Origin of the sequence: Bradyrhizobium zhanjiangense, assembly GCF_004114935.1 — a bacterium.
Taxonomy (GTDB): Bacteria; Pseudomonadota; Alphaproteobacteria; order Rhizobiales; family Xanthobacteraceae; genus Bradyrhizobium; species Bradyrhizobium zhanjiangense.
In genome coordinates, this window is the sequence record NZ_CP022221.1 from 5367102 (window position 1) to 5420154 (window position 53053).

Here is a 53053-nt window from a genome sequence, read left to right on the forward strand (position 1 = left end):
CGGGAACTCCGACCTTCTTGGACTCAAATCCGTCCGACGACCCCATAACCCCGGACCCCACACTGCCATGCAACCCGCCACTTTGGCGGCGCTCGAATCACGCGTCTTAAGAGAATGTTCTCAATTCGACGCGACGCGAATCTTTCGACTCAAAAGATAACACTCCCGGTTGCGAGGCATAGACAAAAAAGAGATTCGCCGGAACCTATGAACAGCTTGCACAGCCGCGAATCAAATTGATGCCTCAATTGCCGGCAAAGGGCCCAAGCGCTTCGCCGATGTCGTGATGGATCACGAGGTCGGCGATGTCGTCCTGCTCGGTCGGCTCGCGATTGATGATCACAAGTCGTGCGCCGGCGTTCTTCGCCATCATCGGAAAGCCCGCTGCCGGCCACACCACCAGCGAGGAACCGATGGCGATGAAGAGGTCGCAGGTCTGCGACAGCGCAGCTGCGCGCTGCATTTCATCCTCGGGCATCATCTGGCCGAACGAAATCGTGGCGGTCTTCACCGGCTCGTCGCACATGGTGCAATTGGGCGCGGCGCCCTCCGCATCGAACCGGCGCTTCACCCAGTCGAGTTGATAGGCCTGCCCGCATCCGATACATCGCGCATAAGTAGTATTTCCGTGAAGTTCAATCACGTGCTCGGCAGCCAGCCCCGAGGCTTGGTGCAGATTGTCGATGTTCTGGGTGATGACGGCGGGAACCTTGCCGGCGCGGTAGAGCGAGGCCAGTGCGCGATGGCCGCGGCCCGGCTTTGCCGCCGCGAACACCTCCTCCATCGCAAAGCGCCGGCGCCAGGATTCGTCGCGCGCCTCCTGGCTCGCCACGAACTCTTCGAACGGGATTGGACGGTTGCGCGTCCAGATTCCGCCCGGCGAGCGGAAATCCGGGATGCCGCATTCGGTCGAGATGCCGGCACCGGTGAACGGCACGATTCGCTTGGCTTCGGCGATCATGTCGCCGAGCCGTTCAACGCCGCTGCGAAGGTCCGATGCTATCACGTGCTGCTCCCGATGTGTTTTGCGCTCACTGCATGGCACAAGCGCCAAGATTATTGACGCTCTTATCCACCGTGGCGAAAAGAGCGAAGAGAAACAGACTCGGCAATTCCTGCCGCCCATCGCATATCACAATCCTGCAATGCCTCCTCCCCATTGACGCCCCATTCGGGAGCCCCAATGGATGTATCGAATCCGACTCGCGGCGCGATGCGGCGGCAGTGCTCGAGGTCAGTGGAAACAGGTGCGAACAGAGGGGATGGATATGACCGAAGATGAAGAACGCAAAGCGCGCGAACGCGAGGAGATCGCCACCCGTGTTGCCGCCTTCCGCGCCACCCAGGAGAAGTTCAAGCGCGAGCGCGAGGAATATTTCGTGTCGACGCTCGAGAATGCGCGCAAGGTCGAACGTCCCTCGCTCTGGCCGTAGGGCGTGACGTCACGCGCACACGAACGAAAAAAGCCCGGAGCCTCGCTCCGGGCTTTTCGCTTTAAAACTCGCTACCAGTGCCGCCAGTAGTGGTGCCGGTAGTACGGTCCGCCGCCATAATAGGCGTAGGGACCCGGTCCGTAATAGTAGCCCGGGTCGTCATAATAGCCGTAGCCCGGCCCGTAATAGCCATAGGGATGCGATGCTGCGACTGCGCCCGCCGTAATTGCGCCGGCGGCAAGGCCGAATGCGAGGCCCGGACCGATGCCGCGGCCGCGCGCCTCGGCTGGCGCAGGCGCCGCGACCGCGGTTACGCCGACGGCTGCGACGGTGGCCAGAACTGCCAGTGTCTTCTTCATGATTTTCCTCCTTCGCGCGTCTCGCGGGACAACTGCGAGGGCCTGCGATGGTTGCGCGCAGTGCGGAACCGAAAACGGTCAAAAAAAACCGTGAACCCGCGGGAACGAACGCTCGCTGCGCCGATTGACATCGTAAGTGCGGAAGCCTCCGCCATCCGGGTTGAGGCGACAGCACGAAGACCTCGTCAGCATCCTCCGCGGTGCTGGCGGGGTTTTTTTAGTTTCGCAGGAGAGATGCAGCAGACCATAGCGGCTGCCAGCGTTGCGGCCTTCGGCCGGCAGTTCGATCCTTCCTCGCGGCACCGAAAGACGTTTCTTTTTGTGAGCGCGGAACAAGATTTTCGCGCACACGTTGAAGTCGTCTTCAGGCAGAAGAGGCCCGACATGCCCGCGTGGCTCGAAGTCCTGCTCAACCTGTGCGGCTATGCCGGTTTCGTGGCGCTCGCGACGCGCGGCGGCACGTTCCGGGATACGTCCGCGAACGACCGGATCTGCGGCGAGAAGCGCTAGTTCGCGTGCAGCGCCTGCCCTGCCGTGCGCACCAGCCGATCGGCCTTGACCGCGACACCGGTGTCCTCGGCCTGCGGCCGCAGCGAGAAGCTGATCCCCACGAAAGCGAGACAGAAGAGCGTGCCGACGATGGCGACGCGCCGGTAGGTGTGGCGATCGCCTTGATGAAAGGACGGCTCTGAAAATGGCGTCATGACAAAATGGCTTCTTCGCAAAATCGCTTCTTGATTGTCGTTGCCACACACCTATCCCAAGTAGCGGCAAGCGCAACGCGATTGGGCTTTTAACCTAACCGAATAGGGTTATCGGCTTTCGGACAAGGTTTCGTTAGACGTTGCGCCAAGATCTCGGTGCGCCGCGCCCGACCGCCTTTGTTCCAGCTTCGACTCCCTTTCGTTCGCGAAGAACGAATCGGAATCGAAGAAATCGGCGCGGAGCAACTCTTAACAAGTGGTGTGAGCGCGCGCGGCGAGTGCCCGATCACGTGAGGTCGATCGCTGCGGCACCAACAGTTTGTCCTGGCGCAGCCGCGAGTCGCGGTCGCAACAAACGACTGCCTGCAAAAGCCAGCCGTGACCGACATGTCCCGCATCGATACAGAAGGCACGGCTTGTTCTGCATCCGACTCCATTTCGTTCGCAAAGAACGAATCGGAGTCGGAAAAATCAGAGAGACGCGAATCCTAACGATCGATGAAAGCGGGCGCCGCCACCGGCACAGGACTCTTCGGCGGCAAAATTTTCGGCGGCAAGAATTTAGAGGCGATTGTGAACACGATGACGATCTCGCGGCACGACTCGCACCGAAAGCTGTTGGGTGAGTTTGCCGTCATCGGCTTGGCGCATTGCGGGCACGTCATGCTGCACGAACGCGTGACTTCACACGTTCGTTCCGTCGCACGTTGCGTCCACTCTCGCCGATCCACTCACGCCGCCCGCCTTGCTTTGCCCTTCTCCGAAAAGCATTCCAGGATCTGGATGCGCAGCTCCTCTGCAGCCGGGCCTTCGAGCTTCCTGAGCTCGTTCCAGAGCCTGATCACTTCGCGCTGTTTCTCGACGGTCATGAATCACCTCCAAGAGAAGATGATTGACTAGAACAAAATGAGAACAAAAAGTCCAGCCCCTCCCCGAAATTCCACAGGGGCACGGCGGCTTGAACCTTTTCCGCGCTGCGCGGGACCCATGGAGGCTGGGGATTTCAGGGCCCAGTCATACGGCAGCGCCGCCTGACGAACATACTCCGTCATCGCGGCGCTGTTGCTTTTTGGATTTTCAACCTTACGTTACGAACGTAGCCGGCGGCCAGGCGCTGAAATCCCAACGCCGTCGGCCAAGAGAGCCCCGTGCGAAAGCGCGGGGTTTTTCTTGTCAGCCGCGGTTGCGCGGCAGGCGACGGCCGGCGGGCCCTGTGGTTTCTCCTGATCGTCGTGGTGATGTTCGGCATTGCCGTCGCCGAGCACCACCTCGACTTCAGCCGCTGATCCGTTGCGATGCTGCGCGAAGTGGCCCCGGCATCGCCGGCGCCTTAGACGGCGTCCTTGGCCACCTTCAGCGGCGAGGCCTTGACCGACTTGCTCGCCGGCTTGGCCGCAAACTGCATCGGCTCCTTGGTGAAGGGATTGATGCCCATCCGGGCTTCGGTCGCGGGCTTGTTCACCACCGACATCTTGACGAAGCCGGGAATGACGAACTCGCCGGACTCGTTGAGCTCCTTGTAGCCCACCGTCGCCATGTATTCGATCACCGACTTCACGTCGTTCTTCGACAGCTGCGTGCCTTCCGCAATTGCATCGATCAATTGGGTCTTCGTCATCTTCGCCATGTTCTGAATTCCTTTGAAGGGATGCGCGTGCGTAAACTCTGCTGTGGACGCGGCCGGACCGCGGAGGCGCGCTTCTAATTCATGCCAGAGGTCATGAAGTGACCGGGCTTAGAGCCTATCGAGGCCCAAAACGCAAGCAGGGGTTCTCTAGGGTTCCCGACTTCCTGTGAAAGATGTTGCAGCATTTGCCGATTCTTTTTGAACCATTTGCCGCCTGGCGCGTCTTACTCGTTGAAGTCCCTAAGCTTCACCCCACCAGAAAGCCCCGCTTCCCCCAGGCGGGGTTTTCGCTTTTGCCGGCCTGATAGAGCGCCGCGGCTGCTATATGGTCGAAAGGTTTCTCGTGGGGGACTCATGAAGGTCGCTATCGTCATCGCCGGCTTGATCGTTGTTGCAATCGCCGCCCTCGTCGCCATCCAGCCGAGCTTCTTGAAGCCCGCGTCCCTGGCCCTCGTGAAGAAATCCGACATCTTCGGTTTCTCGCCCGGGATGACATTCGACGAGACCAGCAAGCTCGTCAGTCAACGTCGCTACCTCTGCCGCCAGATCCGGGGCTCGTACGTCCTCGAATGCGAGATCAATGGCGCCAAGGTCACGGTCGATAGTGACGACGCTGACGCCAAGCATCCGATCTGGCGTGTCCATGCGGAGTTGAACAATCCGGGGCCGCAGGAAGCCGCCGTCAAATCGATCTCCGACCAGTTCAACGCCCAGCCGATCAAGGTCCGCGCGGGATGGACATGGATCGTCGGCCGTGAGCTCAAGCTGAGCTATGACGGCCTCGCCTTGAACCTCGTGGACGAGGCTGCGGAGGCCAAGCTTCGCAAAGACGAAGCCAGGCGCTAGCGAGCACGACGAGTCACCTCATCGTGAAACTTGTGACTGGGCACGCCTTGTTGAGACTTCGGTAACCTAACGCCTCCAATCTCGCATCAGTATCGTTGCGTTGGAGTATCCTCACAGTGCTGGATTTTAACGAGCTGCGTGAACTCGCGGCTGATGTACGCGTTTTTGTCGATATCGCCGAGGACAAGGCCGAAGCGCTGCGAGCCGTCATCGCAGCTTATGACGTCGTGCTCGCGATCTTCCCCTCTGGTGACGGCATGGGCCTCCATGTCATCAAAGGCAAAGAGATCCTGGACAAGATCGCAAACTCGCGGAGCCATGCGATGTACAGCCACACGGCCATCGCGGTCCCCGACCTCGAGCACGCAGAAGTGCTCAAATACCTGACGGCGCCGGTCGAGCAACGGATCGCAGCCTGAAGCGGATGCGTTTTGATTGAATCGGTGCGGGCCGTGAGCACCTCTCCCCTAGGGAGAGGTCGGATCGCATCGCAAGATGCGATCCGGGTGGGCGAGCCTTCCCACATTCACTGGCCGCCCAGCACGAACACCGTGAAGCCAATCACGATGCAGCCGAGCCCGAAGACCGCCGTCACGATTTCGACGACGTTTTCCAGACCGAAGAATCTGACGATGGCGCTCCATGCGGCAGACAGGAGCATCTCCGCGATCGCGCAGAGCAGGCCTTGAAGCATGGCAATAGGTCGCGTCGGTCGTCAGCGGGGTTCAACCGCCGTAACCGCTCGGCCTGTCCCGCAGTAGAACCGCCCCTCACCGAACGTCCCCGGCCTTCCGGCTCTCACCAATTGAAACCGGCTTGTTCAGGAAATAGTCGCGGTTACCGGTCGCAGCTTCCGCGTACTGGTCGATGGCCACGATGATGGCCTGGACGTGGGCATAGCACCACCCTTCCCGCGTCGCTCTTCGGCGAACGTCCTCGAGCGCGGTCAGGAAGGGCGATAGCTCTCTCTCATCGTCGAACCAACGCCTGCTCACCATGTCCTCCCGCCGAGCACCCTGCCCTTGGTCTGGCGCGGCTGCGCGCTCTTCAGCGCGTCCCGCTGGGCGCAAAGACTTTCAATCTTCGCTTCCATCCGCGACAGCAGCGCTTCGGCCGAGGCCGTCCCGACTCCCGCCCGCTGCAATTGGAGGATCTCCTTCCTCTGCCTTCCCATCCGGATGCGCATCCGTTCGATCTCCCGCCTGACAACGTCCAGGTCCGGCATGTTCAGCCCCGCGATTTTGAATATGGTCCATGAGAACAAAAACGGAACGAAAAGTCGAGTCCGACGTTGGACTGAGAAGGAGGAATTGTGCCGCCTGCGCCGCCCTTACGTCGCACCCGCCCAGAAGGGATGCACGCGTGCGAGTGCGCGGGTAGCTCTACCTTCCATAGGGAACAGACGATCGCCGCTCGTTTTGACTAGGCTGACCCAAATGCTGGAGGAGCCGGGATGCCGTACTTCATGCCCAAGCAGGACCAGGCGCAACGCACTTACAAGGTGCTTGCCGACGTCTTCTGCGCGATCATGCTCGCGACCTTCTCGATTGTGTTCTTCGGACTGCTCGGCGGTGTTGTTGCCTTCGTTCTACTTGAGGCCGGCCTGCTTGCGATCGATTGGCTCTTGCCGAACGAGGATGACGATGCGGCAGGCGTTGTTCGCTAGCGGACTTTCCCGTGGTAGCCCCACGCCGACTTGCTCAAACCCATGTTGCTCGAACTCATGAGGTCGACGAGCACGGTGCAAGTCCGGCCGGCTCCCGCTTGTTGGCCAGCGACCACTATTAGAGGCCTAGAAAAGGACTCCGAGCGCGACCGGGATGGCTCTCGCACACAAAGCCGATGCCAAGCCAGATCGGGCAATCAGGCTTTGTCAGAACAGATCGCCTATGAGCTTGAGGATGCTGACGATCAGGCCCGAGAGACATGCTGCAGTGCCGAGGTCGGCCAGATAAAGCAACACGTCACGTTCGTCCTCACTCAGTTCTGCCAGTGCCTTGCGCATCTTCCCTCTCCATGGCCTCGATCAGCTCTTCGTCATCGAGAACATCCAGCAGATCATTGATTGTCTTGTTGCCGTCGCGCGCCCCCGGCTCGACATAGCTTGCGAGAATGGCCTGGGCCTGCTTGACGGCTGCCCTCACGCGATCCGGTTTCACGGCCGGTACTCCACGCATACTGTGGAAGCTAAAACGCAGCTAGGAACGGCGCGTTCCTTTGCTCAGCCCCTTGAATGAGCTGGCGCGCAACAACCCTTCGGATGTGATGTCGCGATACTCCACGTCAGCGTAGAACTTCGGCTCGACCCAGGTGGCCTTCGGCTTACTGACGGGCTTGGTGAGCTTGGTTTTGGGGCTGACGACGGTCTCCAGTGCCTTGCGGATCTCCGCGGACTTGGTTCGAGACCAGCCGGTCCCGACTTTGCCCATGTAGCGCAGCTCTTTGCCCTCCCGCTTGCCGAGGTATAGCGCCGCGACGCCGGAGGGATCTTTGATGAACCCGACCACGGGAAATTTCTCGCGCTGGACAGCCTTGATCTTCTGCCAGGCTTCGACCCGGTCCGACCGGTACGGCGCGTCAACCCGCTTCGAGATGATGCCTTCGTAGTTGAGCTTGCTTGCAGCCTCGAACAACGCCTGCCCGTCCCCGACATGGTGCTCGCTGTAGACGATCGGCTTCTCCAGCTTGTGGCTCTCGATCAGCTGCTTCAGCAGCTCTTTGCGGGCAAGCTGGGACAAGTTCCGAAGGTCTCGCCCATCGAGCCACAGGAGATCGAAGGCGAAGTACAGCAGGCGATCCTGATCGCCCCTTGCGAGATCGGCCTGCAGCTCGGCGAAGCTGGGACGATCCTCGTGGATGACCACGACCTCGCCATCCACGATCGCCTGTCCCTGGATGTCGAAGGCGCCCGCAATGGTGGAAAACTTGTTCGTCCAATCCAAACCTTTCCGCGTCAAGGCTCTGCGGTCGTCGCCGTCAATGCGGAGCTGGATGCGGTAGCCGTCGTATTTGATCTCGTGAATCCACTGAGCCCCCGAAGGCGGCTTCATCTTCGGGACCGCCAGCTGCGGGCTGATGAAGCCCGGCATGGGCGCGGCTTCCGGCGCTTTGGCCGGAGGTGCCTTGGTACGCTTCGCCACTGACGCAACTCACGAGAGCCCGCCGCTGGCGTTGAGCGCTGAGGCGGGCAGTGCACCTGCCTTACTCACGTGTCGCAAACGCGGAGGCGTTCTCCGCGTTCCGAAATTCTGGCTGAGGTTGGGTGGGGCCAGGCGATCTACTAGGACGCGGTCTCCCGCGCGGCCGACTTGACCAGGGAGCTGCGATGCTCGTTGCAGAATCAACTGCTGGGACCTGGGATCGGCTTCTTCTCGGAGCTGACAATGATCTCTCGAAGTACTGCTCTGGCAGCCTGGAGATCCGCTGTCTCAAAGCCCTCAGCGAACTGGCCATAGAGCGGACTGAGCAGGTCGTGAGCTTCGCTGCGCCGGCGCTGTTCTATCCAAAGTCGCGCGAGCGATGTCGCTGCGCGCAGTTCCCAGAGCTTGGCGCCTTGCCGGCGCGCGGTTGCAGCGGCATGGCAGAGCCGTGCTTCCGCGGCGATCGGATCGGGCCTCGGCAGCCGCAGCATCAGCTCGCCCATCATCCGATGGAGTTCGGCCTCGAACCACCGCTCGCCGGTTTCTTCCACGCGGTCGAGCGCCTTTGCAATCAAATCCAAGCCTTCCTCCACTGCGCCGGAGCGGCCAAGCGCCTCGGCCTGGAGGCCGAGAAAATGCGGCTCATAGACATTTGCCCCGGTGGCACGCCAAGCCGGCAAGCCCTGCCGAAGCTGCGCCAGCCCTGTCTCTAACTCACCTGACTCGGTCAGAGCCCATCCGCGGATCACGGTGGCAGGCGCAAGGAAATGCGGAAAACCCTGCTCGGTCGAGAGCTCAACCAGTGCCTCGGCTCGATTCCGGGCTTCGGGCGCCGCCCGGCGGTACTGCTCGAAGAGACACGCGAACAGGAGAGCGTACGCCAGCGTGTTGAGGTGATTGAGATCGTTGGCGGCATCGAGCGCTTCGCGGCTCCGTGCCAAGGCCTGTTCCGGATAGCCCAGCGCCAACAACGTCCATGACAGCGCCGACAGCGCCGCCACCCGAGGATCCTGCACGTAGAAAAAGGCGAGCGAGCGATGCCGCTCTGGGTCGTAGAGCGCGAGCGTCCGCTCCAGATGGAGGCGGGCAGCGGCGATCTCGCCGCGCCACAGGGCACCGGTCCCGCTGACGCGGTGAGCAACTATGGTTGCGGAAGTTTCCTGATGATTCTGCGCCCGGCGCAAAAACTCGTCTGCCACGTCGCGCGCCGCGTTGTGCTCGGCGCGCACGCCGTGAAACACCCATTGACCATAGAGCACGGGCCAGAGCTGGGCGGTGGCTCCGATCTGCTCGCAGAGCTCGCGGGCACGGGCGTTGGCCCGTCCAGCTTCCGGCGACGCCCAGCCTTGCGTGGCCATCAGCGCGACGCCCAACGCAACCTGCAGGTCAAGTTCGCGCCGCCTTCGATCGGCCTCGGGCAACCCCGCGGCAAGATTCAATCCGTTCCGTAACTGCGCAAGCGCTTCAGCCATAGCCGATCGGGCGATGGCTCGTTGTCCCGCCTTCAACCAATACTCGGTCGCCGGCTCGATCAGTCCGCCCTCCGTGTAGTAGTGGGCCACAAGTTCGGGCTGCGCCTGCATAGTCTCCGGAAAATGCTGCTCGATCGCAGCGGCGATGCGGGCGTGCAGGCGCTGTCGCTTGACGCGCACCAGGGTCGCATAGGCGGCGTCCTGCACGAGCGCATGCTTGAAGCTGTAGGTTGCCTGCGGCGGCGTCCCGCGCCGGAACACGAGGCCCGAATCGACGAGGTCATCCAACCCCGCCTGCAGGTCGCTCTCCGGCAACTGCGCCGTCCTCGCCAGCAGTTCATAAGAGAATTCCCGCCCGATCGCGGCCGCGACCTGGGCCACCTCACGAGCGGGGGCCAGCCGGTCAAGCCGGGCCAACAGCGATTCCTGGAGTGTGGTTGGGATTGCCATGGGCTGCAGCGGCCCCGCGAGCGCGTAATGGTCGCCCTCATCGCGGAGTAGATTGGTCTCCAGCACAGTCCGCGTCAGCTCCTCGACGAACAGCGGCACGCCGTCGGTCTTCGCGACGATCTGGTCGAGCACCGCAGGCGGCAGCGCCTTGCCGCCGCTCAGCCGCGCGACCATTGCCGCGCCCTGCCGGCGGCTCAACCGGCTGAGGGTCAGCGGGGTCACATGGGCATAGCGCGTCCAGCGCCGCACGAACTCGGGCCGGAAGGTGATGAGGACGAGCACGGGGGCGCCTTGCACCCGGTCGACCAGCAGATCGAGCAGCTCGAGCGAGGTCGGATCTGCCCAGTGCACATCCTCAAACAAGGCGAGGACGGGCCGGCGCGTCGCAAGCCCCAGGACCTGATCGACCAACGCCTCGAGCGTCCGCTCCTTCTGCCGATGCGGGCTCATGTCGAGCGGCAGGTAGCGCGCATCCGTCTCGAGCGACAGCAATGCCGCGAGCAGCGGAGCCACCGCGGCGACATGTTCGGTCGATAGCGCGAGCAGCGCCTCGAGCTTGTCGAGCCGCGTTGCAGCGGGATCGTCCGCAGCAAAGCCCGCCGCCCGCTCCAGATGCCCGATCACAGGATAGAGCGGGCTGGTCTGATGGTGCGGTGAGCAGTAGTGGCTCAGGGCCGTATGCGGCTCATTCTCAAGTCGCCCGCGCAGCGCCCGCAGAAGGCGCGACTTGCCGATGCCAGGCTCGCCCGTCAGCAGAACCACCTGGCCATCTCCCTCCTTGGCCCGCTCCCAGTGCTCGAGCAACAGGCCGATCTCATGGTCGCGACCGACCAGCGGCGTCAGGCCAGCCCCGTGCAACGCCTCGAACCGGCTCTCGGCGGCGCCTTCCCCGACCACGCGCCAGGGCCGCACCGGAACGGGAAAGCCTTTCAAGATCTGCATGCCGAGCTCGGTAAGCTCGAACAGTCCGCCGATGAGCTCGCGGGTGCGGGCGGAAATCACCACAGTGCCGGGCGCGGCCATTGTCTGCAGGCGCGCCGCGAGGTTCGGCGTGTCACCGACCACGGTCTCCTCGCGCGCCGCACCTTCGCCGATCAACTCGCCGACAACCACCGGACCGGTCGCAATGCCCACACGGGCCGCCAGCGTGTCGCCATCCGCCGATGCCAGGCTGTGTACCGCCGCGACAGCCGCGAGGCCGGCGCGCACCGCGCGTTCGGCCTCATCCTCATGGGCGCGCGGATAGCCGAAATAGGCCAGCACGCCATCGCCCATGTACTTCGCCACGTGCCCTTCGAACCGCGCGATCGCGCCCGCCACTGCACTCTGATAAGACCGCAGGACTTGCGCCATTTCCTCCGGATCGAGCCGCGCCGCGAGCGCGGTCGAGTCGACCAGGTCGACAAACATCACGGTGAGCTGGCGGCGCTCAGCCTCCGGTGCAAGCGCAGCGCTGCCGGAGGTGACGGTGGGTACGGCCGTAACAGGGGTGGTTGCCGACATCGAGCCGGCGCGCAGTGCAGCAATGGCGGCAAGCAGCTTGCGGCGATGGCCGATCGAGACGATCCCGAGCCCGACCAGATCCTCGGCCGTGAGGTCCATGAGGACCTCGGGATCGATGTCGTTCTCCCGGAACGCCTGTTCGTACTGTCCCAGCCCCAGACCACATAGCCAGGTCCCGATGTCCATGGGCTCCTCCCGGCTTTGGTATTCAGCGCTAAGGTGCTCCAGTCTATCTCAAGATGGCGTGCGCCGGGCGCGGTGAAACGTCACGAGTAGAGCGCGGAGGGAGGGCAGAATTTCGGTGACAGTGCACCAAATTCATTCGCCAGACGCCCTGCGCCCCCGCGCCTTCGATCAACGCTAGCGGCGCCTGAATTGAGTGCACTGTCACCGCAACTCCGTAACTCCAGCTGCCGCTGTTTCCACGCCCTAACGTCGGCTTGCGGGGGCGAACGGACCAGGACGAATATGGCGGCGACGTCCCCCATGTGACCTCCAGCAGACGTTCGCTGGGTCGACTTTTGTTCTGGCGTCGCGCCGGTTCCGGGTGCACACTGGTTCTATCACCGCACGGCGCTGTGCTTTGATCGGTGATGAGAACGCCGGTATGCGCTCCCTCCCAATTCAGCAGGGAAAGGAGAGTGCCATGGGAAGACACTCACAATCCCACATTGACGACAACCTGAACGCGGAACGTGCCCGCATCATAGCGGAACTGGAAAATGCGCAGCCAGGACCACAGCGTGATCTTCTAGAAAGCAAACTGCGCCAGCTCGAAACCGCTTCTCATATTGATGAATGGCTGACGTCGTCGGGTCTGCAACCCCCCGAGGAATAAGGCCGTCTCAGGCCGACCGAGCGCGTGAGGGTCAGCAGATAGCGAGAGGGTCTTTCGATGACTATCACCCTCAACCACACCATCGTCCCTGCCCGCGACAAGAGGGCAGCGGCGCAATTTTTTGCGCGCATTTTTGGCCTCCATGCCGATCCGAAAGACGGCCATTTCGCGCCGGTACGTATCAACGACACGCTCACGCTCCTCTTCGACGACGACGAGGCGTTCGAGAGCCACCACTACGCCTTCCACGTCAGCGATGCCGAGTTCGATGCCATCTTCGGCCGCATTCGCGAGGTGAATCTCGCCTATGGCAGCGCACCGTGGAGCCTCGACGACGGTAAGCTCAACGACTGGAACGGCGGCCGCGGCGTCTATTTTCGCGACCCTGACGGCCACGTGCTAGAACTCATGACCGTACCGCAGTGAGCCGCTACAGCGATGAGGCGATCGAGGAAATTGTCGTTGTGTCGTGTGTGAGATTATCTGTAATTACGGCGACAGTGCACAAATTCATTCCCAGATGTCCTGCTCCCCGCGCCTTCGTTCGACGCTAGCGGCGCCTGTCAATTGAGTGCACTGTCACCGTACTTCCGAGGGGTTGACATTGAGGTCAACAAACTCCGAGATGCGGCGCAAGAGCGGGACTTTGGTGAGCCGGCAGAGCTCGTAGGATGGGTAGAGCGAAGCGAAACCCATCGAGGGCCTCGTTGCCTGACGAAACATGATGGGTTTCGCAAGTGCTCTACATCCTACGAGCTGCGAGTCCGGCCGCTAGAGTATTGGGTCTATCCGCAAGAGGAACACCCAAGAACCAAGTGCGTTTACGCGCGGAGGGCTTTGGAATGAAGCCGACGAAGCAGCTCAAGCAGCAGGCCCTGGTAGCCGAGCGGGCGGCTCGGGAAACCGCAGACGAGTTCGTGTCGCGGCAGTTGAAGGCGTTGGCCTCAGGCTTCAGGGCCCAAGCAAAGGTCATCAAGAAGAAAAAGAAGAAGGGGCCTAGCCGCCACGCCTGAGGCGCTATTGAAGACCCCGTCCACCCGATGGCTGGGTCAGGTCAGTGGCTCTCCAATAGACACTGGCAACAACAGGCACCGTCGGGGTCTCGACGCAGCGTCCCATAGGAACAGGTCGACAGGTCGGAATCAATGATCAAGCGGTGCCGGCATGCTCCTTCTGCATGTTGGCACTGAAAGCCCCGTGGCGTCGTCGCTGCGGGGCTTTCCTTGAGGAGGCCGTCATGAGGATCGCGCAGGCGATGAGCCCGCACCTCTGGTGCTTTTCGGCATGGCCGTTCTCCCTGTCATCGCGGTGCTGGCGTGGTTCGCGTTCTGACTTCAATTGACGATATTCCGAGGCGCACTTCGGCTCGGCAGGGCCACTTAAGCCCCTTTGCCGTTCCTGTTGAGCTAAGAGCGCCGGCACGCGGAGTCGAGATGACTTAGTCTCTCAATGTTGCGAGTTCGTCGATGGAAAGGGGAATCGATTTGTATGGCCTCCTGAGATGAGGAAGCACTCACGCAATCGAGAGCGCAAAGGGAAGGTGGCACGCAATTGTCACGCGAACCCCTGCACCATGTTTGAATTTGCTGCTATTTAATGCCCGTCGTGTCGAAACGGGCGGAAACTTCCTACAACGTTCTGAGAAGGATAACAACCATGCGATATCTCCACACCATGCTGCGCGTGCGCAATCTCGATGTCGCGCTGAAGTTTTACCAGGATGCGCTGGGCTTGAAGGAGGTGCGGCGGATCGAGAACGACAAGGGGCGCTTCACGCTGGTGTTCCTGTGCTCGGCGGATGATCTCGAAGCGCTGAAGAAGCAGCCCTCGAGCCGCGGCGCGCCGCTGGTCGAGCTCACCTATAATTGGGACGAGGAGAAATACGGCGAGGATCGCTTCTTCGGCCATCTTGCCTATGAGGTCGACGACATCTACGCCACGTGCGAGAAGCTGATGAAGGCCGGCGTCACCATCAACCGGCCGCCGCGCGACGGCAACATGGCCTTCGTCCGCTCGCCCGACCTGCACTCGATCGAGCTGCTGCAGAAGGGCGAGCCGAAGCCGCCGCAGGAGCCCTGGTCGTCGATGCCGAATACCGGCCACTGGTAAGGCGCTCGGCAGGAACAAGGCCCCTCGCCCGCCGTTCTCTTCGCAACGAAGCCGATTGGAGGAGGATGCGATGGCGAGAGGGCTGTTGCTGTGGCTGCTTGGCGTGCCGATCCCGGTGATCATTCTGTTGTGGTTGTTCTTCGGCCGCTGAGCGCCGCGTTGAATTTGCAATGAAGGCTCCGCCCCGGGCGGAGCTTTTTGCATGAGGGGCTCGGCGCAATCGCGCATCGCTCGATGAGGCGAATTCCGCTATCAACCGCGCGAGGTGGACTTGTAGCCCGGATGGAGCGCAGCGTAATCCGGGACCGCCGCGGTCGAAGCCCCCGGATTGCGCTTCGCTCCATCCGGGCTACGACACCGAAGAACGCCGCAGGAGACGCCTCATGCCTGACACCAAGCTGACGATCTGGGGCCGCGCCAACTCGGTCAACGTGCAGAAGGTGCTGTGGTGCCTCACCGAGCTCGGCCTGGCTTACGAGCGCATCGACGCCGGCATGCAATACGGCAAGACCCGCGAGGCCGAGTATCTGGCGATGAATCCCAACGCGCGGATCCCGACGCTGGTCGAGGGCGAGTTCGTGCTGTGGGAATCCAATTCGATCATGCGCTATCTCTGCCTCGCGCATGGACGCAGCACGCCGATCTATCCCGAGGCGCCGAGGCTGCGCGCCAGCGTCGACCGCTGGCTCGACTGGACGCTGTCGACGGTGCAGCCGGTCGACCGCCCGGTGTTCTGGGGCATCGTGCGCACCGCGCCCGCCGAGCGCGACATGCTGCAGGTGCAGCGCGATGCCGATGCCGCCGCCGAGGTCTGGGCCATCGCCGACCGCGTGCTCTCGTCGCGCCGCTTCATCGACGGCGATGCGTTCACGCTCGCCGACATCGCGGTCGGCTCCTATGCGCGGCGCTGGCTCGGCGTCGAAGGCATCAGCCGGCCGGCGCAGCCGCACCTCACCCGCTGGCTCGCCGAGCTTGGCAAACGGGTAGGATTTGCACAATTCGTCGCACCGCCGATGTCGTGACCGCTGGCGCGGCGTAAGTCGCGATGATCGCGGGAGGAATCGCCGTTGTGGCGCAACCGTCCGGCGTCACGGCAGCGCTTGACGGCTACTGTGCATGGGGTTGTTTTCGCATATTTTGTTGTGGCGCTAGAGCGTTCTCGAGCGAAGTGGATACCGGTTCGCGTGAAGAAAACGCGTCAAACCAAGAATCTAGAGCTTCGGCTCTGATTCAATCAGAACCGATAATGCTCTAGAGCCACCCGCGCTCGACCAGCAGCACGCAGATGATCAGCGCCAGCGTCACCGCCGCGGTGGCGAGCCGCGCGGTCCAGCTCAGGCCGCGGCCGACCCACAACAACAGCGCGCCATACATCAGGACGGGGACGAGGATGTCGAGCCGCAACAGGTCCGGCGCCATGGGCCCTCAGCGCCGGATGCTGGTGTCGATGCTGACCGAGCCGCCGATCTTGACGCAGGTCCCGGTGCCCTCGACCATGACGAAGCGCGGGCCATAGGAGGCGCAGGAACCTGCCTTCGCCGTGCCGGCCGTACCCTTCAGCGGCAGCGCCTTGCCGGTCTCCTTGCCCGCCTGCGGCCGCTCGGCGGGCGGCAGGCGCAGGCTCTCAGCCGCGGTGGCGGAGGTGGCCAGCAACGAGATCAGGATGAGGAGCGGCGTGCGCATGGCCGCCTTGTAGCCCGGACCGGCTGCGCGCGCCATCCGGGCCGGCGCGTCGCGATGTCAGAGGAACTTGATGCCGGCCGACTTGCCGCGGCGCCAGACCACCTGGCAGCTCCGCCCGGTGCGCGCATCGCGAGCGAAAGCCATCCGGATCACGCCAGGAAGCTGGCTCGCATCCTCGTCCATCGTGATCTTCGCGCCCGTCGCCGAGATGTCCTGGACAAGGCAATGCCGCGCCGCGAATCCGCCGTCGAGGGTGATCCAGGCGTGCCGCGACAGCAGCTTGCGCTCTGCGCGCTTCTTGGGCGGTGGCATAGGAAAATCTCCTACTACAGCGCTACCCAGGGAACCCTAAGAAAGCGTTGAATTCGCCCCCGAATGATTCCGGGGCCGACGCTTGTCCACCGCGGGCAAAAGACCGTTCCCGAACGGCTTGCCCGGGAGCGCAAAGGCCACTATACGTTCGCCCGCTGCAAGCCGCCGGGCACTGTTCGGCCGGCCAGCGGCCGTGCCGCGGAAAGCGGCGGGGCCCTGCGTTTGCTCCCTTCGTCTATCGGTTAGGACGCCACCCTTTCACGGTGGAGAGAGCGGTTCGATTCCGCTAGGGAGCGCCACATTTCCAAGATATCTTTGATTTGGTTTCGCTTTTTGCGCGATTGGCAAACCACTATCCCGCTCAAGACGCGCGGTTGAGGAAGATCGGCAGCCCCCGCTTGTTGGAATAGAGAGGACGGTACCGCTCCGTGTTGTATGTACCGGCGACGTCCAGTTTGCGCGGCCCGAGCTTGGCGTCAGGGATAGGCACAAGGTCATAGCGCCCCTCGACCAGCGCTGACATGAGGCCGGACTTGCCTTCCAGAATGGCATCATAGGCCATGTTGCCAAAAGTCAGGGCGACGAGCTTGTCGATGAAGTCAGGATCGCCCGATCGCAGATCGTAAGTGAGATCAGAGACGATGGTCTCCTCGCCGGCGCGCCCCTTGATCTCGTCGGCAAGGGCTTCGGCCACGTTCGTCCTTTTGCGGTGACCGTAGGCGTCCGGTTCGCCGTATTCCTGCATCTTGTAGCCCTCCCACTGGGCGCCTTCGCTCAGCACGATCAGCGCGTAGTTGCTTGGGTTGGCGCGTTTCTCCTCGAGCAGCAAACGGATCAGCTTGTCGAGATTGACTTTGTACTCCGGGATCACGCATCGGATCGAGGTCGCGTACGCCGTGTAGAGTGCCGTAAATCCGGCATCGCGGCCAAAGATGCGGAAAATGCCAATTCGCTCGTGCGAGCCGATAGTGGTGCGCTGGCGCTGGACGGCATCGCTGGCGCGGGTGATCGCGGTCGAGAAGCCGATGCAATATTCGGTGTTGCGGACGTCGTTGTCCATCGTCTTCGGGATGGCGATGATCTTCACGCCGAGTCCGCTGAGCTTGTCCGCATAACTTAGCGTGTCGTCACCACCGATGGCGATGAGGTGTTCGATGCCGAGCCCCGATAAGTTCGCCAGTACCCGGCTGGTGACGTCCCAGCTCTTGGTTGCGACGCCGCCCTTGGTACTCTCCGACATTGGAAGGTCTTGGCCAGCCAGATGATCCGGCAGCTTTTTCATTTTGGAGGGATTGGTGCGGCTCGAGTGCAGCACAGTCCCGCCGCGTCGATCGATGATGCGCGTGTTTTCGCGGTTGAGTGGGATGAGGTAGTGGGATTTGCTGGCGGGGTCGTCGAGGTTCAGGTGCGTGAGGGCCTCCCAACCGCGGCGGAGACCGATGACCTCGATGTCGTCCTCGGTCCCGCGATAGGTCACCGTCTTGATGATTGCGTTGAGACCGGGGACGTCGCCGCCGCCGGTGAGAATGCCGATGCGTTTCCTCGTCACGCCCCACCTCCCAGTATGGCATGTCGCAATAGCGCCTGCGTCACACGTTCTCTACGCGGCCGCTTCCGGCTTGCGCTCCTCGCGCAGGCGGAAACGCTTCAGGAGTGCGGATACGGTGTCGCGGAAGCCGCCATACTCCAATTCGGAATAGGGCAGCATTGCAGCGCCGGACCAGCCTTGGCTGCGCATCTCGATTGCCTTGCTTTGCGCGCGCCGGCGTACCTCGTCCCACGCCGGATTGTCGAAGAAATCGGTATAGGACTCGGAAAAGCGGCCTTCCTTGTCGATCGAAAAACCGACGCAGGAAACGATCGGCAGGCAGTACATGCCAGTCACCGGTGTATTGATCGGGACGGGCATCAGCGGCATCACATGCGAGCCGCGCGCATCGCCACCCACGAAGTGTGCCTTGGCGAAGGGAGAGACGATTTCCTCGGGCGCGGGAAAAATTCCCTGGTTCCTGATGATCGCGACCGGATCATCCTTGCCGGTGTACTTGCCTGCGATCGCGTGAAGACGCTGCGCCGACACGGCGGCGGCAACCTCGCCATAGGTTTGAGAAACGATGCGATCAATGCCAAAGCGCTCGTTGTCGCGAAGCAGCGCGGCAATGTGGTAATTGTCCGCGGGCGCGTCGAGTTCGATCACGCTGTCGCCAGCGGTGTGATCCATGTCGATGACATGGAAACGGAAGCCCCTGATCATCGGCGGCAGCATCAGCCCAGCGCAATACATGGGATCGGCGAAGGCGAGGTAGAGCGGCAGGTTGTAGGCGCCGGGGCCGCACTTGTCGGCGGCGAACACCATGAAGGACTCCGCGGGTCTCGGACTCGAGAGGCTGTGGTCGAAGCTGAGCTCGGCGACGCCCGGCCCGGCACCGCGAATGTTTCCTGAAGGTGCATCTGCGAGAAGATCTTGGCCGGCGCCGTAGAGACCGGAAGTCTTCGCAACCGAAGTGGCCGCGAGAAACGCCTTCCAGGCGAATTGATGGATCTCGGAGCTCCCCTCGCCCCGTGTGTGCGTCATGATGATCGCAATGTCGTCGCCGGTGTGGCAGACAAAACCATCGATCAACAGGCCATTGCAGATCGCCTTGGCGACCTCGCCCTCGACGGCCGCCATCATGCGTGTCGACGGCTTCGTATGTCCGCCGACGGAGCCAATGTCAGCCTTGATGACTGAAAGGGTAAGTCTCATGAGCGTTCTCCCCGCGCAAGCTCAACACCTCGGCCTCGGCGCTTGCTGCGCCGGGGCGACGGCGCTGCTCATTCCCGAAAACGAACGCCTAATGTCGGGATTAGGTTCCAGCCCTAGGTCAAATAGCGCTCCGCACTGAGTGCGCGACCTCGCCCTTTTTCGTTGTGAATTTGCGCAGCGACTTATCGCGAAGGCCGGGACCGCGCGTTTACCGGAAATTTACCCCTGCTCCTGAGTGCCGGTATCATTTGCTTAGAATTTGACTGCTACCGTGGAACTACGGAAGCAATCCCCAACATCATTGGCACTTCATGTCCGTCGCAGAGTTCCTCAGGCAACGTGCAGTGGACGTCACCGTGAGCGGCAGCTACTCGCTGCCGCGCTGGTACGATTGCGAGGGCAAGCTCCGCAGCTTCGCCTGCCGGACCAAGCGCGTCTCACCCTTCCGCATGATCGTGGACGTGCCTGTCGTCGGCAAGGTCGGCGAGCGCGTCACCTCCTACTTCGAGGATTTCGGCGAATTCCAGTGCACGATCAGCGCGACGCTGAAGTCGGGCTTCCTGATGGAGCTCGACATGACGCGGGCACGGCGCGCATGGATGTCTGAAAAGCTGACCTGGCTCGAGAAGAAGCAGAAGGACGCCAGCGTCCAGGAGCTGCGGCGCGATGCGCGTTTCGTTCCGCAGGTCTCACACACGTTCCTGACGCTCGCCGACGGCAGCACCCATCCGTGCTTCATCATCGACGTCTCCACCGCCGGGGTCGCGATCTCATGCGAGTACGATCCGCCGGTCGGAACCCCGCTTGCAGTCGGCGCCTGCGTCGGGCGCGTGATCCGTAAGTTCGACCACGGCTTTGCGGTCAAATTCGCCGAGAAGCAGTCCCGGGACGACCTCGTCCGGCTGATTGTCCGCACGCCCTTGCTGCAGTCGGCCTGAGAAAAATCGCTGCCCTATCGCGGCCCCAATGCGGGATCAGCTTGTGGGCCTGCGCCTCGCGCCTGATGTCATCTTTTGCAGACTTGCGATCGGGGGACCGAATGGCAGTCGACAAGATCACAGTTGATAAGATCACTTGGGACAGGGTCGGCCGGGTCACCGAGCCCGGACGCTACATGTACACCTTCGGCTGGCTCACCATCACCGCCGGCGATATCGAGATCTGGAAGCAATATCCGCAGGCCGCATTCACGCTGCTGGAGCAACCGGCGGAGCCGGACGCCCCCATCGGCGGGGAATTTCATCTCGGGGCCTTCGATATCGCCCCCAGCGCGCTGCCGTTCAGCACCCACTGAACGCGGGAAACGCCGTTGCCGGGGGCGATGGTCGCCTTCGCGGCCACGCGTGCATGTGAATCGAAGAAACCTCCGCATTCCCTTGATCTGGCTTATCAATCAGTCCAGATGACGGCGCCCGACTGTTGCCATTGGTGACGAACAGGTTCTGTCATGCAATTGATTGCGCACGTCTTTGACGTTCGGCGGCGCCCCTATGAACGCCGGCTGTCGCGCTTGTTAAGCGAAGCGACAGCAGGCTCATGACACATGGTCGCATCGGTGGACGTAGATTAGCGGATCAAGGGAACCTATTTTCGGCGCCGATGTACCTGATTGAATCATTACCCACCGTCATCGGAACTGCCGCCATTGCCCCGGCGCTGCTGATGCTGTGGCTCGTTATTGCCGCCGAGGAGCGCCCAGGGCCGCCCGCCCAGGTCTGGACCGCCTTCCTGCTCGGCGCGGCCAGTATTTCGCTGCTGGGCCTCGCCCGCGCCCCCTTCTCCAGGATGATCGCAGCGCCCGCCGACCCCTGGGCCGCGCTCGCCATGCATTCGGTCTTCGGCGTCGCGCTGCCCGAGGAAGCCGTCAAGGTGATCGCCATCGTAGTGGTCTCCTCGACCAAGCGGCGGACTTTCGCCAATCCGATGGACACGGTGGTCTATGGCGCCGCGGTCGGCCTCGGCTTTGCCGCTTATGAGAACCTCGCCTACCTCGTGCAGCATGCCGAGATGTGGCGCTCGCTGGCCGCCCTGCGCAGCGTGCTAACAGTGCCCTTCCATGGCGCGCTCGGCATCATCGCGGGCGCGTACCTCACCATCGCTCGGGCCGGCACGGCGCTGGGCGCCAACCGCCACAATCGCGACTGGGCCCGCCTGTCCAGCCGCCTGCTGATCTTCGCGGGCCCGCTCGCGTTGCATTCGGCATTCGATTTCCCGCTGCTGACCCTGCAGCGCATGCCGGATCTGGACCCGACGCTCCGGATGTGGCTGGGCGCGGCGAGCCTGTTGATCGGCTTCAGCTCGATCGCCTTCGCCATCCGTCTGGTCCGGCGGGTCGCGCGCCACCACGCGCCCCGGACAGATATTGCGCGGGAGCGGCTCAGCCAGCTGCGCCGGATGTGGGCGCTGCTGCTTGCCGGCGGCGGCATCGGCTTTCTCGGCCTTGCCTTCGTGCTGACCTCGATCCATCACTGGCTGATTAATCCCGAGCGCAATCTGACGCTGGCCCTGATCCCGATCGGCTTCGTCTCGATCCTGCTTGGTCTTGCACTTCTGATTGTCACGACCGCAATCTACATTCTCGGCCGCAACCGCATCCGCACCAGCGCGGAAGGTTTTTCATCGGCGCCCGGCGGCGGTTGAGCCCGCGGGATGGCGAGCGCGCCGCGCGCATACTAGATTGAGCCCAGCCCTCTCGTTCTGGAGCCTGCCGATGACATCGCCCGAGGAGTTTTCACGGATGCAGTCCGCGATGAGCCAGGCAGTCAAGGAGCATTGGAAGGCCTTTCTGTTCGAAGGAATCCTGCTCGCCGTACTCGGCATTGCCGCGCTGATCCTGCCGCCGCTCGCGAGCCTTGCGACCGCGATCTTCCTCGGCTGGATGTTCCTGATCAGCGGCATCGGCGGATTGATCGTGACTTACTGGGCGCGCAGCACGCCCGGCTTCTGGTGGTCGCTGATCTCCGCCGCGCTGGCGGTGCTCGCCGGCGGAATTCTGCTGGCCCGACCGATCCAAGCGGTGCTGACGCTAACCATCGTGCTCGGTGCCTACTTTCTCGCCGAAGGCGTCGCCACCATCATGTATGCGCTGGAGCACCGCCGCGAACTGAGCAGCCGCTGGTCGTGGCTCCTGATCGCGGGCTTCGTCGACATCGCGATCTCCTTCATGGTGATCGCCGGCCTCCCGAGCTCGGCTGAATGGGCGATCGGCGTCCTCGTCGGTATCAACCTGCTGTTCGGCGGCGCCACCCTGATCGGCATGGCGCTGGCAGCACGCAAGAGCAACACTTGAGACGCCTCGTCGCGTCTTGTGCCGTTTGGGGGGTGACAACCCGCCAACGGCGCGCTATATGGCCTGTCATGATCACCGTCGCCACCAGCTATTTTTGGTACTTTAGCTACGACAGCTCGCTGGCGGCGGGAGGATCGCGCTCAATCTGACACATTGCAGCAAACATCCGAACAAGCCGCCAGACCTGGCGGCTTTTTTGTTGGCCGGCAGGTTCTAAACACAGACAGGAGCCCGCCGTGCTGAGCACGACCGACGATCTTCGTATCCGCGAACTGAAAGAGCTGAACACGCCGGAAGAGGTGATGCGGGAAGTCCCGCGCACGCTCACCGCGACGCGTGTGGTGATGGCGGCACGTAACGCCATCCATGCGATCCTCAACGGCCAGGACGACCGCCTGCTGGTCGTGGTTGGCCCGTGCTCGGTGCATGATCCCAAGGCCGCGCTCGACTACGCCGAGCGCCTCGCACACTTGCGCGAGGACCTCGCCGACCAGCTCGAGATCGTGATGCGGGTCTATTTCGAGAAGCCGCGCACCACGGTCGGCTGGAAGGGACTGATCAACGATCCCGATCTCGACGGCAGCTTCGACATCAACAAGGGCCTGCGGCTGGCGCGCAACGTGCTGTCGGCGGTGAACAATCTCGGCCTGCCCGCCGGCACCGAATTCCTGGACATGACGACGCCGCAATACATCGCCGACCTCGTGTCATGGGCTGCGATCGGCGCGCGTACGACCGAGAGCCAGATCCATCGCGAGCTGGCGTCGGGACTATCCTGCCCGGTCGGCTTCAAGAACGGCACCGACGGCAACGTGCGGATCGCAGCGGACGCGGTGAAGTCGGCCTCGCATCCGCATCACTTCATGGCGGTGACCAAGCTCGGCCGTTCGGCGATCGCCTCGACCGCAGGCAACGAGGACTGCCACATCATCCTGCGCGGCGGCAGCAAGCCGAACTATGACGCGGCAAGCGTCGCCGCCGCCTGTAACGAGCTGACCAAATCGGGCGTCGCGCCGCTCGTGATGGTGGATGCGAGCCACGCCAACTCGAGCAAGAAGCCGGATAACCAGCCGCTGGTGATGACCGATATTGCCGGCCAGATCTCAGGCGGCGAGAACCGCATCATGGGCGTGATGATCGAGAGCAATCTCGTCGCCGGCCGTCAGGACGTGGTGCCGGGCAAACCGCTCACCTACGGGCAGAGCATCACCGATGGCTGTATCGACTGGGCGACCACGGCGGGCGTGCTCGAGCAGCTCGCCGACGCGGTCGAGATCCGGCGCAACACCCAGCGCGCAGGGCTGCACGAGCGATCGGCCTGAGGCGTGACGAGGCGAAGTGTCAGTCGCTTGCTCAGTTCCTCACCTCACCCCAGCGGGGAGAGGTGAGAGAGATCAGCAGCCGCGGCAGATGCTCTTGATCTTGCGATCGAGCTCAGCGTCTTCCTTATTCGCGGGAGTATTTGGATTGCTCAGATTCTTCTCGCTCGGCACGTCGGCCGCGCGCGGCTGGCGGTGACCGACGGGGGCCGGCAACACCGTTCCAGGGGTCGCGCCGCCCGATGTCGATCCTTTGGAGCCGCCGGTCTGTGCAACCGCCCCGCCCCCGAGCAAGACCACGAGCGATGCTGCCACCATGATCTTTTTCATGTCCGCTTCTCCATTCTCAACCGGCGCACGCTCCAACACCGCTCAGGTTTCGGGCGGATAGAGATGAACGTCGCCGCAATAGTCCACGATACGATAGCGCGTTTCGGCTCCCGCTTCACGCGCATCACCTGCGGTATTTTGTGCCACCGACACATAATTCGGTCCGACCGGCGACTTGCCGGCGCCGCCGGGAATATCGATGACATAGTCAGGCTGACACAACCCTGACACCCGCCCGCGCAACTGCCGCATCAACTCCTGTCCCTGCGCTAGCGTCGTTCGCAGATGCGCAGTGCCCGGCGCGAGATCGCCGTGATGCAGGTAATAGGGCTTGATCCGGCATTCGACGAAAGCTCGCATCAAATCCGACAAAGCGGTGACGCTGTCATTGACGCCGCGCAAAAGCACGGACTGGCTCACCATGGGAATGCCCGCGTCGACGAGCCGCGCGCAGGCGGCACGCGCCGTAGTGGTCAGTTCCCGCGCATGGTTGGCATGCAACGCGACCCAGGTGGTCGCTCCGTCGACCTTGAGCGCGGCGACCATCTCGTCGCTGATGCGCGCGGGGTCGGCCACGGGCACGCGGGTGTGAAGACGGATGATCTTGACGTGATCGATCGCGGCCAGATCGGCCATGATCTCGCTCATGCGGCGCGGCGACAGCATCAGGGGATCGCCGCCGGTCAGGATCACCTCCCAGATTTCGCTATGCGCGCGGATGTAGTCGATCGCCGCACGATAGGCGCTGTCCGAGAGTGCGTTCTCCTTGCCGGGCCCGACCATCTCGCGGCGGAAGCAGAAGCGGCAATAGACCGCACAGACGTGAACGAGCTTGAACAGCACGCGATCGGGATAGCGATGCACGATTCCGGGAACCGGCGAGTGCGGATGATCGCCGATCGGGTCGGCGTTTTCGCCCGGCTGCGCGTCCAGCTCGGCTGCGGTCGGAACGAACTGCCGTGCGATGGGATCCTCGGGATCGGCGGTGTCGATCAACTCGACCAGCGCCGGCGTGATCGCCACCGCATAGCGCGCAGCAACGCGTTCGAGCGCCGGCAGCGTCGCTGCGGGCGCCAGACCTTCGGCGACGAGCTCGGCCGGCTCGCGCAAGGTGCGTGCAAGATTTGTCGTCCTCATGTCTCACTTAGCGTTTCATTTACAGGCGGTGTCCAGACCACCTGATCAATTCGCGATGCGCCGCTCGCCAGCATGACCAACCGGTCGAAACCGAGCGCGACGCCGCTCGCCTCCGGCATTGCGGCGACTGCGGCCAGAAAGTCCTCGTCCAGAGGATAGGCCTCGCCGTAGCGGCGCTGCTTCTCCGCCATCGATTCCGTGAAGCGCTTGCGCTGCTCCTCGGCGTCGGTGAGTTCGCCAAAACCGTTGGCGAGTTCGACGCCGCAGGCATACACCTCGAACCGCTCGGCGACCCTGGGATCGTCCGCCTTCACCCGTGCCAGCGCCGCCTCTGGAGATGGGTATTCGAACAGAATGGTCAAACGGCCCTGCCCCAGCTGCGGCTCGACATGCTCGACCAGAACCTTACTGAAGATGTCAGACCAGGTGTCATCCTCGGCCACACGGACCTGCCCGCCGGCGGCCACGGCAAGCGCGGCACGGTTACCCTCGCCGCCCGAGATCGTCGACAGCAGGTCGATGCCGGCGAAGCGCTCAAAGGCGCCGGCGACCGTCATAAGCTCCGGCTCGGCGAAGGGATCGGCGGTCCGGCCCCGGAACGAAAAGGTCCCTATGCCGGTCACCTGCGCCGCGCGGGCGATGATGACGACGGTATCCGCCATGATCGCGTCATAGGGGGCACCCGCCCGGTACCATTCCAGCATGGTGAATTCGGGTAGATGCAGGTCGCCGCGCTCTCGGTCCCGGAACACCCGGGCAAACTCGAAAATCCGCGTCTCACCCGCCGCCAGCAGCTTCTTGCAGGCGAACTCCGGCGAGGTTCGCAGGTAGCGGCTCGCCCGGCTGCCGTCCGGCCGCATGATCTCGGTCCTGGGGGCGTGCAGATGGGTCTCATTGCCGGGGGAGACTTGGAGCACGGAGGTTTCGACCTCGACGAAGCCCTGCTCGGCGAAAAATCCCCGTAGGGCCCCGGTAATGGCCCCCCTGGCCTGGAGGAACGGCCGCCGGTCGAGGTGCCGCTCGGGCGACCAGAACGGCGAAATCGGCTTGTCCCCAGTCATTAATCGACCGCCCCTCGGAACAGCAAAGTGCTGGCATCCAACGGCAAAATCAGTATGTTGCGGCCCGAAACGGGCGCCGAGGTCTGATTTGAGGCCCCAAGTCCCCCATCGATTTGACCACGTCCTGGCCGGTGCCGGGCCAAGCAAGCAGGAAATACAGCTTTGAGAGTCATCGCCAGTTCTATTCGCAAGGGCAACGTGATCGAGCAAGACGGCAAGCTTTATGTCGTCGTGAGCGCCGAGAACATCCATCCCGGCAAGGGAACCCCGGTCAGCCAGATCGAAATGCGCCGAATCTCGGACGGGGTAAAGATCTCCGAGCGCTACAAGACCACCGACCAGGTCGAAAAGGCCACGATCGAAGAGCGCAACTACACCTACCTCTATGAGGACGGTGACGGCTACCACTTCATGAACCCGGAGACCTACGACCAGGTCCAGGTCTCCAAGGACGTCGTAGGCGACGCCGCTGCGTATCTTCAGGAGAGCATGACGGTCAAGCTGTCCATGCACGACACCAACCCGGTGTCGATCGCGCTGCCGCAGCGCGTGACGCTGGAAGTGGTCGACACCGAGCCCGTGACCAAGGGCCAGACCGCCTCCTCCTCCTACAAGCCTGCGGTGCTCTCCAACGGCGTGCGCACCACCGTGCCGCCGCACATCACGGTCGGCACCCGCGTCGTGGTGATGACCGAAGACGGCTCCTACGCCGAGCGCGCCAAGGATTAACGGGGAACAGAGCGATCGCAACAGGTGCCGCCGGGGGGCGAGACAGTGGTTGGGAACGGTTTCCGCTTCGTCTCGCAACTTCTGGCGTCGCTTTCGCTCCTCATTGCCACCCCGCTGGCTGCGGATGAATTCCGCAGCCCCTCGCTCACGGCCCTGCGCGTCGATTGGCGCGCAGCGCTGGACCAACTCCGCTCCGAGATCACCACTCGTCCCCGCGTCGCGGACGATTTCATTTTCGCACCCCGCCGTTCGGTGCCGCGCTTTGATCCGCGCGCGATGCCTGCGCTGGTGCAGCTCAACGCGATCTCCTCGCAATTCTTCACCGGTATCGCCCGCAGCCCCGTGCCCGTGCTGCTGCCGTTCGACGCCGCCGCGTATCTCGAGGCGCAGCGCAACGGTGCGTCGGCTACAACAGCGCTGTCACGCTACCAGGCTGACTTCAATCCCGTCGATATGTTCGACGCCGGTCCCGCCGGCTACAGCGCGACCTTCTCGTTCGAACCTGGCGCCGGCGAAGGCATGCCGAGCCGGGTGTTTGCAAGGCCGGTCGAGGTGCAGATCACGGGATCGGCGCTCGTCTATGACATCGCCGATCCCTCAGGCGGCAAGGGCGAGCTGATCAAACCTCTCACAACGCTTTATCCGGACCTGCGCAGGTTCATCAGGGAAGGCTATGTGCGTTACGCCTTCACGCGTTTCGGTGTCGCCTATGTGGTGTCGGTCCAGTGCCTCGACAGCGTCGCAAAACCGCGGCGGCTCGCCTGCAAGGAAGCCTATCCGGTCGCAGAACGCTTCCTGAAGGCGCTGCGGGTCGCCGGGGGGCAACGGATGCGGCCTCTGATGGATGTTGCCTCCAGCATCCTCGATCGTCCTGCCGCGCGTTCGCCGGATTTCAGCTATCGGCCGAGCGGCGACATCATCCCGAATACGGGTTATCGCAAGCAAGGCGGCCATCCCGACGTGATGGCATATGCGCAGATCCGCTTTCCGCTCGAAAAGACGCCGGCCTTCGTACGCTCGCAATCCTACAGCAAGCGTGACAAGAGCGACGACCCGACCGTCTATCCCTGGCGCGACAATTTCTGCGAGTCCCGCAGCTTCGAGGTCTGGCAGTGCGCCGGCGGATACGGCCACCAGGGCGAGGACATTCGCGCCGCCGATTGCCCGCCGCCCGGAGAAGGGCGCGAGCCCTGCGATCCCAAGCAGCGCGGTGTCGTCGCCGTGCGCGACGCGATCGTAATCCGCAACGCCAAGGACCAGGCCGCGACGCTGCAAGTCAACAGCCGGACCGAACACATCCGCTTCCGCTACATGCACATGAACCCGCAGGCGATGAACGCCGGTGGCCTGGTCAACGGCCGCATCGTCAGCGAAGGCGAGAAGATCGGCGTGGTCTCGAACTATCTCGACCATCCCGCTGGCACCTCGATGCATCTGCACTTCGATGTGCAGGTGTTCACCCGCGACGGCTGGATCTGGGTCAGCCCCTACATCACGCTGGTCTCGGCCTATGAGCGCCTGATCCGCGCCCGCGGCCGCGAGGTCGGCCCGGAAATCGCAGGCGCTCCGCAGCCCGTTGCACACACGCTGCCCGAGGACGTGATCAAGCCGGACCTGCGCGAGGGATCGAGCGGCGAGGAAAATTGAGCAACTCGTGCAAACGGATTGCTGTCACTCACCACACATTCGGTGTCGTCCCGGCCTAGCGCGCAATTGCGCGCGGGGGGCCGGGACCACGTTGAGGCACTACTCCAAATACGTTGTCAGCTGCGCACCCTCATCCGCCACGAACACCGCGATCAACTCTGCCGGCTCGGTTGCGCTGGCGTTGGCGGATACCAGATGCGTCGAGCCCGGCGGCTCGAAGAAAGACTGGCCGACGCTGAACGTCTCGACCGGGCCGCCACCGAGCTGCGAGCGGATCTCGCCCTTGGTGATATAGGCCGTCACCGAGCCTGCGTGACGATGTGGCCGCGAGAAACCGCCCGGACCGTAGGATACGCGCACGATGGTGACGCGCTTGCCAGGGACGTTCGGTAGCGCGTAGGAGCCGATCGGCTCGACCTTGTCGAGCGGCGAACTCTCCGCAGCGGTGGCGCAGAGCGGCGCCAGCGCGCCTGACACACTGTCGATCGTCACCGGCAGCGCCTTGCCGATCGGAAGCGCGCAGGCAAGCCCTGCCACGACCGCGAGCGCCGTCGAACGCGAGGGCGTCGGACGCTGCACGGCGGAAAAACTCATCGCTGTCATCGTGACCTCCCCTCAGCTTGATCAGGATGCCGCAGCGGTCGCGGCTGCTGGCCGCTTGGCCGGCGTCCAGCGATAGGCCGCACCAAACCGGTTCCAGACGTTGATCGAGGCGATGGCCGAGGTCAGGTAAGTCAGCTCGGTTTCGGAGAATTCGCGCGTTGCCGCCGAATAGACCTCCTCGCTGACGCCACCGGGGAGCAGGGTCAACGCCTCCGCCCAGGCCAGCGCCGCGCGCTCGCGCGCGGAAAAGATCGGCGCCTCGCGCCAGACCGCGACCAGATGGAGCTTGTCGACGGGAAGGCCGATCCGTTCCGACAGCAGGACGTGATGCTGCAAGCAGAAGGCACAGCCGTTGATCTGCGATGCGCGCAGCTTGACGAGCTCGATGAGTTGCTTGTCGAGGCCGGCCTTGGCGGCAAGCTGACCGAGCGCCAGCACCACATCATAGACGTCGGGCGCCAGGCGCTTGAAATCCTCGTATTCGCTGCGGGCGTGTGACATTGCGGTTCACCTCGTATTATTGTAAGTGTTCTGATATCTTATAAGGGCTCTGATATGCCACGCAAGACCGCTGCCATCACAAGATCGAAAACCACGCGCACGGCGCCCGCCGACGACGGCGCCGTGCGTATTCCTGCGCCCGGCGAAGGCAAACGCGGCGAGCAAGGCTATCTCGGCTACCTCCTGCGCCAGGCTCACGCCGCTGTCCGGCTGAAAATGGAGCGCACCCTCGCCGATCTCGGCGTGACCTCGCCGCAATTCGCGGTGCTGACCATGCTCAACGCCTATCCCGGCCTGTCCGGCGCCGACGTCGCCCGCCTCACCTTCCTGACCCCCCAGACCGTTGGCGTCATCATCCGCAACCTCGAACGCGACGGTGCGATCGCGATGACGCCGCATCCGGTCCACGGCCGCATTCAGCAATGGACGCTGACGCCGCGGGGCGCGACGCTGCTGAAGGCTTGCCGCGAGCGGGTGATCGAATTGGAGAAGCGCCTTGCTCTGGGTTTGGATGGCAAGGCGGAAACCACGATCCGGCGCTGGCTCGCCGGCATCGCGGCCGAGTTGCAGGAGGACTAGCCGCCCTTCAACACATTCTTGACCTCACCGTCGGGCCAGGATTCGCCTGCGGCAATCACCCGCACGCGGGTTCGGTCCGCGGCATTGACCAGCACGTGCGAACTTACCCGGTCACGGCTAGGCTCCAGGTGCAGATCGGTTTCGGGCTTCCAGCTCAGCGTGGTTGCAAGATCGCCGGGAAAGATCTGCCATTGCGATCCGTCGTCGAGCTCGACGACATGGCTTTCCGGATGTGCGTGAATCTTCATTCCACCCCGATTGCTATGGCGGCCGGATATTTCCTCATCTTCTCCTCCTCATTGTCGTGGAGGAATGCAGGACTGCGACAGTTGTTCCGACGGAACGGCTGATCCGGCCACGCGGAAATCAGAGGTCAGGAACCGACTCACGCGCGCCATGTTTCGGGCTAGAATGTGCTCATGACGCACGCTGATTCCTCATCTCATCCAACGCGCCGCGCCCTGCTCCACTCGACGTTCGCTGCAGCGGCGCTGTTGCACTCCCGAAACGCGCCCTCGCCGCGCCTCCAGGCTTCGACGAATGGCGCGAAGGCTTTCGCGCACGGGCGATGGCCAAAGGCATTTCGGCCGCGACTTGGCAGCGCGCGATGGCGCGGGTCGAGCCCGACATGAGCGTGTTCAAGCAAATGCGCAACCAGCCCGAATTCCACGAGCAGGTCTGGCAATACATCAACCGCCGCGTCTCCGACTGGCGCATCATCAACGGCAAGATCGCGCTGAAGAACAACGAAGCGCTGTTTGCGCGCATCGAGCGCGATTTCGGAGTCGAGCGCGGCACGCTGCTGGCTTTGTGGGGCGTCGAGTCCGCCTATGGCGATCCGCTGGTGCAGCAGAACCATATGACGCCGGTGTTTCCCTCGCTCGCCGCGCTCGCCTGGAACGAACCGCGGCGCAAGGCCTATTGGGAGACCGAGCTGATCAACGCGCTGCGCATCGTCGACAAGGGCTGGAGCACGCCGGAGCAGATGCAGGGATCCTGGGCCGGTGCAATGGGCCATTCGCAATGGATGCCGGAAGTCTGGCTCAACGTCGGCATCGACTATGACGGCGACGGCAAGGTCTCACCCTTCGGCAAGCCCGATGATGCACTGGGCTCGACCGCAAAATATCTCGTCAATCGTGGCAAGTGGCATCGCGGCGAGCATTGGGGCTATGAGGTGCGCGCGCCCGGCAACATGAGCGGTAACCGCACCTACGCCGCTTGGGCGTCGGCCGGTGTCACCCGTGCCGACGGTCAGTCATTCCCACAGCCGAACGCCACCGCGCAGCTGTGGACGCCTGTTACGGGCGGACCGAGCTTCCTGCTCGGATCAAATTTCTACTCGGTGAAGAGCTACAATCCCTCGATGAACTATGCGCTCGCGATCTGCCATCTCGGCGACCGTTGCCTGGGCGCGCCTCCCTTCATCCAGCCCTTCCCCGGCTCCGAACGGGCGCTGACGCTCGCCGAGGTGCAGGAGATGCAGACGCGCCTGACCAAGGCCGGCTTCGACACTGGCGGCACCGACGGCCGCGTCGGCAACGACACGATGAAAGCGGTCAAGGATTTTCAGCAGCGCGCGGGCATCACGCCGGCGGACGGATACGGCGGGCTGAAGGTTCTGGCGAAGCTGCGGCAGGGGTCGTAGGCCACCTCAGTGCCGGTACTGCGGCTCTTCCGCGTCGAGTTGGCGGCGGATGGCGGCGAGATGCAGCCGCGCGGATTCGGTATCACCTTCGCGCATCTGCCTGTAGGTTTCGGCCGCAACCGTGGGATCGACCGGCAGCACTTTTCGTCCGGTCGACATCGCCAGCACCTGCACCTCGGCTGCGCGTTCAAGGTAATAAAGATCGTCCCAGGCTTCAGCGATGGTCGGGGCCAGCACCATCACGCCGTGATGCTTCATGAAGACGATGTCGGCATCACCGACGGCGGAGGCGATCCGCGCGCCTTCGCGGTTGTCGAGTGCGAGGCCGTTATAGTCGCGGTCGACCGCGGTGCGGCCGTAGAATTTCAGGGCGGTCTGGCCAGCCCAGATCAGGGGCTCGCCCTCGGTCATCGAGAGCGCCGTCGCATAGGGCATGTGGGTGTGGAAGGCGACCTTGGCGCGCGGCAGGCGCTTGTGCATCTCGGCATGGATGTAGAAGGCGGTCGCCTCGGGCACGCCCTCGCCGTCGAGCACGTTGCCGTGGAAGTCGCAGATCAGCAGCTTTGACGCGGTCAGCTCGCGGAAGGCGTAGCCATAGGGGTTGACCAGGAAGAGATCGTCATGCCCCGGCACCACGGCCGAGAAGTGATTGCAGATGCCTTCCTCAAAACCGTTGCGCGCGGCCATGCGGAAGCAGGCGGCAAGATCCTCGCGCGCGGTGCGGATCGCATCGGTGGCGAGGTCCGGTCGGTTCGAACGATGGGGCGCGGATGAGGAAGCGTGAAGGCTGTGCGCCATAGCGAAGGACACCTCTGTCGGTCGGAAGCTTCTCGCGTTGTACAGGGGCTGCGCCTGCGCGTCAGCCCCTGCGACCGCCACCCTGCCCTGCGCGGCTCAGGCGCGCCGTGGCACGCCGCCGGCATTCATGCCGCCGTCGATGACGAGCTCGCTGCCGGTGACATAACGCGAGGCATCGGAGGCCAGATACAGCACGCCAGAGGCGATCTCCGCCGCCTGGCCGGCCCGGCCCAGCGGCGTTGCGACCTTGGCGCGCTCCTCCGGATCAATCGGCGCGTTCTGGCCGGCACCGGTCGCGCCGGTCGGGATCTTGCCCCAGATCGGCGTGTCGATGATGCCGGGATGCACCGAGTTGACGCGGATGCCGTCGCCGGCCGCCGCGCACTCCATCGCGATCGATTTCGCAAACAGCCGCACGCCGCCCTTGGTGGCCGAATAGGCCGACAGCCCGGGTGCACCGCGCAGGCCCGCCAGTGACGACATCATCACGATCGAGCCGCCGCCGGTCTTGCGCATCAAGGGCAGGCAGTGCTTGACCGAGAGGAACACGCCGTCGAGGTTGATCGCGTTCTGCTTGCGCCAGTCGGCCAGCGTCATGTCGACGATTGAAGGGACAGAGATGCCGATGCCGGCATTGGCGACCATGACGTCGAGCCGGCCATAGCGCTTTCCGACCTCGGCGACGACCTCGATCCAGCGTTCCTCGCTGGTGACATCCTGCTCCAGGAAGATCGCCTTGCCGCCGGCCTTGGTGATGCGCTTGGCGAGCTCGGGGCCGCGCAGCTCGTCGATGTCGGTTGCAATAACGGTGGCGCCCTCGCGCGCGAACAGCTCGACGATGGCCTCACCGATGCCGGAGGCGCCGCCCGTCACTAGCGCGATCTTGCCCTCAACCTGCCCTGCCATGTTCACTCCCTTTCTTTTTGTTGTTTGCGGCCGTTATCTGATCACGGATGGCCCCTGGTCCGGTAGCGCGACGTCGACCACGCGGAATTGCACACGCTCGACGCCCTGGTAGCGATCGACCGAAAATGATCCCGCGACATGCATTTGCTGACCGCGGTTGGCGAGCAGCGCATTGCCGAGCTTCTGGCCGACCGAACGGAACGCGATGCCGTTGACGATGGCGCCGTCGCCGGATTTGAAGCGCAGCCTCAAGTGCGCCTGCCCGACCTCGTCGGCATAGACGAGCTGGTGCGCTGGCAAGGCCAGCACCGGCTCCGGATTGCCACTGCCGAACGGGCCGGCGCGGTTGAGGGTGGTCGCAAGCTCCGGCGTCACGGCGCGCGCGGAGACCGCGCCGTCGACATAGAGCTCGTTGACGTGCCGCGCCTCCGCGACATCGCGCGCCAGCGCGTTCTCCAGATAGGCGCGGAATTCGGCGAGCTTCTCCTTGCGCAACGTCACGCCCGCAGCCATCGCGTGGCCGCCGCCCTTGAGCAGAATGCCATCAGCGACCGCCTGCCGCACCGCCTTGCCGAGATCGACGCCGGCGATCGAGCGGCCCGAGCCGGTGCCGATGCCGCCGGGCTCGAGCGCGATGGCAAAAGCAGGCCGCGAAAACTTCTCCTTCAACCGGGAGGCGACGAGGCCGACCACGCCGGGATGCCAGCCTTCGGAGGCCGTGACGATGACGCCGAGCTTGTCTTCCAGCCCGATCGAGGCGATCGCCTCGGCTTCCGCCTGCGCTTCCGCCGCCTGCTCGATGATGCGTCGCTCGCTGTTGAGGCGGTCGAGCTCGGCGGCGATGCGCGCGGCCTCGACGCTGTCGCCTTCGAGCAAGAGCCGTACGCCGAGATCGGCACGGCCGATGCGGCCGCCGGCATTGACGCGCGGCCCCAGCATGAAGCCGAGATGCCACGCCTCCGGCGGGCCGTTGAGCCGCGCCACATCCATCAGCGCAGTATGGCCGACATGGTCGCGCCGCCGCATCGCGATCAACCCTTTTGCGACGAAGGCGCGGTTGAGACCGATCAGCGGGGCGACGTCGGCGACGGTGCCGAGTGCGACGTGATGCAGCATGCCGAGCAGATCGGGCTCGGGCATCTCGGCGCGCCAGAAACCGCGCTGGCGCAGCTCGCGATTGACGGCGACCAGCGTCACCAGCACGAGGCCAACGGCGGCGAGATGGCCGAGACCCGAGAGATCGTCAGAGCGGTTCGGATTGACCAGCGCATCGACCTCGGGCAGAGCGAGGCCGCATTGGTGGTGGTCGATCACGACGATGGACATGCCTAGGCGCTTCGCCTCAGCCAGCGGCTCGATACTGGTGGTGCCGCAATCGACGGTGACAAGCAGCGTCGCGCCCTTCGCGGCGAGCGCGCGCACCGCTTCGGTGTTCGGGCCGTAGCCCTCGAAGATGCGGTCGGGAATATGGATCAGCGGATCGAGGCCGCAATGGCGTAGATGCCAGGCGAGCAGAGCCGCCGATGTCGCGCCGTCGACGTCGTAATCGCCGAAGATCGCGACTTTCTCGCCCTTCGTTGCGGCATCCGCGATCCGCTGGGCAGCGGCTTCCATCTCCGTCACCGTGAACGGGTCCGGCAGCAGTTTTCGGATGGTCGGATCGAGGAAGTCCGGCACGGTGTCGATGTCGACGCCACGGCCGGCCAGCACCCGCGCCAGCAACTCCGGCAATTGGTGGCGCTGCACGATGGCAAGTGCCTTGGCCGCCCCGCGCCCGTCGAGCCGGTCACGCCAGAGCTTGTCGGTGAGCGAGCGCGTCACCCCCAGGAACGCCTGGGGCGCTTCGACGGGCAAGGCAGTGGCGGGTGGCGTCATGATTCGAGAGCGATCTTGGGAACTCGGGGGGCCGGACGAACACGCAAGGCGTCCGGGTCACTGACGGATTGGCCGGCAAGCCGCCGGATTTTGCAACGGTCACCAGGCACAAAGCGGTGGATGAGCCATCCTGGCGGCACGAGGTGACTATCATTTAGGCAATCCGCAAAACAGCAAATTAAGCGGGCGTTAGGCGGAATCCTCGAAAAGGAATCGTATTCGATCTGTAATTTGTTGTCCTGGGTTCATTGCAGATCAGACCTCATTGCCAAGGGAAGCTCCCCGATGTCCGCTGCGCTGGGTCTGAAAGCCAAGCCGATTGCCACTGAACCCGCTGCTGATGATTCCGACATCTCCGCGCTGATCAACCGCCTGACCGCGGAGGTCAACCAGATCGCGGTCGACAAGACCAAGGCGATCCAGCAGATCACCAACCAGATGAAGATGCTGGCCCTGAACGCGCTGATCGAGAGCTCGCGCGCCGGCGCGCAAGGCGCGGGCTTTGCGGTGGTGGCGCAGGAGGTGCGCGGCGTCGGCCAGCAGGTCGAGACCATCGCCCGCGAGCTCGAGACACAGCTGACAAAACGAACCGGCGACCTCGTCGCCTCGATCGACCGCATGAGCCAGCGCTCGCGCGGCGAGCGCATGGTCGATCTGTCGCTCAATGCCATCGAGCTGATCGACCGCAACCTCTATGAGCGCACCTGCGACGTGCGCTGGTGGGCGACCGATTCCGCCGTGGTCGATTGCGCGGCTTCGCCGAGTGCGGCGGCTGTATCGCATGCCTCGCAGCGCCTCGGTGTGATCCTCGGGGCCTACACCGTCTATCTCGACCTCTGGCTCTGCGATCTCGATGGCAACGTCATCGCCAATGGCCGCGCCGACCGATTCCGCGTCGTCGGCCAGAACGTCGCTCACACCAAATGGTTTCGCGAGGCGCGTTCCTTGCGCTCCGGCGACGACTACGTCGCCGGCGACGTCGAGAACCAATCGCTGCTCGGCAACGCGCAGGTCGCGACCTATTGCGCCAGCGTCCGCGCCGGCGGCCAGGCCCACGCCGCGCCGATCGGCGTGCTCGCCATCCATTTCGACTGGGAGCCGCAGGCCCGCGCCATCGTCCAGGGCGTACGCATCGGCGACAGCGACAAGGCGCGCGTGCTGCTGGTCGATTCGAATCTTCGCGTGATTGCGGCCTCCGACGGCCAGGGCATCCTCAGCGAGCGTATCTCGATCTCGCTGAATGGCCAGCGCTCCGGCTTCTATCACGACCGCACCGGTGCGCTGGTCGCATTCCATGCCACCCCGGGCTATGAGACCTATCGTGGACTCGGCTGGTACGGCGTGATCGTCTGCGGGGCGTGAGGCCCCGCAAAATCGGACGGGTAGCCAGCCAATATCAAAACTCGCGAAAACAACCCCATGCACAGTAGCAAGGGGTTGCTTTCATTGGTGTTTTCCGACGAGGCTTCCTTGCTGTTCTTAGGGGGCCGTCACAACGCTTTGACACGTCGGGCAAAACACTGGCAATCTGCGATCATCGCGGTCACGGCACGAGGGATGATCCCTTAGCGGTTTTGTGAGATCGCACCCCGGCTTCTGAAGCATTTTCCGGCAAGCCACGCTCGTTACAGACAAGAGCCCCGCGCCAATGGTCGCGTAGAGTCGCTTCGCATCACGTTCATCGATGTGAGAGCGCGAGTTCGCGTTGGTCATCTCGCGCTCCGAAATACCGAGGAGACATGCCATGAAGATCGTCGTGATCGGCGGGACCGGATTGATCGGATCCAAGCTCGTGGCGAAGCTCAAACAGCAGGGCCATGAGGCCGTGGCCGCCTCGCCGCAGTCAGGCGTGAATGCCGTGACTGGGGAAGGTCTCGCTGCCACGCTGGCCGGCGCCGATGTCGTCGTCGACGTCGCCAACGCACCGTCCTGGGAGCCGGCCGCCGTGCTCGATTTCTTCCAGCGTTCGAGCCAAAATCTCGTCGCGGCAGAGGCTGCTGCGGCCGTGAAGCATCACGTGGCCCTTTCAATTGTCGGCACCGAACGGTCGCCCGACAACGCCTATTTCCGTGCCAAGCTCGCCCAGGAGACCATCATCAAGTCCTCTTCGGTCCCCTACTCGATCGTGCGCGCCACTCAGTTCTTCGAATTCCTCGGCGCCATTGCCGAAACAAGCGTGATCGAGGGGAAGATCGTCGTTCCCACGGCCCAGTTTCAGCCGATCGCAGCCGATGATGTCGTTGCTCGCCTCGCGGAAGTCGCAACGGGCCAGCCGCTCAACGGCACGATCGATATCGCAGGACCTGAGAAGGCCCCCTTCAATGAATTCATCGCACGCCGCCTGAAGGCCGCCGGCGACACACGTCCCGTGGTCGGAGACCCGAAGGCGCTTTATTACGGCGCCCCCATCGACGACACATCGCTGAACCCGCTCGGCGAGGCGCGGCTCGGGAAAACGCCGCTCGCAACATGGCTCGCCGGCCTCTGAGACTTGTAATCACGACCATCACCGCAGTGAAGGACATCCCATGCGCAGATTGCTGATTGCTACAGCGGTTTATGCTGCCTCGTTGCTGACGGCTCATGCAGCCGAGCCGGCAGCGCCATTGGCAAAGGTAACGGTCGTGTTCGACCAGGCTCTGCCCAACGTCCCCGGCAAGAGCATGAAGGGCGTGCTGGTCGAGTATGGTCCCGGAGGCTCCTCACCCGCGCACATTCACGCCCCCTCCGCCTTCATTTATGCCACGGTCCTGGAAGGCGCGATCCGCAGTCAGGTCAATGATGGCCCCGCCAAGGTCTTTCACAAGGGAGAGAACTTTTCCGAGCGGCCCGGCGACCGCCACGCCGTCAGCGCCAATGCCAGCGATACCGAGCCTGCGAAACTGCTTGCCGTGTTCGTGGTGGACACGGCCGACAAGGAGTTGACGACGCCGATCGCGAAATAGCGCCGAGCCCGATGGTCTCACTGAAGCCATCCTGCCGATTTTACTGCGGCATGCCGCTCATCACCGACGACGGTTATGCGCTCGGAACGCTTTGCGTGATGGACTTCGAGCCGAGGCAGCTGTCCTTCGAGCAGACGGAAGCTCTTCGAATGCTGTCGCATCAGGTGCTGGCGCAACTGGAACTCCGCCGGAAGCTGATCGAGGATCGCCAGACCATCGAGCAACTGGAGCAAGCACGCCTCGAGGCCGCCGCCGAGCGAGCACGCGCCGAGGAACTGCTGCACAACGTCTTGCCGGCGCCGATTGCCGACGAGCTGACGCGGCGCGGCAGAGTTCAGCCGAAATACACCCGGTCGGCCACCATTCTGTTCGCGGATATCCAGGGCTTTACGCTGCTCGCTGAACGGACCGAGCCAGCAAGGCTCATCCATCTCCTCGACGAATATTTCTCGGCCCTGGACGAAATCGGTGCCCGACACGGTCTGGAGAAGGTCAAGACCATGGGCGATGCCTACATGGCGGTTGCGGGCGTTATTTCGCCCGACCGGCGGCACTTGATCGATGTCTGCCTCGCGGCGCTGGAAATGCGGGCGCAGCTCGGCCACCTGAGAGCGGAATGCGAAGCGATCGGCGAACACGCCCTGCAATTGCGCATCGGAATCCATACCGGACCGGTCATTTCCGGCGTCGTCGGCAACCGCAGAATAACCTTCGACATCTGGGGGATGCGGTCAACACCGCGTGGTTCGTGGAAGCGTTCGGAGTCGCTGGCCGGATCAACGTCTCGGAAACAGTAGCCGGGCACGTCCACGGGCTATTCGACCTGGAATCGCGCGGCCCCATCGAAGCCAAGCACGCGCGCACACGAAATGTTCTTTCTCAACGGCCTTAAGAGGGAATATTCGCGCAACGAAGACGGAAATCTGCCGAACGATCATTTTCTTTCCGAGTATCACCGTATCGGTGGTTCGCGATTGGCCCACGAACGCCGAGAGCGCGTTCAGTGCCGCAACCGATGATCGCGGAACGGTTTGCAGACGAGCTGCCTGGCTCGCTGACCTGATTTGCCGTCAGCTCGATCTGGCGTCGTAACGCGCCGCCATCTCCGCGGCGAGCAGCAGAGCGGCGCGGCTCGCGCCGATCGATGCGATGCCCTGCCCTGCAATGTCGTAGGCGGTGCCGTGCGCGGGCGTGCAGATCGGGAATGGAAAGCCCCCGAGCAGGGTCACGCCGCGATCAAAACCCATCAGCTTCATCGCGATCTGGCCCTGGTCGTGATACATCGTCAGCACCGCATCGAAGGCGCCGGCCTTGGCGCGCAGGAACACGGTATCGGCGGGAAACGGTCCCTCCGCGGCGATGCCCTCGCGCTGAGCGGTTGCGACCACCGGCGCGATGACATCGATCTCCTCGCGGCCGAAATTGCCACCGTCGCCGGCATGCGGATTGAGACCCGCGACGGCGATGCGCGGTCGCGCAAAGCCGGCATTGCGCATGCAGGAATCGGTCAGCTTGAGCGCGCGATGGATACGTTCGCTGGACAGTCGCCCGGCGACGTCCTTGAGGGGGATATGGGAGGTGACCCGCGCGTTCCAGAGCTGGTCCAGCACATTGAACTCGCTCGCCGCGGTCCTAAGGCCGACCACCTCGGCTGAAAATGCGATCTCGTCATCGTACTCGGCGCGGGCAAGGCGCATCGCCTGCTTGTTGAAAGGGGTGAAGCAGACCGCATCGACGCGTCCGTCGCGGCCGAGCTCGAGCGCGTACCGGTAATTGGCCAGTGCGAATTTTCCGCCGGCAAGGGTCGCGGATCCCCGCTCGACCTCCGCGGGATCGAGGTGACAGAGATCGACAAACAGCGTCTCGCCCTCCGCCGCGCGAAGGTCGGCCCCCTGCTCCACCGTCGTCAGCTCCGGCTTGATGCCGGCGACGCGCGCACCTTCGTCGAAGATGCGGCGGTCACCGATGACGACGAGCCGGCTGCGGGCGCGGATGTCGTCCTGCACCGCGAGCTTCGCCGTCAGCTCCGGGCTGATGCCGGCGGGATCTCCCATTGCCAATGCAATCAGCGGCTTTGCGCTCATATGATCACCTTTTCCTCAGCTGTCGTCCGATCGGTAGACGGCGCGGGTTTGCGCCAGAGCCGCGCGAGCTGCAGCACGAGCGGAAGCAGCAACAGTGCGATCCCGGCCACGATCAGGCACGTCACCAGCTTGTTTGCAAAGAAGATCCCGAGCGATCCCTTGGAGATCAGCATCGACTGCCGGAACGCATCCTCGGCCTTGTCGCCGATGACGATCGCGAGCACGAGCGGCGCCAGCGGATAGAACAGCTTCTTGAAGAGATAGCCGACGATCCCGAAGCCGAGCATCATGACGACGTCGAGATAGGAGTTCGACACCGAATAGGCACCGACGACGCAGATGATCACGATCAGCGGCGCGATCACCACGAAGGGAATCCGCATCAGGGCGGCGAAGACTGGAACGGTCAGCAGCACCAGCGCGACTGCGACGATGTTGCCGACATACATCGAGGCGATCAGCCCCCAGACGAAATCCTTACTGTCGACGAACAGCATCGGCCCGGGATTGAGGCCCCAGATCATCAGCCCGCCCATCATGACCGCCGCGGTTGCCGAGCCGGGAATGCCGAGCGACAGCATCGGCAGCAGCGCGCTGGTGCCGGCGGCATGGTCGGCCGTCTCCGGCGAGATGATGCCTTCGACCTCGCCCGTGCCGAAGTATCGGCCGCGGCGCGAGAAACGGCGGGCGATGCCGTAGCTCATGAAGGATGCCGCGGTCGGGCCGCCCGGCGTGATCCCCATCCAGCATCCGATCGCCGCGCTGCGCAGAAGCGCCACGCCATGCTGCGGCAGGCGGCCGACCGCGCGGAACACTTCGCGCCAGTCGATCTTGGAGGACACCGCGCGGGCATGAAACTCCTCTTCGACGGCAACCAGCAGCTCGCCGATGCCGAACAGGCCCATCACGGCGACGACGAAGCTCACGCCCTTGACGAGCTCGTCGACGCCCATGGTGAGGCGCACGCTGCCGGAGACGGTGTCGATGCCGATGGCGGCGATCGCAAAGCCGATGGCCAGCGCCACGACGGTCTTGATCGGCGCTGCGCCGCCCATGCCGACGAAGCTCGCGAAAGCGAGGAAATAGACCGCAAAATACTCGGCCGGCCCGAACGCGAGCGCAACCTGCGCCACCCAGGATGCGAGGAAGGTGATCAGAATGACGCCGATCAGCGCGCCGAACGCCGCCGAACCGAAGGCGGTCGCGAGCGCCGTCGTCGGCCGACCGTCGCGCGCCATCGGGTAGCCGTCGAAGGTGGTCGCGACCGACGACGGCTCGCCGGGAATGTTGAAGAGGATCGAGGTCACCGAGCCGCCGAACAGCGCGCCCCAATACATGCTGGAGAGCAGGATGATCGCCGAGACCGGTTGCATGCCGAAGGTCAGCGGCAGGAGCAGCGACACTCCGTTCGGCGCACCCAGCCCCGGCAGCACGCCGACGAGAATGCCGAGCAGCACGCCGACTGCCATCAGCGCCAGATGCGGCACGGTGACCGCGATGGTGAAGCCGTGCAGGAGCTCTGCGAGATTATCCATCGGCCTCTCCGTCAGAACCCAAACGCGGCGGCGAGCGCGCCGTGCGGCAGACCGACCTGAAACATGCGCTCGAACACGACGTAGAGCGCGAGTGCGGTCGCGCCAGCCATGGCGAGCGCACGCGGCACGGATTGGTGCCTGGGGATCGCCAGCACTGCGAAGACGTACAGCGCCGAAGCGACGTACATCCCGGCCAGCGGGATCGCGGCCACGAAGATCGCGGCTGGCACGAACAGGCCGGCGAGCCGGCGCAGCTCGATGGGCGTGATGGCGATGGGGACACTCGCCAGTGTGGCGGCCGGCAGCACGCCTCGCACCAGATTGTAGAGGCTCCCGACCACGATGATGATCCCGGTCAGGAACGGAAACGTGCCGGCGTCCACGCCCGCGCTCGACCAGCCGATACCGTTGTCGAGGCTCGAGACGACGACAGCCACACCAAAGCTACCGGTGAGGACGGCGGTCGCAAGTTCAAGCGCGCGGCGGGAGATCATTGGGGGCTCCGTTCGAGCGGCGGACAACGTCCGGCCGTGCATGACGCACGCGTTTTCTCTATCCAGCGCGTCGTCCCGGCGAAGGCCGGGACCCATACCGCGTGATCTCTCGAGAGGTGTTGGTCGTCGTACCGATGTGGATGCGAGTCTTCGTCAAACTCGTCGCTGGGGTTATGGGTCCCGGCCTTCGCCGGGACGACGGCGGAATTTGTGGCACCGCCGATGCAGCAGCCCCGCCTCACTTGACGAGCCAGCCCTGCTCGCCCGCGACCTGCTTGACGTGCTCGAGGTCCTCCTTGATGAATTTTTCGAGCTCGGCGCCGGTCAGGAACGTATCGACCTGGGAGGTCTTCTCGATGTAGTCCTTCCATTCCGGCGTAGCCTGAACCTTCTTCATGAGGTCGACATAGAACGCCGCCTGGTCCGGCGTGACCTTGCCGGGCAGCCACACCGTGCGCGGCTGCTCATATTGCTTGATGTCGAGGCCCTGCTCAACGCAGGTCGGGACGTCGCTCCAGCCTTCGCTCGCAGTGACCTTCGGGCCCTGCGGCAGCCGCTTCGGGCTGAAAACACAGAGCGGGCGCTGCGTGCCGCCACGCCATTGCCCGAGGCTTTCGCTGGGGTTGTTGACGTGGGAATCGAGGTGTCCGCCGGCGAGCTGCACGGCAGTCTCGGCGCCGCTCTTGAAGGGGATATAGGTCAGCTTGACCTTGCCAGCCTTCTCGATCATGCGCGTCAGCACCTCGTCGGTGTCCTTTGACTGCGCGCCGCCCATCTTGAATTCGCCCGATGCTGCCGCCTTGAGATAGTCGCCCGCCGTCTTGTACGGCGAGTCCTGCTTGACCCAGAGCAGGAACTCGTCCTGCGCCATCGCCGCGATCGGGGTGAGATCGGTGTAGTTGAAGGCGACCTTGGAGACGAGCGGCTGCTGCCAGGCGTTCGAGGTGCCGAAGATCACCTTGTAGGGATCGCCGACGGAGGCCTTGCCGTAGACATAGCCTTCGGCGCCGCTGCCGCCGCCCTTGTTGACAACGACGATCGGCTGCTCCGTCAGCTTGTGCTTGGTGATGATGTTCTGCACCGCGCGGGCAAGGTTGTCAGTGCCGCCGCCCGGCCCGGCAGTGGCCACGAACTCGATCGGCTTTTGCGGTTGCCAGGCTGCACACGCCGGCATCGTGCCGGCGAGCACGGTCGCGGCCGCGGAGAGCAGAAATGTTGACGTCCGACCCATGATTTCCTCCAGCTGATCTTGTCTTTTGTTGTTGTCGTATCGAGGTCCGCTCAGGCGACGCGTTCCTGGCGTCTTCCTGCGGCCAGCACGATCGCGCCTTCTTTTTCGAGCGCTTCGATTCGTGATTGGTCGAACCCGTGCTCGGCCAGCACCTCGCTCGTGTGCTGACCATAGACCGGCGCACCTGATCGCACTTTGCCTGGGGTCTCCGAAAACTTGATGGGAAGTCCGATCGTCTTGACGGGACCGAGCGTGGAGTGCTCGACCTCGACGACCATCTCGCGCGCGAGGGTCTGCGGATCGCTGAGGGCTTCCAGCATGTCGTGCACGGGGCCGCAGGGCACGCCCTTCTCGTCCAGCGCCGCGAGCCAGTGCGCGCGGGATTTGGTGCGGAAGCGTTCGCTCAGGACCGCTTCCAGCTCTTTCAGATTGGCCATGCGGTCGGCCCCGTTAACGAAGCGCGGATCAGCGGCGAGTTCGCTGGCGCCGAGCGCCTCCAGCATCAACAGCCAATGCTTCTTGTTGGCGCCGCCGACCACGAGCCAGCCATCCGAGGCTTCGAAGGCCTGGTACGGCGCGTTGAGCGGATGGGCCGAGCCCATGGCGCGCGGCGCGGTGCCCGCGGCCAGTGCGATGGTCGATTGCCAGTAGGTCTGCACCAGGGCGGCCTCATAGAGCGAAGTCTCGACCCACTGCCCTTCGCCGGTCTTGAGACGATGCGTATAGGCAGCGAGGATGCCCATGCTCGCGAGCAGGCCGGCGGTGATGTCGGACAGCGGCGGGCCGCATTTGACGGGCGGACCGTCGGGACGTTCACCGGTGAAGCTCATGATGCCGCTCATGGCCTGCGCGACCAGATCGAAGCCGCGACGATGCTTGTAGGGACCGGTGCGGCCGAAGCCTGACAGCGAGCAGTAGATCAGCGCCGGAAATTCGGCGTGCAGTGCCTCGTAGCCGAAACCGAGACGCTCCATCGCGCCGGGCGCAAAATTCTCGACCAGCACGTCGGCGCTCTTGATCAGCCGGCGCAGCACCTGCTTGCCGCCGTCGGTCTTCAGATCCAGCACGATGCCGCGCTTGTTGCGGTTCATCATCAGGAAGGAAGCCGCCTCGTCGCCGATCTTCGGCGGCACCGAATGGCGGGTGTCGTCGCCGTTCGGCCATTTCTCGATCTTGATGACGTCGGCGCCCATGTCGGCCAGCATCAGGGTGCAGGTCGGCCCTGCCATGACATGGGTGAGATCGATGACCTTGAGGCCGGCGAGCGGCCCCGAACGACGAGAGGTGGATTGCGAACTTTGCATCGGGCCCGTTCCTATTGGCCGCGCCATTGCGGGGCGCGCTTGTTGAGGAAAGCATCGAGCCCTTCGCGAAAGTCCTGGCTCGTGTAGCACATCAGGATGAGATCTTCGCCCTCGTCACGCGTCAGCCGCCGTTGCAGGCGCGCCACAGCCTGCTTGGTCGCGTTCAGCGTCAACGGTGCATGACTGGCGACGAGCCGGGCGACCTCCTCAGTGCGCTGCTCGAGCGCGGCAATATCCTCGACGACTTCGCCAAGCAGCCCGACATTTGCAGCCTCCCCGGCTTCGACAAGACGTGCGGTGAAGATCAGATCCTTGACGCGCGCGGCGCCGATGAGCGCGGTGAGACGGCTGACATTGGACATCGACAGGCAATTGCCGAGCGTCCGGGCGATGGGGAAACCGATTTTGGCGCTCTTGGTGCCGATGCGGAGATCGCAGGCTGCGGCGATGCCCGCCCCGCCTCCGGTACAGAACCCGTTGATCGCCGCGATCGTCGGCACCCGGCACTGCTCCAGCGTGGTCAGCACCCGATCAATGCGGTTCTCGTAGTCGATGGCGTCCTGCGGTGTCTTGAACTCGCGGAACTGGTTGATGTCGGTACCGGACGCAAAGGCCTTGTCGCCGGCCCCGCGCAGCACCAGCACCTTGATCGCTTGGTCGCGGTTGGCCTCCTCGCAGATCGCGGCGAGCCGCTCGTACATCGCGAAGGTGAAGGCGTTGCGGGCCTGCGGACGGTTGAAGGTGATCCGTCCAATGCCGTCCTGGCGTTCGAAGACGAGGGCTTCTGCCTCCATTTGCAGGTCCATTTCCTCATGCCTTTCTGTTTTTTGCATTTTTGAATGCAAAATTTGGAATTTTCAAGCAGGAACTTGCAAATATCCGCACGTGAGTCCATTTTTGAATGCAAATTGAGTTCAGACCCATGCTTCATGAAGAAGTCGTCGGCCGCATCCGCGCCATCCTCCTCGACGGTGAAATCCCGCCCGGCGCGCGGATTCCCGAGCGCGAGCTGTGCGAACGGCTCGAAATCTCGCGCACGCCGCTGCGCGAGGCGCTCAAGGTGCTGGCCGCCGAAGGCCTCGTGCAGCTGCTGCCGCATCGCGGGTCGCGGGCGGCGAAGCTGACCGACAAGGACATGCGCGACCTATTCGAGGTCTGCCAGGGCTTAGAGGCCCTCGCCGGCGAGCTCGCCTGCGAGCGCATCACCGACGCCGAGATCGACGCGATCGCGGCCGCGCATGCCGCCATGGTGCAGCATTATCGCGAGGGTGATCTGATCCAGTACTATCGCGGCAACCGCGCCATTCACGAAGCCATCGTCAATGCTGCCGGAAACCCGGTGCTCGCGGGGCTTTACACGTCTGTGACCGCGCGCATCCGCCGCGCGCGCTACGTCACGCCGATGACGCCGCAGCGCTGGGCGCTCGCCGTGAAGGAGCATGATGCTATCCTGAACGCGCTGCAAAGGCGCGACGGCGCCGGCCTCGCCCACATCCTGCGTGCGCATCTACGGCACAAGCGCGAAGAGGTTTTGCAGGCGGGCTTTGCCGAAAGGGAGGGAAACGACCTCACACTGCGCATCGCGTGAGGCGTGGCCCTGAACTTCTAACATCGACCGCCGATGCTATGGATCCTGGCGTGAAACATCGCCAAAGACCTCGACGAGGCGAAAGCGCTCGCACATCAGCATCATGTCGTCGCTATATCGTCCAAGCCTACCGAAATACGCCTGATGGGCGCGGCGCCAATAGGCCAGGCTCCGGTCACCTTCACCCTCATCATATGCAAAAGCTGCGTCGACCTCATTGAAGCGCCGATATGTTACGTCGATGGATTCGATGACGCAGCGCGCCTCTCCTCGCCCGTCGAGCACGACCCAGCGCTCACCGGGCGTGGACGTGTTCGGCTCGTCTTCGGTGCTGCACGTCGCGGTCTTGATGCCCTTGATAACGAGTTCGATCAATTCATCTGCGAATGCGGGGCTGTCCCCGAACACAAACGTCCGGAGGTTCCGATAGCGCTCGGGAATCGGTTTGCTCATAGGTCTTCAGGCCTTCACGTCCCCTCGTCGTGCGCGAGCAGACTTTACTGGGTCATGAAGACACGGCCTAACAGCCCAGCTTATCGGCGATCCCGCCAAAATCCTTGGCGATGATGTCCCAGTTGCCGGTGGCCTCGAAATCGACCTTCTGAAGCGGACCGTATTCGGTCGGCCGCGCCACGAAGGCGGTCTTCAGCCCGTTCTTCTGCGCGGCCGCGAGATCGCCGTTGTGGGCAGCGACCATCATCACCTCTTCCGGCTTGAGACAGAGCAGGCGCGCGGCGCCGAGATAGGTTTCCGGATCGGGCTTGTAGTGCTCGAACAGCTCGGCCGACATGATGAGGTCCCACGGCAGCCCTGCAAACTTCGCCATGTTGGTGAGCAGCGCGACATTGCCGTTCGACAGCGGCGAGATCACGAATTTCGATTTGAGCCGCGTGAGGCCGGCGACGCTATCGGGCCAGGGATTGAGACGATGCCAGCCTTTGGTGAGATAGTCGAGATCGGCTTCGGTGAGGCCCTTGATCGAGAATTGATCGACCAGCTTTTCCAGCGAGCGGCGGTGCAGATCATCCAACATGACATAGCCGCGCCCGGGATGTTTGCGCACGTCATCCATCGAGGCCATGTACATGCCGCGCCAGCCGTCGACCAAAGCGGTCCAGTCGGCGCTGATGCCGCGCTGCCTGCTCCACCACATGAAATCGGTGATGAGGCTAGTGCGCCAGTCGACCACGGTGCCGAACACGTCGAAGACGAGGGCTTTGACGGCGGAGAGATCGGACATGGGCGCTTCCCCTTGTTCTTATCGTCATTCCGGTGGCCCATGGGGCACCCGGAATCCATTGCACCTCGAACTCTGCGCCCTATGGATTCCGGGCTCTCCGGGCCGCGCGTTGCGCGGTCCCGTCGCCCCGGAATGACAGGAGCATCAATCCAAATGGAACTTCGCCAGCTCGCGGTGCTCGGCCTTGATGTAGCGCACGGTGCCGGTGACGGAGCGCATCACTACCGTTTCGGTCTCGATCACGCCATCCTTGCGGAACTTGACGCCCGACAGCAGCGAGCCCGTGGTGACGCCGGTGGCGGCGAACAGGCAGTCGCCGCGCGCCATGTCCTCGATGCCGTAGATCATCTTGGGATCGTTGACACCCATCTTGGCGGCGCGCTCGCGCTTCTCCTCGGAGTCGAGGATCAGGCGGCACTGCATCTGGCCACCGATGCAGCGCAGCGCCACGGCGGCGAGCACGCCTTCCGGCGCACCGCCGGTGCCGAGATACATGTCGACGCCGGTGTTGTCGGGGTCGGCGCAGTGGATCACGCCGGCGACGTCGCCGTCTGTGATGAGGCGCACGGCCGCGCCGGTCGAGCGCACGCTCGCGATGATATCGGCATGGCGCGGACGGTCGAGCACAAGAACGGTGATGCCTTCCGGCTTGACGCCCTTGGCCTTGGCGAGGCGGCGGACGTTGTCGGCGGGCGAAGCATCGAGATCGACGACGCCCTTGTCGTAGCCTGGCCCGATCGCGAGCTTCTGCATGTAGACGTCGGGGGCGTGCAGCAGGGTGCCGCCATCGGCCATCGCCATGGTCGCGATCGCACCCGGCATGTTCTTGGCGCAAAGCGTGGTGCCTTCGAGCGGGTCGACCGCGATATCGACCTGGGGACCGGCATTCATGCCGACCTTCTCACCGATGAAGAGCATCGGCGCCTCGTCGCGCTCGCCTTCGCCGATCACGATGGTGCCTTCGATCGGGAGCTTGTTGAGCTCGCGGCGCATGGCGTCCACAGCGGCCTGATCAGCCTGCTTCTCGTTGCCGTGACCGCGCAGCCGCGCCGAGGACACCGCCGCCCGCTCCGTCACCCGCACGATCTCCAGCGTGAGAATGCGCTCGAGCAACGCTTGCGGCGGGACTGAAATATGGGTCGACATTGGCTCACTCCTTTAAAACGGCTCGGCGGACACCCGTGTCCGCATCAACTCGCAACGCCCACGGTTCGTTCGAACCGTCCTCTCCGCTTGAGCATGATCTCTTTTCCGGAAAACCGCCACATGCGTTGCGCTAACGCGGCCTTCCGGGTCCGGATCATGCTCTAGTTCTTCTCGATCCGGATTACCTGCGGCCGTCCGCTGATCACCTTGTCGTGCTGAACGGCGGCGAGCGCGCGGCGCACGGCGTCTTCATGGGTCGCATAGGTGATCAGGATGACCGGCACGGGCACCGCCTTGCCGTCGCTGGGCGCAGCGCCGCCATTGGGATGACGCTGCACGATCGACTCGATCGAAATCTTCTGTTCTGCAAGCCGGGTCGCGATCGCGGCCGCTGTACCCGGGAAATCGCGCGCGAGCAGGCGGATGTAATAACCGCCCTCATGCCGCTCCATCGGCGCCTTCTTGGTGTCGTGCAGTTGCGCAATCGGCCGGCCGAACGGATTGGCGCGGATGCCGCGCGCAACATCGGCGATGTCGGCGACCACGGCGGACGCGGTCGCGGCGCCGCCTGCGCCGGGGCCGACCAGCGTGATCGGCGGAATCCCCTCGCCGTCGATCGTGACTGCATTGGTGACACCCATCACCTGCGCGATCGAGGAGGATTTTGGCACCATGGTCGGATGCACGCGCTGCTCGATGCCCTTGCCGGTGCGAACCGCAACGCCGAGCAGCTTGACGCGGTAACCGAGATCGGCCGCCGCACGGAGATCTTCCGGCGCGATGGATGAGATGCCTTCGACATACACTGCGCTTTGAGCAACTTTTGTGCCGAAAGCGAGGCTGGCGAGAATGGCGAGTTTTTGCGCGGTGTCGTGGCCGTCGACGTCGAAGGACGGATCGGCCTCGGCATAGCCGAGCCGCTGCGCGTCCTTCAGGCATTCGGCAAAGGACAGCCCCTCCTGCTCCATCCGGGTCAGGATGTAGTTGCAGGTGCCGTTGAGGATGCCATAGACGCGGTTGATGCCGGTTCCGGCAAGACCTTCACGTAACGTCTTGATGACAGGGATCGCGGCGCCGACCGCTGCCTCGAAATTCAGCGCGCCGCCGTGCTTTTCAGCCGCCTTGGCGAGCTTGAGGCCGTGCTTGGCGAGCAGCGCCTTGTTGGCGGTGACAACCGACTTGCCGGCATTGAGCGCGGTTTCGACCGCCGACAGCGCGGGATCACCGGCGCCGCCCATCAGCTCGACGAAGCAATCGACCTCGGGATGGGTGGCAAGGGCCATCGGATCCTTCGCCCATTCGACGCCGCGCAGGTCGACGTCGCGCTTCTTCGCCTTCGAGCGCGCGGTGACGGCAACGACGCGGATGCCCCGACCGCTGCGCCCGGTGAGCACGCGCGCTTGCGTTTCGATCAAACGGACGACTTCGGCACCCACGGTGCCGAGCCCCGCTATGCCCACTTTTAGGGGTGCGACCATGATACTTCAGAAAACCTGCAGAAGAGAACTAGCGCCGGTTGGCGAGCGGAACGACGTTGTGCAACGTTTCGATGCCGCTTTCAAGGAAGCGGCGCACGCCGCGCGCGGCCTGCCTGATCCGTTGCTCGTTTTCCACCATGGCGATGCGGACATATCCTTCACCATGCTCGCCGAAGCCGACGCCGGGCGAGACCGCGACGCCGGATTTCTCCACCATCAGGGTCGCGAACTGCATGCTGCCGACGCTGCGGAAGGCCTCCGGCAGCGGCACCCAGGCGAACATCGAGGCCTCCGGCGGCGGAATCTCCCAGCCGGCGCGGCCGAACGATTCCACCAGCGCGTCGCGGCGCTTGCGGTAGGTGTCGCGCATCTCCTTGATGCAATCGTCGGGGCCATTCAGCGCCGCGGTCGCGGCGACCTGCACCGGCGTGAACGCGCCGTAGTCGAGATAGGATTTGACGCGGGCGAGTGCCGCGATCACGCGCTCATTGCCGACCGCAAAACCCATGCGCCAGCCGGCCATCGAATAGGTCTTCGACATCGAGGTGAACTCGACGGTGACGTCCATCGCGCCGGGCACCTGGAGCACCGAGGGCGGCGGGTTGCTCTCGTCGAAATAGACCTCGGCATAAGCGAGATCGGACAGGATCAGGATCTCGTGCTTCTTCGCGAACGCGACGAGATCCTTGTAGAAGTCGAGGCTCGCGACATAGGCGGTCGGGTTCGAGGGATAGCAGACGACGAGCGCCAGCGGCTTGGGGATCGAATGGATGATCGCCCGCTCCGCCGCCTCGAAGAATTGTGGCGTCGGCTCGGAAGGTACCGAGCGGATCACGCCGCCCGCCATCAAAAAGCCGAAGGCGTGAATCGGATAGCTCGGGTTCGGACAGAGGATGACGTCGCCCGGCGCGGTGATGGCCTGCGCCACGTTGGCAAAGCCTTCCTTGGAGCCGAGCGTCGCTACGACCTGGGTGTCGGGGTTGAGCTTCACGCCGAAGCGGCGGTCATAATAGGCGGCCTGAGCCCGGCGCAGCCCCGGGATGCCGCGGGAGGCCGAGTAGCGATCGGTGCGAGGCTTGCCGAGCGTCTCCTTGAGCTTCTCGAGCACATGCGGCGGGGCCGGCAGGTCCGGATTGCCCATGCCGAGGTCGATGATGTCGGCGCCGGCATTCCGCGCGGCCGCCTTGGCCCGGTTGACCTGTTCGAACACGTAAGGCGGCAGGCGGCGGATGCGGTAAAATTCTTCCATGGCTCTCTGGGCTCCGGGCAACCGGTCAGGACAGAATCGACAGGCCACAACGGCCGTTCGGAAACGCGCCCAGCCCCTCGCGAAAATTACTCAAAATCAAATACTTAGAGCAATCATCGACAATGGCGACTGAAGTCGTTCGCCCTGACTCTCGGCTGAACTGAGGTCTTTTAGCACGGCAAGACGGGGGCGCCAGCGATTACCTTGCACCGTCTCACTTGCTCACTTGCTTGCTCACTTGGCGTCCTTGGCGGCCACGGCCTGACGATCGCGCGCCGCGGCAAGCTCGGCCTCGATCTTGGCGCGCTGGTCCGGCGGGATAATCGCCTGATCGCGATCCGGCGGCAGATCATGCACCGGCAGATAGCTGCCGGGCTCCTTGGGATGCGCCTGCGCATCCGCAGGTGTCATATCCGCGAGCTGGCTCGAGCAGCCGCCGAGGGCGAGCGCCGCGATCAACAGCGCGCCGCGGATCGGCAGCGTCTTTTGCAGGTCCCATAACGCCAACACTTGGGAAATCCCCTACTCGTCCCAAAGCACGGCCCCGGGCGAACCTTACCCAAGACCGTGCCCAAGCTCAAACCATTGCTGCCCAAATGGTGTAAGCGAGAAAATAGCCCGGCACTACCAAGCCGAGCGGTGCGGCTCGATTGTGACGAAACCAAGAAAATTTGTCGCACTGCAGCACATCTTCGAGAGTGTTTAACGCCAAAGATGCGAGCTTCGCGGTGACGAATACGGAATGAATCGTTACTGTTCTGCGCATGAGTACCATCACAACCGACACGCCCAAATCCGGCAACACGTTCGAGACGAAGTTCGATGCCGAAGCCTTCGCGATGAATGTCGCGCGGGCGATGGAGAGTGGTGGCAAGGCGCTCGCTGCCTACCTCAAACCACGCGAGAGCGGCGAGGTGCAGGATCGCCCCCCGGCCGAGCTTGCCGAGGTCGTCAAGACCTTCACCTCGGTCGCCGAATACTGGCTGTCGGACACGTCCCGCTCCTCCGATCTCCAGACCAAGCTCGCCAAGGACTATCTCGACCTCTGGGGCTCGGCGGTCCGCCGCATGGCTGGCCAGGACGCCCCGCCCGCGATCGCGCCCTCGCCGCGCGAC

Annotated in this window: 64 protein-coding genes, 1 tRNA gene and 1 pseudogene (2 of these 66 only partly in view); 27 read left to right on the forward strand and 39 right to left on the reverse strand. The window is 63.8% G+C overall.

The window, feature by feature from the left end; all coding sequences use genetic code 11:
* Window positions 1–46, reverse strand: partial view of a cold-shock protein gene (locus tag XH85_RS25670; protein ID WP_164935008.1) — the 5' portion only. 584 nt of this gene lie to the left of the window's left edge; the window shows 46 of its 630 coding nt (coding positions 1–46); it begins with the start codon at window positions 44–46; the stop codon falls past the left edge of the window.
* Window positions 47–244: 198 nt separating this feature from the next.
* A complete protein-coding gene (locus XH85_RS25675; protein ID WP_164940842.1) occupies window positions 245–1006 on the reverse strand; it encodes an SIR2 family NAD-dependent protein deacylase in 762 nt (253 codons plus the stop codon).
* A gap of 262 nt (window positions 1007–1268) precedes the next feature.
* Between XH85_RS25675 and XH85_RS45345 the strand changes: the two genes are divergently transcribed.
* Window positions 1269–1433, forward strand: a complete 165-nt coding sequence (locus XH85_RS45345; protein WP_164935006.1) for a hypothetical protein — start codon at window positions 1269–1271, stop codon at window positions 1431–1433.
* 71 nt (window positions 1434–1504) lie between these two features.
* On the opposite strand, the gene XH85_RS25680 is transcribed toward XH85_RS45345, so the two are convergent.
* Window positions 1505–1792: a hypothetical protein gene (locus XH85_RS25680; RefSeq protein WP_128934027.1), complete on the reverse strand. Its 288-nt coding sequence runs from the start codon at window positions 1790–1792 to the stop codon at window positions 1505–1507.
* 234 nt (window positions 1793–2026) lie between these two features.
* Here XH85_RS25680 and XH85_RS25685 point away from each other — a divergent pair, with 234 nt between their 5' ends.
* Window positions 2027–2302: a hypothetical protein gene (locus XH85_RS25685; RefSeq protein ID WP_128934028.1), complete on the forward strand. Its 276-nt coding sequence runs from the start codon at window positions 2027–2029 to the stop codon at window positions 2300–2302.
* On the opposite strand, the gene XH85_RS25690 is transcribed toward XH85_RS25685, so the two are convergent.
* Both XH85_RS25690 and XH85_RS45350 read right to left on the reverse strand, forming a co-directional pair.
* Complete coding sequence (locus XH85_RS25690; protein ID WP_128934029.1) at window positions 2299–2496, reverse strand: hypothetical protein; 198 nt, start codon at window positions 2494–2496, stop codon at window positions 2299–2301. The genes XH85_RS25685 and XH85_RS25690 overlap by 4 nt on opposite strands.
* Before the next feature lie 731 nt (window positions 2497–3227).
* The gene (locus XH85_RS45350; protein ID WP_164940843.1) at window positions 3228–3365 is read right to left on the reverse strand and encodes a hypothetical protein; all 138 of its coding nucleotides are present in this window, start codon (window positions 3363–3365) and stop codon (window positions 3228–3230) included.
* Window positions 3366–3644: 279 nt separating this feature from the next.
* On the opposite strand from XH85_RS45350, the gene XH85_RS45355 reads away from it, so the two are divergent.
* On the forward strand, window positions 3645–3782 hold the full coding sequence (locus XH85_RS45355; protein WP_164939282.1) for a hypothetical protein: 138 nt from the start codon (window positions 3645–3647) through the stop codon (window positions 3780–3782).
* A gap of 44 nt (window positions 3783–3826) precedes the next feature.
* On the opposite strand, the gene XH85_RS25695 is transcribed toward XH85_RS45355, so the two are convergent.
* Entirely contained in the window at window positions 3827–4123 is a 297-nt protein-coding gene (locus XH85_RS25695) for an HU family DNA-binding protein (protein ID WP_008558895.1), read from the reverse strand.
* A gap of 354 nt (window positions 4124–4477) precedes the next feature.
* On the opposite strand from XH85_RS25695, the gene XH85_RS25700 reads away from it, so the two are divergent.
* Window positions 4478–4969, forward strand: a complete 492-nt coding sequence (locus XH85_RS25700; RefSeq protein WP_128934030.1) for a hypothetical protein — start codon at window positions 4478–4480, stop codon at window positions 4967–4969.
* Window positions 4970–5085: 116 nt separating this feature from the next.
* On the forward strand, window positions 5086–5388 hold the full coding sequence (locus tag XH85_RS25705) for a hypothetical protein (RefSeq protein ID WP_091887822.1): 303 nt from the start codon (window positions 5086–5088) through the stop codon (window positions 5386–5388).
* 107 nt (window positions 5389–5495) lie between these two features.
* Here XH85_RS25705 and XH85_RS45360 read toward each other — a convergent pair whose 3' ends face one another.
* The 3 genes from XH85_RS45360 to XH85_RS25715 all read right to left on the reverse strand — a co-directional run bounded on the left by XH85_RS45360 (window position 5496) and on the right by XH85_RS25715 (window position 6194).
* Entirely contained in the window at window positions 5496–5663 is a 168-nt protein-coding gene (locus XH85_RS45360) for a hypothetical protein (protein ID WP_164940844.1), read from the reverse strand.
* Between the two features lie 76 nt (window positions 5664–5739).
* The gene (locus XH85_RS25710; protein WP_128934031.1) at window positions 5740–5967 is read right to left on the reverse strand and encodes a hypothetical protein; all 228 of its coding nucleotides are present in this window, start codon (window positions 5965–5967) and stop codon (window positions 5740–5742) included.
* Complete coding sequence (locus XH85_RS25715; RefSeq protein ID WP_091887825.1) at window positions 5961–6194, reverse strand: hypothetical protein; 234 nt, start codon at window positions 6192–6194, stop codon at window positions 5961–5963. The genes XH85_RS25710 and XH85_RS25715 overlap by 7 nt, the downstream gene beginning before the upstream one ends.
* A 228-nt stretch (window positions 6195–6422) precedes the next feature.
* Between XH85_RS25715 and XH85_RS25720 the strand changes: the two genes are divergently transcribed.
* Window positions 6423–6635 (forward strand): hypothetical protein, encoded by a 213-nt coding sequence (locus XH85_RS25720; RefSeq protein WP_128934032.1) that lies wholly within the window; start codon window positions 6423–6425, stop codon window positions 6633–6635.
* A gap of 207 nt (window positions 6636–6842) precedes the next feature.
* On the opposite strand, the gene XH85_RS47440 is transcribed toward XH85_RS25720, so the two are convergent.
* The 4 genes from XH85_RS47440 to XH85_RS25735 all read right to left on the reverse strand — a co-directional run bounded on the left by XH85_RS47440 (window position 6843) and on the right by XH85_RS25735 (window position 11720).
* Complete coding sequence (locus tag XH85_RS47440) at window positions 6843–6974, reverse strand: hypothetical protein (protein WP_256477664.1); 132 nt, start codon at window positions 6972–6974, stop codon at window positions 6843–6845.
* Window positions 6946–7128, reverse strand: a complete 183-nt coding sequence (locus tag XH85_RS25725; RefSeq protein ID WP_128934033.1) for a hypothetical protein — start codon at window positions 7126–7128, stop codon at window positions 6946–6948. The genes XH85_RS47440 and XH85_RS25725 overlap by 29 nt, the downstream gene beginning before the upstream one ends.
* Window positions 7129–7167: 39 nt before the next feature.
* Entirely contained in the window at window positions 7168–8109 is a 942-nt protein-coding gene (ligD, locus tag XH85_RS25730) for a non-homologous end-joining DNA ligase (RefSeq protein ID WP_245473797.1), read from the reverse strand.
* Between the two features lie 200 nt (window positions 8110–8309).
* The gene (locus XH85_RS25735) at window positions 8310–11720 is read right to left on the reverse strand and encodes an adenylate/guanylate cyclase domain-containing protein (RefSeq protein WP_128934034.1); all 3411 of its coding nucleotides are present in this window, start codon (window positions 11718–11720) and stop codon (window positions 8310–8312) included.
* 460 nt (window positions 11721–12180) lie between these two features.
* On the opposite strand from XH85_RS25735, the gene XH85_RS25740 reads away from it, so the two are divergent.
* The 5 genes from XH85_RS25740 (at window position 12181) to XH85_RS25755 (ending at window position 15503) form a co-directional block, all read left to right on the forward strand.
* Entirely contained in the window at window positions 12181–12372 is a 192-nt protein-coding gene (locus tag XH85_RS25740) for a hypothetical protein (RefSeq protein ID WP_128934035.1), read from the forward strand.
* A 57-nt stretch (window positions 12373–12429) separates the two neighbouring features.
* Window positions 12430–12798, forward strand: a complete 369-nt coding sequence (locus XH85_RS25745) for a VOC family protein (RefSeq protein ID WP_128934036.1) — start codon at window positions 12430–12432, stop codon at window positions 12796–12798.
* 416 nt (window positions 12799–13214) lie between these two features.
* Window positions 13215–13385 carry a hypothetical protein gene (locus tag XH85_RS45365; protein ID WP_164940845.1) on the forward strand — a complete coding sequence of 57 codons (171 nt, stop codon included), beginning with the start codon at window positions 13215–13217 and terminating at the stop codon, window positions 13383–13385.
* A gap of 643 nt (window positions 13386–14028) precedes the next feature.
* Entirely contained in the window at window positions 14029–14481 is a 453-nt protein-coding gene (locus XH85_RS25750) for a VOC family protein (RefSeq protein WP_091887845.1), read from the forward strand.
* 383 nt (window positions 14482–14864) lie between these two features.
* Window positions 14865–15503 (forward strand): glutathione S-transferase family protein, encoded by a 639-nt coding sequence (locus tag XH85_RS25755; RefSeq protein WP_128934037.1) that lies wholly within the window; start codon window positions 14865–14867, stop codon window positions 15501–15503.
* Between the two features lie 229 nt (window positions 15504–15732).
* Here XH85_RS25755 and XH85_RS25760 read toward each other — a convergent pair whose 3' ends face one another.
* Genes XH85_RS25760 through XH85_RS25770 form a run of 3 tightly spaced genes read right to left on the reverse strand, consistent with a single transcriptional unit; the run spans window position 15733 to window position 16476 of the window.
* Window positions 15733–15900, reverse strand: a complete 168-nt coding sequence (locus XH85_RS25760) for a hypothetical protein (protein WP_128934038.1) — start codon at window positions 15898–15900, stop codon at window positions 15733–15735.
* A 6-nt stretch (window positions 15901–15906) separates the two neighbouring features.
* Window positions 15907–16164: a hypothetical protein gene (locus XH85_RS25765; RefSeq protein WP_128937424.1), complete on the reverse strand. Its 258-nt coding sequence runs from the start codon at window positions 16162–16164 to the stop codon at window positions 15907–15909.
* A gap of 57 nt (window positions 16165–16221) precedes the next feature.
* Window positions 16222–16476, reverse strand: a complete 255-nt coding sequence (locus XH85_RS25770; protein ID WP_091887851.1) for a PilZ domain-containing protein — start codon at window positions 16474–16476, stop codon at window positions 16222–16224.
* A 224-nt stretch (window positions 16477–16700) separates the two neighbouring features.
* Here XH85_RS25770 and XH85_RS25775 point away from each other — a divergent pair.
* Window positions 16701–16775, forward strand: a tRNA-Glu gene (locus XH85_RS25775).
* Between the two features lie 62 nt (window positions 16776–16837).
* On the opposite strand, the gene XH85_RS25780 is transcribed toward XH85_RS25775, so the two are convergent.
* Entirely contained in the window at window positions 16838–18025 is a 1188-nt protein-coding gene (locus XH85_RS25780) for a 6-phosphofructokinase (RefSeq protein WP_128934039.1), read from the reverse strand.
* Between the two features lie 51 nt (window positions 18026–18076).
* Window positions 18077–19222 carry a fructose-1,6-bisphosphatase gene (locus XH85_RS25785; RefSeq protein ID WP_091887857.1) on the reverse strand — a complete coding sequence of 382 codons (1146 nt, stop codon included), beginning with the start codon at window positions 19220–19222 and terminating at the stop codon, window positions 18077–18079.
* Window positions 19223–19533: 311 nt separating this feature from the next.
* Here XH85_RS25785 and XH85_RS25790 point away from each other — a divergent pair, with 311 nt between their 5' ends.
* The 5 genes from XH85_RS25790 (at window position 19534) to XH85_RS25810 (ending at window position 23833) form a co-directional block, all read left to right on the forward strand.
* Window positions 19534–20160: a PilZ domain-containing protein gene (locus XH85_RS25790; RefSeq protein WP_128934040.1), complete on the forward strand. Its 627-nt coding sequence runs from the start codon at window positions 19534–19536 to the stop codon at window positions 20158–20160.
* A gap of 101 nt (window positions 20161–20261) precedes the next feature.
* Window positions 20262–20516, forward strand: a complete 255-nt coding sequence (locus XH85_RS45370; RefSeq protein ID WP_164935126.1) for a hypothetical protein — start codon at window positions 20262–20264, stop codon at window positions 20514–20516.
* Window positions 20517–20821: 305 nt separating this feature from the next.
* Entirely contained in the window at window positions 20822–21862 is a 1041-nt protein-coding gene (locus tag XH85_RS25800) for a PrsW family glutamic-type intramembrane protease (RefSeq protein ID WP_128934041.1), read from the forward strand.
* Between the two features lie 70 nt (window positions 21863–21932).
* A complete protein-coding gene (locus XH85_RS25805) occupies window positions 21933–22511 on the forward strand; it encodes an HdeD family acid-resistance protein (protein ID WP_128934042.1) in 579 nt (192 codons plus the stop codon).
* A 236-nt stretch (window positions 22512–22747) separates the two neighbouring features.
* Window positions 22748–23833 (forward strand): 3-deoxy-7-phosphoheptulonate synthase, encoded by a 1086-nt coding sequence (locus tag XH85_RS25810; RefSeq protein ID WP_128934043.1) that lies wholly within the window; start codon window positions 22748–22750, stop codon window positions 23831–23833.
* 72 nt (window positions 23834–23905) lie between these two features.
* On the opposite strand, the gene XH85_RS25815 is transcribed toward XH85_RS25810, so the two are convergent.
* The 3 genes from XH85_RS25815 to epmA are packed head-to-tail and all read right to left on the reverse strand — an operon-like array spanning window position 23906 to window position 26358.
* On the reverse strand, window positions 23906–24160 hold the full coding sequence (locus XH85_RS25815; RefSeq protein ID WP_128934044.1) for a hypothetical protein: 255 nt from the start codon (window positions 24158–24160) through the stop codon (window positions 23906–23908).
* Window positions 24161–24202: 42 nt separating this feature from the next.
* The gene (locus XH85_RS25820; RefSeq protein ID WP_128934045.1) at window positions 24203–25297 is read right to left on the reverse strand and encodes a lysine-2,3-aminomutase-like protein; all 1095 of its coding nucleotides are present in this window, start codon (window positions 25295–25297) and stop codon (window positions 24203–24205) included.
* Complete coding sequence (gene epmA / locus XH85_RS25825) at window positions 25294–26358, reverse strand: EF-P lysine aminoacylase EpmA (RefSeq protein WP_128934046.1); 1065 nt, start codon at window positions 26356–26358, stop codon at window positions 25294–25296. Before epmA ends, XH85_RS25820 begins: the two co-directional genes overlap by 4 nt.
* 162 nt (window positions 26359–26520) lie before the next feature.
* Between epmA and efp the strand changes: the two genes are divergently transcribed.
* Both efp and XH85_RS25835 read left to right on the forward strand, forming a co-directional pair.
* Entirely contained in the window at window positions 26521–27087 is a 567-nt protein-coding gene (efp, locus tag XH85_RS25830; RefSeq protein WP_028177546.1) for an elongation factor P, read from the forward strand.
* Between the two features lie 24 nt (window positions 27088–27111).
* The gene (locus tag XH85_RS25835) at window positions 27112–28734 is read left to right on the forward strand and encodes a M23 family peptidase (RefSeq protein ID WP_128934047.1); all 1623 of its coding nucleotides are present in this window, start codon (window positions 27112–27114) and stop codon (window positions 28732–28734) included.
* A 99-nt stretch (window positions 28735–28833) separates the two neighbouring features.
* Here the strand turns inward: XH85_RS25835 and XH85_RS25840 are convergent, their stop codons facing one another.
* Both XH85_RS25840 and XH85_RS25845 read right to left on the reverse strand, forming a co-directional pair.
* Window positions 28834–29337, reverse strand: a complete 504-nt coding sequence (locus XH85_RS25840) for a cupin domain-containing protein (protein ID WP_128934048.1) — start codon at window positions 29335–29337, stop codon at window positions 28834–28836.
* Window positions 29338–29358: 21 nt separating this feature from the next.
* Entirely contained in the window at window positions 29359–29838 is a 480-nt protein-coding gene (locus XH85_RS25845) for a carboxymuconolactone decarboxylase family protein (protein WP_128934049.1), read from the reverse strand.
* 54 nt (window positions 29839–29892) lie between these two features.
* On the opposite strand from XH85_RS25845, the gene XH85_RS25850 reads away from it, so the two are divergent.
* Window positions 29893–30417 (forward strand): MarR family winged helix-turn-helix transcriptional regulator, encoded by a 525-nt coding sequence (locus tag XH85_RS25850; RefSeq protein ID WP_128934050.1) that lies wholly within the window; start codon window positions 29893–29895, stop codon window positions 30415–30417.
* Here XH85_RS25850 and XH85_RS25855 read toward each other — a convergent pair.
* Complete coding sequence (locus XH85_RS25855; protein WP_128934051.1) at window positions 30414–30665, reverse strand: hypothetical protein; 252 nt, start codon at window positions 30663–30665, stop codon at window positions 30414–30416. The genes XH85_RS25850 and XH85_RS25855 overlap by 4 nt on opposite strands.
* Window positions 30666–30836: 171 nt before the next feature.
* Between XH85_RS25855 and XH85_RS25860 the strand changes: the two are divergent.
* Window positions 30837–32065, forward strand: a pseudogene (locus tag XH85_RS25860) (lytic murein transglycosylase).
* 6 nt (window positions 32066–32071) lie between these two features.
* Here XH85_RS25860 and XH85_RS25865 read toward each other — a convergent pair.
* From XH85_RS25865 to recJ, 3 genes are all read right to left on the reverse strand, one after another.
* Window positions 32072–32863 (reverse strand): aldolase, encoded by a 792-nt coding sequence (locus XH85_RS25865; protein WP_164940846.1) that lies wholly within the window; start codon window positions 32861–32863, stop codon window positions 32072–32074.
* Between the two features lie 96 nt (window positions 32864–32959).
* A complete protein-coding gene (locus tag XH85_RS25870) occupies window positions 32960–33769 on the reverse strand; it encodes an SDR family NAD(P)-dependent oxidoreductase (RefSeq protein WP_164940847.1) in 810 nt (269 codons plus the stop codon).
* A gap of 33 nt (window positions 33770–33802) precedes the next feature.
* Window positions 33803–35644: a single-stranded-DNA-specific exonuclease RecJ gene (gene recJ, locus XH85_RS25875; protein ID WP_128934055.1), complete on the reverse strand. Its 1842-nt coding sequence runs from the start codon at window positions 35642–35644 to the stop codon at window positions 33803–33805.
* Window positions 35645–35929: 285 nt separating this feature from the next.
* On the opposite strand from recJ, the gene XH85_RS25880 reads away from it, so the two are divergent.
* From XH85_RS25880 to XH85_RS25895, 4 genes are all read left to right on the forward strand, one after another.
* On the forward strand, window positions 35930–37006 hold the full coding sequence (locus tag XH85_RS25880) for a methyl-accepting chemotaxis protein (RefSeq protein ID WP_128934056.1): 1077 nt from the start codon (window positions 35930–35932) through the stop codon (window positions 37004–37006).
* 382 nt (window positions 37007–37388) lie between these two features.
* Window positions 37389–38132, forward strand: a complete 744-nt coding sequence (locus XH85_RS25885) for an SDR family oxidoreductase (protein ID WP_128934057.1) — start codon at window positions 37389–37391, stop codon at window positions 38130–38132.
* A gap of 40 nt (window positions 38133–38172) precedes the next feature.
* Complete coding sequence (locus tag XH85_RS25890) at window positions 38173–38589, forward strand: cupin domain-containing protein (protein ID WP_128934058.1); 417 nt, start codon at window positions 38173–38175, stop codon at window positions 38587–38589.
* Window positions 38590–38600: 11 nt separating this feature from the next.
* Window positions 38601–39386 carry an adenylate/guanylate cyclase domain-containing protein gene (locus tag XH85_RS25895; RefSeq protein ID WP_128934059.1) on the forward strand — a complete coding sequence of 262 codons (786 nt, stop codon included), beginning with the start codon at window positions 38601–38603 and terminating at the stop codon, window positions 39384–39386.
* A 273-nt stretch (window positions 39387–39659) separates the two neighbouring features.
* Here XH85_RS25895 and XH85_RS25900 read toward each other — a convergent pair whose 3' ends face one another.
* The 6 genes from XH85_RS25900 to XH85_RS25925 form a co-directional block, all read right to left on the reverse strand.
* Window positions 39660–40673 carry a 4-hydroxythreonine-4-phosphate dehydrogenase PdxA gene (locus XH85_RS25900; protein WP_128934060.1) on the reverse strand — a complete coding sequence of 338 codons (1014 nt, stop codon included), beginning with the start codon at window positions 40671–40673 and terminating at the stop codon, window positions 39660–39662.
* On the reverse strand, window positions 40670–42208 hold the full coding sequence (locus XH85_RS25905) for a tripartite tricarboxylate transporter permease (protein ID WP_128934061.1): 1539 nt from the start codon (window positions 42206–42208) through the stop codon (window positions 40670–40672). The genes XH85_RS25900 and XH85_RS25905 overlap by 4 nt, the downstream gene beginning before the upstream one ends.
* A gap of 11 nt (window positions 42209–42219) precedes the next feature.
* Complete coding sequence (locus XH85_RS25910; protein WP_128934062.1) at window positions 42220–42702, reverse strand: tripartite tricarboxylate transporter TctB family protein; 483 nt, start codon at window positions 42700–42702, stop codon at window positions 42220–42222.
* A gap of 238 nt (window positions 42703–42940) precedes the next feature.
* On the reverse strand, window positions 42941–43933 hold the full coding sequence (locus XH85_RS25915) for a Bug family tripartite tricarboxylate transporter substrate binding protein (RefSeq protein ID WP_128934063.1): 993 nt from the start codon (window positions 43931–43933) through the stop codon (window positions 42941–42943).
* Between the two features lie 50 nt (window positions 43934–43983).
* Window positions 43984–45237 carry a CaiB/BaiF CoA transferase family protein gene (locus tag XH85_RS25920; protein WP_128934064.1) on the reverse strand — a complete coding sequence of 418 codons (1254 nt, stop codon included), beginning with the start codon at window positions 45235–45237 and terminating at the stop codon, window positions 43984–43986.
* 11 nt (window positions 45238–45248) lie between these two features.
* Window positions 45249–46043 (reverse strand): enoyl-CoA hydratase/isomerase family protein, encoded by a 795-nt coding sequence (locus tag XH85_RS25925; RefSeq protein ID WP_128934065.1) that lies wholly within the window; start codon window positions 46041–46043, stop codon window positions 45249–45251.
* A gap of 116 nt (window positions 46044–46159) precedes the next feature.
* On the opposite strand from XH85_RS25925, the gene XH85_RS25930 reads away from it, so the two are divergent.
* A complete protein-coding gene (locus XH85_RS25930) occupies window positions 46160–46825 on the forward strand; it encodes a GntR family transcriptional regulator (RefSeq protein WP_128934066.1) in 666 nt (221 codons plus the stop codon).
* Between the two features lie 36 nt (window positions 46826–46861).
* Here XH85_RS25930 and XH85_RS25935 read toward each other — a convergent pair whose 3' ends face one another.
* The 6 genes from XH85_RS25935 to XH85_RS25960 all read right to left on the reverse strand — a co-directional run bounded on the left by XH85_RS25935 (window position 46862) and on the right by XH85_RS25960 (window position 52448).
* Entirely contained in the window at window positions 46862–47278 is a 417-nt protein-coding gene (locus tag XH85_RS25935; RefSeq protein WP_128934067.1) for an ASCH domain-containing protein, read from the reverse strand.
* Between the two features lie 67 nt (window positions 47279–47345).
* Window positions 47346–48065 (reverse strand): haloacid dehalogenase type II, encoded by a 720-nt coding sequence (locus XH85_RS25940; protein ID WP_128934068.1) that lies wholly within the window; start codon window positions 48063–48065, stop codon window positions 47346–47348.
* A gap of 144 nt (window positions 48066–48209) precedes the next feature.
* Window positions 48210–49211 carry a class II fructose-bisphosphatase gene (gene glpX / locus XH85_RS25945; protein WP_035703675.1) on the reverse strand — a complete coding sequence of 334 codons (1002 nt, stop codon included), beginning with the start codon at window positions 49209–49211 and terminating at the stop codon, window positions 48210–48212.
* 161 nt (window positions 49212–49372) lie between these two features.
* Entirely contained in the window at window positions 49373–50689 is a 1317-nt protein-coding gene (locus XH85_RS25950; protein ID WP_128934069.1) for a homoserine dehydrogenase, read from the reverse strand.
* 28 nt (window positions 50690–50717) lie between these two features.
* On the reverse strand, window positions 50718–51938 hold the full coding sequence (locus XH85_RS25955; protein WP_128934070.1) for an LL-diaminopimelate aminotransferase: 1221 nt from the start codon (window positions 51936–51938) through the stop codon (window positions 50718–50720).
* A gap of 234 nt (window positions 51939–52172) precedes the next feature.
* Window positions 52173–52448 (reverse strand): hypothetical protein, encoded by a 276-nt coding sequence (locus XH85_RS25960; protein WP_128934071.1) that lies wholly within the window; start codon window positions 52446–52448, stop codon window positions 52173–52175.
* 254 nt (window positions 52449–52702) lie between these two features.
* On the opposite strand from XH85_RS25960, the gene XH85_RS25965 reads away from it, so the two are divergent.
* Window positions 52703–53053 carry the 5' portion of a PHA/PHB synthase family protein gene (locus XH85_RS25965; protein WP_128934072.1) on the forward strand. Its footprint extends 1470 nt past the window's final position, so only the first 351 of its 1821 coding nucleotides appear in the window; its start codon is at window positions 52703–52705; its stop codon lies beyond the right edge, outside the window.

Coding starts and splice junctions, on each gene's coding strand:
- XH85_RS45345 (WP_164935006.1), top strand. CDS start 1,269: ATGACCGAAGATGAAGAACGCAAAGCGCGCGAACGCGAGGAGATCGCC.
- XH85_RS25680 (WP_128934027.1), bottom strand. CDS start 1,792: ATGAAGAAGACACTGGCAGTTCTGGCCACCGTCGCAGCCGTCGGCGTA.
- XH85_RS25685 (WP_128934028.1), top strand. CDS start 2,027: ATGCAGCAGACCATAGCGGCTGCCAGCGTTGCGGCCTTCGGCCGGCAG.
- XH85_RS25690 (WP_128934029.1), bottom strand. CDS start 2,496: ATGACGCCATTTTCAGAGCCGTCCTTTCATCAAGGCGATCGCCACACC.
- XH85_RS45350 (WP_164940843.1), bottom strand. CDS start 3,365: ATGACCGTCGAGAAACAGCGCGAAGTGATCAGGCTCTGGAACGAGCTC.
- XH85_RS25695 (WP_008558895.1), bottom strand. CDS start 4,123: ATGGCGAAGATGACGAAGACCCAATTGATCGATGCAATTGCGGAAGGC.
- XH85_RS25700 (WP_128934030.1), top strand. CDS start 4,478: ATGAAGGTCGCTATCGTCATCGCCGGCTTGATCGTTGTTGCAATCGCC.
- XH85_RS45360 (WP_164940844.1), bottom strand. CDS start 5,663: ATGCTTCAAGGCCTGCTCTGCGCGATCGCGGAGATGCTCCTGTCTGCC.
- XH85_RS25710 (WP_128934031.1), bottom strand. CDS start 5,967: ATGGTGAGCAGGCGTTGGTTCGACGATGAGAGAGAGCTATCGCCCTTC.
- XH85_RS25715 (WP_091887825.1), bottom strand. CDS start 6,194: ATGCCGGACCTGGACGTTGTCAGGCGGGAGATCGAACGGATGCGCATC.
- XH85_RS25720 (WP_128934032.1), top strand. CDS start 6,423: ATGCCGTACTTCATGCCCAAGCAGGACCAGGCGCAACGCACTTACAAG.
- XH85_RS47440 (WP_256477664.1), bottom strand. CDS start 6,974: ATGCGCAAGGCACTGGCAGAACTGAGTGAGGACGAACGTGACGTGTTG.
- XH85_RS25735 (WP_128934034.1), bottom strand. CDS start 11,720: ATGGACATCGGGACCTGGCTATGTGGTCTGGGGCTGGGACAGTACGAA.
- XH85_RS25740 (WP_128934035.1), top strand. CDS start 12,181: ATGGGAAGACACTCACAATCCCACATTGACGACAACCTGAACGCGGAA.
- XH85_RS25745 (WP_128934036.1), top strand. CDS start 12,430: ATGACTATCACCCTCAACCACACCATCGTCCCTGCCCGCGACAAGAGG.
- XH85_RS45365 (WP_164940845.1), top strand. CDS start 13,215: ATGAAGCCGACGAAGCAGCTCAAGCAGCAGGCCCTGGTAGCCGAGCGG.
- XH85_RS25750 (WP_091887845.1), top strand. CDS start 14,029: ATGCGATATCTCCACACCATGCTGCGCGTGCGCAATCTCGATGTCGCG.
- XH85_RS25755 (WP_128934037.1), top strand. CDS start 14,865: ATGCCTGACACCAAGCTGACGATCTGGGGCCGCGCCAACTCGGTCAAC.
- XH85_RS25760 (WP_128934038.1), bottom strand. CDS start 15,900: ATGGCGCCGGACCTGTTGCGGCTCGACATCCTCGTCCCCGTCCTGATG.
- XH85_RS25765 (WP_128937424.1), bottom strand. CDS start 16,164: ATGCGCACGCCGCTCCTCATCCTGATCTCGTTGCTGGCCACCTCCGCC.
- XH85_RS25770 (WP_091887851.1), bottom strand. CDS start 16,476: ATGCCACCGCCCAAGAAGCGCGCAGAGCGCAAGCTGCTGTCGCGGCAC.
- XH85_RS25785 (WP_091887857.1), bottom strand. CDS start 19,222: ATGAGACTTACCCTTTCAGTCATCAAGGCTGACATTGGCTCCGTCGGC.
- XH85_RS25790 (WP_128934040.1), top strand. CDS start 19,534: ATGTCCGTCGCAGAGTTCCTCAGGCAACGTGCAGTGGACGTCACCGTG.
- XH85_RS45370 (WP_164935126.1), top strand. CDS start 20,262: ATGGCAGTCGACAAGATCACAGTTGATAAGATCACTTGGGACAGGGTC.
- XH85_RS25800 (WP_128934041.1), top strand. CDS start 20,822: ATGTACCTGATTGAATCATTACCCACCGTCATCGGAACTGCCGCCATT.
- XH85_RS25805 (WP_128934042.1), top strand. CDS start 21,933: ATGACATCGCCCGAGGAGTTTTCACGGATGCAGTCCGCGATGAGCCAG.
- XH85_RS25815 (WP_128934044.1), bottom strand. CDS start 24,160: ATGAAAAAGATCATGGTGGCAGCATCGCTCGTGGTCTTGCTCGGGGGC.
- XH85_RS25820 (WP_128934045.1), bottom strand. CDS start 25,297: ATGAGGACGACAAATCTTGCACGCACCTTGCGCGAGCCGGCCGAGCTC.
- epmA (WP_128934046.1), bottom strand. CDS start 26,358: ATGACTGGGGACAAGCCGATTTCGCCGTTCTGGTCGCCCGAGCGGCAC.
- XH85_RS25840 (WP_128934048.1), bottom strand. CDS start 29,337: ATGACAGCGATGAGTTTTTCCGCCGTGCAGCGTCCGACGCCCTCGCGT.
- XH85_RS25845 (WP_128934049.1), bottom strand. CDS start 29,838: ATGTCACACGCCCGCAGCGAATACGAGGATTTCAAGCGCCTGGCGCCC.
- XH85_RS25850 (WP_128934050.1), top strand. CDS start 29,893: ATGCCACGCAAGACCGCTGCCATCACAAGATCGAAAACCACGCGCACG.
- XH85_RS25855 (WP_128934051.1), bottom strand. CDS start 30,665: ATGAAGATTCACGCACATCCGGAAAGCCATGTCGTCGAGCTCGACGAC.
- XH85_RS25865 (WP_164940846.1), bottom strand. CDS start 32,863: ATGGCGCACAGCCTTCACGCTTCCTCATCCGCGCCCCATCGTTCGAAC.
- XH85_RS25870 (WP_164940847.1), bottom strand. CDS start 33,769: ATGGCAGGGCAGGTTGAGGGCAAGATCGCGCTAGTGACGGGCGGCGCC.
- recJ (WP_128934055.1), bottom strand. CDS start 35,644: ATGACGCCACCCGCCACTGCCTTGCCCGTCGAAGCGCCCCAGGCGTTC.
- XH85_RS25880 (WP_128934056.1), top strand. CDS start 35,930: ATGTCCGCTGCGCTGGGTCTGAAAGCCAAGCCGATTGCCACTGAACCC.
- XH85_RS25885 (WP_128934057.1), top strand. CDS start 37,389: ATGAAGATCGTCGTGATCGGCGGGACCGGATTGATCGGATCCAAGCTC.
- XH85_RS25890 (WP_128934058.1), top strand. CDS start 38,173: ATGCGCAGATTGCTGATTGCTACAGCGGTTTATGCTGCCTCGTTGCTG.
- XH85_RS25895 (WP_128934059.1), top strand. CDS start 38,601: ATGGTCTCACTGAAGCCATCCTGCCGATTTTACTGCGGCATGCCGCTC.
- XH85_RS25900 (WP_128934060.1), bottom strand. CDS start 40,673: ATGAGCGCAAAGCCGCTGATTGCATTGGCAATGGGAGATCCCGCCGGC.
- XH85_RS25905 (WP_128934061.1), bottom strand. CDS start 42,208: ATGGATAATCTCGCAGAGCTCCTGCACGGCTTCACCATCGCGGTCACC.
- XH85_RS25910 (WP_128934062.1), bottom strand. CDS start 42,702: ATGATCTCCCGCCGCGCGCTTGAACTTGCGACCGCCGTCCTCACCGGT.
- XH85_RS25915 (WP_128934063.1), bottom strand. CDS start 43,933: ATGGGTCGGACGTCAACATTTCTGCTCTCCGCGGCCGCGACCGTGCTC.
- XH85_RS25920 (WP_128934064.1), bottom strand. CDS start 45,237: ATGCAAAGTTCGCAATCCACCTCTCGTCGTTCGGGGCCGCTCGCCGGC.
- XH85_RS25925 (WP_128934065.1), bottom strand. CDS start 46,043: ATGGACCTGCAAATGGAGGCAGAAGCCCTCGTCTTCGAACGCCAGGAC.
- XH85_RS25930 (WP_128934066.1), top strand. CDS start 46,160: ATGCTTCATGAAGAAGTCGTCGGCCGCATCCGCGCCATCCTCCTCGAC.
- XH85_RS25935 (WP_128934067.1), bottom strand. CDS start 47,278: ATGAGCAAACCGATTCCCGAGCGCTATCGGAACCTCCGGACGTTTGTG.
- XH85_RS25940 (WP_128934068.1), bottom strand. CDS start 48,065: ATGTCCGATCTCTCCGCCGTCAAAGCCCTCGTCTTCGACGTGTTCGGC.
- glpX (WP_035703675.1), bottom strand. CDS start 49,211: ATGTCGACCCATATTTCAGTCCCGCCGCAAGCGTTGCTCGAGCGCATT.
- XH85_RS25950 (WP_128934069.1), bottom strand. CDS start 50,689: ATGGTCGCACCCCTAAAAGTGGGCATAGCGGGGCTCGGCACCGTGGGT.
- XH85_RS25955 (WP_128934070.1), bottom strand. CDS start 51,938: ATGGAAGAATTTTACCGCATCCGCCGCCTGCCGCCTTACGTGTTCGAA.